Genomic DNA, 43467 nt, shown 5'->3' with positions numbered 1-43467 from the left:
ACCGGGTGATGGGGTGATCGGGTGAAGGGGTGAACGGGTGATGGGGTGAATGGGTGTTGGGGTGAATGGGTGATGGGGTGAATGGGTGATGGGGTGAATGGGTGAAGGGGTGAATGGGTGAGCGGGTGCGGAGTCCTTCGGTTGCGCCGACACTCGAAGGCAATCGCCCAAGCCTGTCATTCTGAGGCCCGGCCGCTCCGGACCTGCCCTTCGCACCGCTGGTCGCAGGGCCGACGAATCTACCCTCCGACTGCTCGAACGCGCCGATGCGGCAGCCCCGCACCATCCCGCGGCCACACTGCCGCCCGACAAAGCCCATGGCGCGCCGCGCCGGACTGTCGCCCGGGTAAGGGGCGCATCCGAGGGCTCCAGCAGCCGACGGCAGATTCCTCGGTCACGCGCCGGGTGCGGTGGTGAGGAGGTGAGGAGGTGATGGAATGAGCAGGCGAAGCCTCCCGAGTTTGCGGGGCTTCACCTGCTCTGCTGGACGGATCGCGAAACACCCGTCCGCGAAGGCGGACATCGCGTCTTCCCAGCCGCGAATTCATTCGCCCCGGCTGGCCGCCGCGCGAATGGCCGCGAATTCATTTCATTCGCCCCGGCTGGCCGGCGCGCGAATGGACACCATCGATGGTGCATCGCGCGGGCCCTCGCCCCGGCTGGCCGGCGCGCGAAGGGACACCGTCGATGGCGCATCGTGCCGGACCGTCCCCCGGCTGGCGGCCGCGCGAATGGACGCCGCTGGTGGCGCATCGCGCGGGACCGTCACTCCGGCTGGCCGGCGCGCGAATGGACGCCGCTGGTGGCGCATCGTCCCGGCTGCCCGGCGGCTTCGGCCCCCACGCGAAGAGCCCCGCCGCGGAGATCCGCGGCGGGGCTCTTCGTCATCGACCGTGAACGCGGGCTACTTCGTCCGCACGATGGTCAGGTACACGGACGAGGGGAGCGGCTGGCCGGCGTTGCGGGTGGTGATGGACGCCTGCCCCGCCGGCAGCACGCCGAAGCGCACGAAGGCGCCGCTGCCGCTCTTCAGGAACACCTCGGTGGTCCCCGGGCCGCCCACGCGGCGCGTGCGCAGCGGGTACGCCGCAAAGAAGGTGCGGTAGCGCCAGCTGGGGTGCTGGAAGCGCGGCTCCAGCCCCGGCACCGCGTCGTCCGCGAACACGCCCACCGTCCAGTCGCGCACCCAGGGACGCGGGTCCATCCCCAGCACGCGCTGCAGGTTGGGCAGCCCCGTGGTGCTGCCGTCCACCAGCGCGCGCCACAGCTCGTTGTCGCTGCCGCCCCGCCGGTCCGCCACGTACCGCATGAACGACCAGCCGGCCCCGCGCGTGGGCAGGTCGTTGGCGTCGGAGTTGTCCTTCTCGTACGGCGACTGGCCCTCGGGGTCTTCCAGGAACTTCTCGAAGCGGCGGATGTTCTGGTCCATGTAGGTGATGTACGCGCTGGTCACGCGCCCGCTCGCCTGGATGTCCGGCAGCCCCAGGTTCTGCCGCGGCCCCCTTCCCGAGGCGCGGTAGAACATCACCTCTTCGGCCACGTGGCTGAGCGCCTCGTTCAGCCACGTGTCCTCGTTCCAGTGGGTGGTTCCCACCTGGTACAGCCGGCGCGACGCGCTGATCAGGTGCTGGTACTCGTGGGCGATGGTGCCCAGCGACGTCTGCAGCACCAGCTCGCGCGAGAACGCGTTGCCGTTCACCTCGCCGTTGGGATCCGGCACCAGCATGTAGAACATCTCGGCGTAGTTGCTTCCCTCGCACCCCGACAGCCCGTCGCGGCTGCGCGTGGGAAACAGGTCGCGGGGATGGAAGAACCCGCCCACGTACGCGCCCGATCCGGCGTCCGTAAGCTCGTTCACCGCGCGGGTGTAGAAGATGACCACCCGCCCGTTGTCGTCCACGTCGCCCGGATCGCCGAAGGCCTGCGTGACCGCGGGGTGCACCAGCGTGTCGAAGCCCGCCGCGAACGAGGCGTACTCGGCCTCCGTCAGCCCGCCGGCCGGGTTGCCCACGTCCGCCAGCACCACCGAGCGCTGGCCCACCGCCGCCACCCGCCCCGTGCGCATCCGCGGCTCCTCGCACGACTCTTCGCTGGAGACGTTCACCTGCACCTGCTGCCCCACCGTGGGCGAGCGCAGGTTCAGCACCTGCGAGGGCCGCCGCGCGTCGCCTTCCCGGGCGGCGCCGCGGGAGGCGATGGCGCGGTACACGTGCGGCGCCAGCTCGCGCTCCGCCCGCAGCCGCAGCCGCTCGTGGAACTCGTCGTTCAGCGGGCGCCCGCGGGCCAGCGACAGCCCCGGCGCCACCGACGGGCTGAGCGGCGCCACCGGCACCACTTCCTGCGCGCCCAACTGCACCTGGGTGAAGTCGGCGTCGATCGCCCCGGAGTGAAAGGGCACCGCCACGTACTCCGACCCGGCCACCCCGCCGCTCAGGCACACGGTGCTGGCCGCGATGCCGCCCAGCGTCACGCTGCCGCCCACCTCCAGCGAGTGCAGCGTTCCCCCGCCCGCGCACGCCGCCGGGGCCGCGGCCACCGTCACGGTCGCCTCGTCCGAGACGCCGCCCAGCTCGGCGCGGATGCTGGCCTGCCCCGCGCCCACTCCCGTCACCACGCCGGTGGTGCTTACGCTGGCCACGGCGGGGTTGCTGGTGGACCACACCACGTCCAGCGAGTCGGTGGGCACCTCACCCGCCTCGTCGCGCAGGGTGAGCTCCATCTCCAGCGTCTCGCCCACCGAAAGGGTGCGCTCGTCGGGCATCACCTGCACCAGCACCACGTCGGCGTCGCCGCCGGCGGGAGACTCGTTGCAGGCGCTCAGCGCCATCAGGGCGGCCGCGGGGATCAGCAGAAGTCGCTTCATGGTGGGTCCGCAGTGCGTGAAAGGCCGTCCCCGGGCGGGCAATGGCCGTTGAGAACGCGCGGGGCGCGCGCCGCGGGACATCCGCCCGCGCACCCCTCTTCCTGAATCCATTCCTCTTCCGGGAACCGCCGTCCGCCGGATCCGCCGCATCGTCCATCCGGTGGGCGTGCCGGCGCCGCGGCACACGACGCGCGGCGGGTCTTCCGCGGGCAGGGCCCGGAGCGCTTCATCCGCCGGACGGCGATGCGGGCCGCGGGTGGAGCCGCACGAAATGTGACTTTGTCCGAGCGGACGCACAAGCGCGGCGACGGGGAAGCCGTCCCGCGCAATGTGCCATCCGGCAGAAAATACGCGTGGGCCGCGGCCGCCGGCGCAGAGCCGACGACCGACGGGCCGCGCGCGTCACCGGGTGCGCACCACCGTCACCCACACCTCTTCCAGCGACCCCTGCACGGCCGTCAGCAGGACGGAGGCGCGCCGGTTGGGCGCCACGCCCGCGCGCAGGAACGACGCGCCGCCGGCCCGCAGGGTAATGCTTTCGGGGCTGCCGCTGGTCAGCGGCCGCACCCGCAGCGGAAGGCCGTTGCTGACGGTCTGGAAGAGCGCGCGGTGGTTCCAGCTGGGCTGGGTGAAGATGGCCGGCACCCCCGCCACCGCGTCGTCCGTGTACACCGACACGGCGAAGTCGCGGTACAGCGGGATCGGGTCCTGGCCCAGCACCTCTTCCAGGTTGTCCAGCCCGGTGCGCTCGTTGTTCACCAGCGCGCGCCACAGCTCCTGGTCGTTTCCGTTGCGGCGGTCGGCCAGGTAGCGCAGGAACGCCCACGCGGCGCCGCGGTCGCCCAGCTCGTCGGCGTCGTTGTACGGCGTGCGCGTTTCCGGGCTCTTCACGTACTCGCCGTAGCGCAGGAAGTTCTGCTGGCCAAACTCGATGAACGCGGCCCGCTCGCGCGAGCCCGCCGCCAGGATCTGGTTCCCCAGGTTCATCCGCGGGCCCGCCTGCGCCCGATGGTAGAACAGCAGCTCCTCGGCGATGTGGCTGAGCCCCTCGTTCAGGTAGACCTCCTCGTTCCAGTTCAGGTCCACCACCCCGGGAACGATGTACAGCCGCCGCGACGCGCTGATCAGGTGCTGCAGCTCGTGCCCCACCACGCCCACGGTGCTGCTGATGACCTCCTGGGTGGAGCGGGCGTTGCCGTTCACCACCCCCGTGGGGTCCGCCGCCAGCATGTAGAACATCTCGGCGTTGTTGCTGGCCGGGCACGCGCCGCCGAAATCCGGGTTGTTCTCGCGGGGAAACAGGTCGCGCCCGTAGAAGTAGCCGCCCACCACGTAGTCCACGTTGGCCGGCGTAAGCTCGTTCACCGCGCGGGTGTAGAAGATGATGACGCGCCCGTTGCCGTCGATGTCGGCCGGCTCGCCGAACGCCGCCGCGTTCACGGGATGCACCAGCGAGTCGTAGGTGGCCGCCACGTTCTGGTAGTCCGCCGCCGTAAGCCCGCCGGCCGGGTTGGCCGTGTCGGCCACCACCACCGCGCGCTGGCTTACCGCCACCACCCGCCCCGTGCGGTAGTCGGTGGACTCGCAGAAGCCGCCCGTGGTGGAGACGTTCAGGCGCATCTCGGTGCCCAGCGGGGGCGCCACCTGCTGCATCTGCATCCGCGCCCCGCCGCGGCGCGCCCTTTCCGCGGCGCGCGCGGCCGGCACCAGCCGGGCCAGCGGCCCGCGGGCACGCTCGTTCAGCCGGATGTGAAAGCCGCCGTCGCGCGCGCCGGCCGACGCGGACGCCAGCCCTCCCGCCACCGGAGACGGCGAAAGCGAAGGGTTGGGCGGGCCGAACACCGTGGTGAGCCCCGCGGCGTTCACCCGCAGCGAGGCCGAGGTGCCGGGGGTAAAGGCCGCGGGGCGGTCGCCGTTGAAGGGGATCACCGTGTACTCCGCCCCCGACGCGCCGCCGTCCAGGCACAGGACCGAGCCGGCCGAGCCCCGGCGCTGCACCGACTCTCCCACGCCCAGGCTGAGGCCCGCCGCGGGCGGGTCGCACTCCGCCGCCGTGCCGAACACGGTGATGCTGGCGGTGTCGGCGCGGTCGCGCGCCGAGGCCACGATGCGCGCGGTACCGGTGCGGAGGGCCTTCACCAGCCCCGTCCCGGTCACCGACGCCACCTGGGGGTCCAGCGACGTCCAGTCGAAGTCCACGCCGGTCACCAGCTCGCTGGCTTCGTCGCGGGCCGAGGCGGAAAGCTGAACGCTGTCGCCGGCGTTCAGGTTGCGCTGGGCCGGGGTCACGACCACACGGTCCACCCGGGGGCCGGAGCCCGAAGGGCTGTCGCACGCGCCCGCGGCCAGGGCCAGCAGGAGGTACGCGGGAAGAAGGCGCTTCATGGGCGTGCGTCCATCGTGCAGGGTGGGCGCCGGCGGCACGGGCCACAGACGGGTCGCGCGCACGCGGGACGGCAGGGAGGGCCGCCACGCGCGCGCGCAGGCTTCAATTGTACGAACGGCCGTTCGAAAAGAAAAGGCACCGGCCGCGCCCCCATCCACGGGGCGCAGACGCCAACTCCTTGTCGTTGAAGCACTTGTACTCGCACGTTTGTCCAAGGTTCCCGGGGTGTGGCTCCCCCGCCGGGCGGGTGCTACATTGCCGCCGCCGCGCCGCCCGCGCCGGGCGGACACGCCTTGATCCACCGACAACGTTCCAGCCGGGGCCGCCATGACCGACCGCCCGATTCGCCACTTTCTGCAGATCCCGGACTTTTCCCGCGACGAGCTGCTGCAGACGCTGCAGCTGGCCGCCCGGATGAAGGCGGGGGAGTACACTGAGAAGCCCCTGGCCGGCAAGACGCTGGCGATGATCTTCACCAAGAGCAGCACCCGCACCCGGGTGAGCTTCGAGGTGGGCGCGTACCAGCTGGGGGGGCACGCGCTCTTCCTTTCGTCGCGCGACATCCAGCTGGGGCGCGGCGAGCCCATCAAGGACACCGCCCGGGTGCTTTCGCGCTACGTGAACGGCATCATGATCCGCACCTTCGACCAGCAGGACCTGGTCGACCTGGCCACCTACGGCTCGGTGCCGGTCATCAACGGCCTTACCGACCTGCTGCACCCCTGCCAGATCATGGCCGACCTGCTGACCGTGCAGGAGAACTTCGGCGCGGACCTGTCGGGGGTGAAGGTGGCGTGGGTGGGGGACGGCAACAACATGGCCAACTCGTGGCTGAACGCGGCGTACATGCTGGGCTTCGAGCTGCGCCTGGCCTACCCCGCCGGCTACGAGCCCGACGCGGCCATCCTGGAGCGCGCCCGCGGCGCCACGAACATCATCACCACGCACGACCCGCGCGAGGCGGTGGAGGGCGCGGACGTGGTGAACACCGACGTGTGGGCGTCGATGGGGCAGGAGGAAGAGTCGGCAAAGCGCGCCGCCGACTTCCAGGGCTACTGCATCACCGAGGAGATGATGGAGACGGGCACCGGCCGCGCCATCTTCCTGCACTGCCTTCCCGCGCACCGCGGCGAGGAGGTGACCGAGGGGGTGCTGGAGGGCGCCCGCTCCCGCGTGTGGGACGAGGCGGAGAACCGCCTGCACGTGCAGAAGGCCATCATGGCGAAGCTGATGGGCGGCGCCTGACCCTCGGCCGACAGACGATTCGAAGCCTCTCCTCGCGGCGCGGGGAGAGGCTTCGTCGTTGTTGGACGGTCTTGCGCGGGATGGTGGGCGGCCCCCACCCCGGCCCTCCCCCGCAAACTGCGCGGGAGGGCGCGCTCGACAGGCTGTCCGGAGCGCGCTCGAATTCTCCCCTCTCCGTGAGGAACGAACGGGGAGGGCCGGGGGAGGGGCACCCCCGTCGGACGCAGTTCGATCCCGTTCGCCGATCCCCGCTCCAGCGGCATCGCCCAACCTCCCCCAGGGGTTTTGGGGGAGGTGGGCGAGGAATGCGAGCCCGGAGGGGGCGCCCGCCGATCGCGACCAACCTTCAGCCGCTCACCCGCACGGCGGCGCGGGCGCGCACGGCAAGCTCCTCGAGCACGCGGCGGGCGGTGGACTGCGACATGTCGACGATGACGGCCTGGCGCCCGCCGGCGGCGGTGTCGACGACCAGGGTGGAAAGGCCCAGGCGCCGCTGGAACGGGTCATCGCGCACGTGCAGCGTCTGCAGCTTGCGGTCGGGGACGATCCAGGTGACGCGGTTCAGCACGCCGCCGCGCGCCATCACGTAGCCGGGCGGCAGCGCCCAGCCGCGGTTCGCATACTGCCAGCGCGCCACCAGCCAGGGCAGCGGCAGCAGCAGCGCCATCCACGGCGCCAGCATTCCACCCGGCTGCACGTGGAACCACCGCGCGGCCCAGAACGGCGCCCACATCAGCAGAAAGATCAAGAGGTAGCGGCGCCGCATCCGCCGCTCGGCCTTGGGGTGCACGCGCTGGAAATCCGCATCGTCCACCTGCGCGTCGCCAAAGATGCCCCGCACCAGCCGCCCCACGTCCTCGCGCCGCGCGATGGGGACGAACGCCTCGGCGCCGCCGCGCTGCCCGGGGCTGCCGCCCGCCGTCTCGATCATCAGCGACGCCAGCCCCAGCCAGCGGCGCAGGAACGTTTCTTCAAGGCGGATGGCCTGCACGCGCCGCAGGGGGACGCTGGCCTCGTGCACGGTCAGCAGGCCGTAGCGCTTGCGCATCTCGCCGCCGTCCACCTGCAGCGTAAAGCCGTGGTAGCGCACCAGCGACCCGGCGATGGAGATCATCCACCCCACCAGCATCAGCCCCGCCACCGCCCCGATCCCCGCCACCACCAGCATCCCCTCCGTCCGCTCCACCACGCGCCGGATCACCGTCTCGAACAGCTCGCCCGGCAGCCCCTCGGTAAACTGCAGCAGGCCCGCCGCCGCGGCCGCGATCACCCCCGCCTCGTTGGCCGTGGCGCCCGCCAGCAGCAGGTCCCAGGTAGAGAGCTTCGCCAGCGGCGGGGCGGCGGGACGTTCGACCGCCGGCTCCGCGCCCACGACGCCGACCGGGGCCGCCGCGGCGCGGGCGCGGCGGCGGGCCAGGAGGTCCGCGCGCAGCGACTGCGCCTCCGCCAGCGCAAGGACGGAGAGCACGGCCTCGGCCTCGCCCCCCGTTCCCGCCGTCTCCACCCGCACCTCGGCCACGCCGGTCACGCGCTGCAGCAGGCTCTGCCGCACCTCCACGTTCTGCACGCGGGCCAGGGGGATGACGCGGTTCTGGCGATTGAGGACGCCGGAGCGCAGCAGAAGCTCGTCGGCGTCCAGCCGCCAGCGATAGAGGGCGTACTTGGCCGCCGCGCCCGCCAGCGCGGGAACGGCCAGCACGGCCAGCACGATGGGGAGCATGCGCGCGATCTGGCCGTCGCCCAGGCCCACGCCGCCGGCCACCGCGGGCCACACCATCGCCCGCGCGATGGCGAAGGCGGCAAACACCAGCGTAAGCGGATGCAGCCGGCGGCCGTCCCGCTCCAGCCGGGCAGCCGCCTCAGACGGCATCGTCGGTCCCGCTGAGCTGCGCCAGCCGGTCGCGTAGCGCCTCGGCCTGGCCCTCCGCCAGCCCGGGGATGCCCACCATCGCCCCCACGCTCCCCGCGGTGTAGACCACCACCGTGGCCAGCCCGAAGGCGCGCTCCAGCGGCCCCTGGCGCGTGTCCACGTGCTGAATGCGCGAGTGCAGCACCACGGCCACGCGCCGCGTCCACCACCCGTGCGTCACCCGCACGTCCACCGGACCCACCTGGTAGCTGAAGTGGCTGTAGGCGGCCGGCGGCACCTCCGTCACCCACACCGCGCCCAGCGCCGCCACGGGCGCCATCAGCCACAGCGGCCACGCCCACAGCAGCCAGGGGATGATCATGCACAGCGTCCAGATCGCCCCCCACAACGCCCCGTGCAGCCGCCACAGGTTGACCACGCGCGGATCCAGCCGCTGCACGGGCGCCTCGTGCGCGGCGTCGGGAACGTGGGCGAGCGTCGGCGGCTCGGATACGGGAGCCGATGGATCGAAAGGAGGAGCCGGCGCCTCAGGAACGGGGTCTGATCGATCGAGACGAGGAGCCGACGCTTCGGATACGGAATCCCGTCGATCAAAACGAGCAGCTGGCGCCTCGGATACGGAATTCGGTTGATCGATACGATCGGTCGGCGCCTCGGAAACAGGTTCTGATCGATAGGTACGATCAGCCGGCGCCTCGGATACGGAGTCCGGTCGATAGAAACGAGCAGCCGGTGCCTCGGCAACGGAATTCGGCCGATCGAGAGGAGCCGACCCTTCGGAGACGGAGTCCGGCCGATCGAGAGGTACTGCCTGCGCTTCGGCGACGAGGTCTGGCGCCTCGCCACGTGGAGTCCGCGCCTCAGGAGCGATGTCGGACGCCTCACGATGGAGGTCCGGCGCATCGCGAAGGGGGGCGTGCGTCCCGGGGGCGTCGTCGGGCGCCTCGCGAGGGGGGGTCAGGTCGGGTTCCGGTCGATCCATCGCGCAGCGAGCAGGTATGCGGGATAGCTGGCGGCCAGCAGCCCGGCGGCGTAGAGGCTGTTGCGCGTGTCGCTGGCCGCCGCGCCGGCCAGGAACGCCAGCGAGCCGGCGATGGCCAGCCCGGTGGTCCACGGATATCCCCACGCACGATAGGGCCGCGGAGTTTCAGGCTCGCGCCGGCGCAGGACGAACACGGAGGCGAACGCCAGCACGTAGTTGGCGACGAAGAAGAACGCCAGCACGGCGATGATGGCGTTGAACGTTCCCGTGGCGATGAACGCCAGCGCCACCGCCGTGCTGGCCACCAGCGCGCCCGTGGGCGTCCCGCCGCGGTTGACGGACGCGCCGGCGCGGGGAAACAGGCCGTCGGCGCTCATGGCGTAAAGGACGCGCGGCGCCATCAGCAGCAGCGCGTTCACCGTGCTCAGCAGCGCGACGATCAGGACCACGCGCACCACCGTGTCGCCCGCCGGCCCCAGCACGGCGCGCGCGGCGGCGGCGGCGGCCAGCGGCTCCCCCGCCAGCGCGGCGATGGGGACCACGTGCAGAAAGGCCAGGTTCAGCAGCAGGTAGATGCCCGTGACCGCCAGCACGCCGCCGATCATCGACCGGGGGATGTCGCGCGCGGGGTCGCGCACCTCGCCGGAAAAGTAGATGACGCCCGTCCACCCGTCGTACGTGTAGATGACCCCCTGCAGCGCCACCACGATCGCCGCCAGCAGCGCCGAGCCCGCCGGGACCGCGGCCGCCGCCGCCGCGGACGGCGGCGAAACGCGCGGAAGCAGGAAGCACGCGCCGACGAGTGCCAGCAGCACCAGCGCCTTGGCCGCGCTGGTGAGCGTCTGCGCCGCGCCGGCCTCGCGGATGCCGCGCCACTGCAGCGCCGCGAACGCCACCGTCACCGCCATCGCCAGCGGCACCGTGCGCCCGGCGAGCCCCGGGACCAGCGCGCCCGCGTACTCCGCCAGCACCACGGCCACGGCGGCGACGGTGCCGCAGGTGGCGGCCCAGTCGTTCCATCCCACCAGGAAGCCGGCGTAGCGTCCCAGCGCGTGGCGCGCAAAGACGTACATCCCGCCCGAGCGCGGCAGCATGGTGCCCAGCTCCGCCAGCGACAGCGCGCCCAGCAGCGCGTACACGCCGCCCCCGATCCACACCGCCAGGTACAGCCCGGTGCCGGGAAGCTGCTGCGCCACCTGCCCCGGCGTGCGCAGGATCCCCGCCCCGATGGTGTTGCCGATGATGACCGCCAGCCCGAACGTGACCCCCAGCACGCGCAGCAGCCCGCGCCGCTGCGCGCTCGGTGCCTGTGAAGCCGGTTCCGCGGCGGGCGTGGCGAGGGACATCAGGGATTTGTGATGGGGAGGATGCGGACGGGCGGAAGGAGAAGGTAGCCCGCTTTCGCCGGAGCGCGCCAGATTCCGGGCTCCATGCGAACCGCGGCATACCAGATTCTCGGCCCGGTTGTGCATTTCTCCCACAGCCCGTCTCATCCTCATGCCAGATCCTGAAAAAGAATGATCGTACAGAGGAACGGAGTCAGACAGAGAGCGAACTGAAACGTCATCGTGGTTCCTCTGTCTGACTCTGTTCCTCTGTACCCATCGAGTTGTTGTTTCCCGGATTCGGCGTCACACGGCAGCGTCTCTGCGTGAGGGCCCGCGGCTGCGAATCCAGCGGCATGGTGCACCGTCCGCCACACGCGGTAGGTTGCCGTCGAAGGCGCCGTTCTGATCCACCGGATTGGGAGCTGATGGGATACCTGTACGTCGCGATCGCCGCCGCGCTGTGGGGGCTGCTGGGGCCGGTGACGCGCCTGGTGCTGCAGGAGGGCGTGGGCGCGGTGGAAGTGGCGTTCTGGCGCGGGCTGCTGGCCGCCGGGATCTTCGGCGTGCACGCCGTGGCCATCGGCCGCGTGCGCATCGAGCGGCGCGACCTGCCCAGCGTGGTGGCGTTCGGCGTGTTCGGCGTGGCGGGGCTGCTGGCGTGCTACTCGCGCGCGGTGGAGGCGGGCGGCGCCGCGCTGGCCTCCATCCTCCTGTACACGGCGCCGGTGTGGGTGGCGCTGCTCTCGGCGCTGTTCCTGGGCGAGCGGCTCACCCGGCGCACCGTGCTGGCGCTGGCCGTGGCCACGCTGGGGGTGGCGGGGATCGCCTTCGCCAGCGGCGGCGGCGCGGTGCGGCTTACGCCCGCGGCGCTGGGGTGGGGGCTGGCGTCGGCGTTCGCGTACGCGCTGTACTACCTGTTCGGCAAGCGCTACTTCGACCGGTATCCCACCGCCACGCTGTTCATCTACGCCCTCCCCGTGGGCGCGCTGGCCATGCTGCCGCTGGTGGACTTTCGCCCCAAGACGCAGACCGCGTGGGCCGCCATCGCCTTCGTGGCCGTGGTGCCCACGTACCTGGCCTACGTCTTCTACAGCGCCGGCCTGCGGCGGGTGGATGCCACCCGCGCCGCCACCGTCGCCACGGTGGAGCCCGTGGTCGCCACGTTCGCCGCGTACCTGATGTGGGACGAGCGCCTGTCCCCCGCCGGCTACGCCTTCGCCGCCGTCGTCCTGGTGGGCGTGCTGATGATGGTCGGCGGCGGCACCCGCCCCGCCCACGACGAGCCGCCGCACGGGTAGGCGCACGGCCTCCGTTGGCGGGTGATGATTGGGATTCCGTTGTATCGCTTGACAAATCTTTCGGGCCTTGTAAATATTCCTCAACACGAGGAGGATATATGCCGATCGATGTCGAACGCCGGACGAGCGGGCATGCGCTGTCGCCCCGTGAGGCCGCTTTCGTGACCGACCTTTCGGAGAAGACCATCAACCAGGCCATCGACCGGGCCGAGGTGGAGACCATTCCTGCCCGGCGGGCCGAGGACCGCGAGCGCATGCTGGCGTTCCCGGATCTGGTGTATCTGCGCCTGCGCAGCCACGTGGGCAGCCTGCTCTCGGCCGAAGGCAAGCGCAGGCTTCGCCATGAGCTGCAGGCGGCGGGCGGCCCCAGGCATCCGGACGTCATAAGCATTGGCCCCATCAACGTACACATTGCCGGCGAGGTCGGGGCGCTCAGGGAAAAGCTGAAGGAGATGGAGCGGCTGTGGTCGTTCGTCACCATGAATCCCGACGTGCGCGCGGGCGAGCCGGTGGTGCGTGGAACGCGGATCTCCGTGCACACGCTTGGGGACCTGGCCGCGCAGGGAGCGCCGGAGGAGGAGCTGCTGGAGGATTATCCCTCGCTTTCCCGGGAAAGCCTGGATGCCGCCCTGGCCTGGGCGCGCATGTACCCCCGCCGTGGCCGGCCGCCCTCTGCTCCGCCGTGGAAGAACGGGGTGGTGATCCGGCGCGGATCGTGATCGGCGGCCGCGGCACTCTGGCCGGCGGGAGGTTCGTCTGATCCGCTTTCTGATCGACGAGAACCTTTCGCCGCGGCTGGTGGATACGGCGGCGTCCTTTGGGTACGCCGCCTTTCACGTCGCGCACCGCGGCTGGTCGTCGCTTCCCGATCCGCAGGTGCTCAGGCACGTGCTGGACGAAGACCTTACCCTCGTCACCAACAACTGGATCGACTTCGAGCCGATGCTGCAGAGGCTGGAACTGCACCCAGGTGCCATCGTCATCCTTCCGAATGTGCGGCGAGAGCGGCAGATGGAGCTTTTCACGGCCGCCCTTGCCTCCATCCACGAGCACGATCCGCCACTCGACATGATCAACACCGTGCTGCAGGTGGATGCCAGCGGGACGGTCATCAGGTACGCGCTCCCGAATCCGTAGCAGCCAATCCGAAAACACGTATCACATTCCGCGTGCACGGGAGTTGCGGATCGGTGCGCACGGCGGGATGACGCGCCGGCCGACGACGGCCGGCGCGCGTTCGTACGGACCGCCCGCCAAAGGCCGGGCACGCGGGTGTGCCCGAACGTGGATCGGAACCGGAGAGGATTCAGTGAAGGCAGCAGTGAAGAAGACGTGGATGGTGCCGGCCGCGGTGGCCGGCGCGCTGGCCCTGTCGGCGGGTGCGGCGGACGCGCAGGTGTTCACGCCCGGCTACCAGTCGCCGACCGTGATGAACGACCTGGGCATCTACCTGAGCGACGGGCCCGGCGACCTGACGCTGGAAGGCATCTATCGCAGCGGTCCGCTGGGGCTGCGCGTGGGCTACGTGGACGCAGCGGAGGGGCTGCTGTCGCTGGGCGGCGAGCTTCGGACGCCGGTCGCGGTGGCGGCACCCATCGACATCGCGTTCACGGCGGGCGCGCAGGGGCTCATCGGCGACGTGGACGCCATCGGCCTGCAGGCGGGCCTGTCCATCGGCGAGCGGTTCGTGAACCCCGGCGTGGCGCTTACGCCGTACGTCCACCCCCGCATCGCGCTCATCGACGCGGGCGGGCAGGAGGACGACTTCGATACGGAGCTTCTGGCGGAGCTGGGGCTGGACGCGGAGTTCTCGTCCAACCTGATCCTGCGCCTGAGCATTGGCCTGAGCGACGAAAGCCCCGACGTGGGCGTGGGCCTGGCCTGGCGCCGGTAGCCCCGGCATCCGGCGAACACGGACGCCCCCGGCCTTCTGCATCGGCCGGGGGCGTCTTCGTTGATGGGCGCGGGCCGGCGCTTCAGCGCGCCGGGTAGCGCACCTGCACGGCGTCCAGGCCGGGCAGCAGTACGGGATGCACCTGCACGTCGAAGTGGCGCGCCTGCACCGCCGGGTCGGCGCGGACGATGGACAGCGCGGCGTCGGGCGTGGCCGCGGGAAGGAGGATGATGCCCAGCACCTCGCCGCCGTCCATCGCGGGCCCGGCGGTGACGTAGGCGCCCTCCTCGATCATCCGGCGGATGTACGACAGGTGCCGCATCATCAGCCCCTGCACCTCCGGCGTCTGCTCCTCGCCGAAGCGCTCGCCACGCACCAGAAAGGCGAGTTGATAGCCGCGCATGTCCCGGGGGATGTCGGGCACCGGGGCGGCGGGCGCCTGCGGCGGCGCGGGCTGCTGGGCATGGAGCGCGGCGGGGGCGCAGAGCAGGGCGGCGGCAAGGGCGATCGTCTTCATCATCATCGTACGGGTCCGGGCCGGGTTTGGGTGGATCAGGGGATCGGGTCGGCTCATCCCGCGGACTGGCGGTACAGGTCCAGCACCAGTGCCCATCCGCCTTCGGAGCCGACGGAGGCGCGAACCGCACCGCCGCCGGGGCCGTGGCGGCCGAAGCCGTGGTGCACCAGGTCTACCCGCGTGGCGCGCTCGCCCTCAGCCGTGAATCGCACGTCGACGATGCTGCCGCGGGCGGGATCGGCATCCACGGTGTAGTCGGCGCGGATCTGCCAGGTGAGCGAAAGACGGCGTGGCGGATCGTACGCCAGCACGCGGCCCCACTCGCACTCCGCGCCGTCCTGGGCCCGCTCGTACCACCGGCCGCCCTCGCGCGGCTCGATGACGGCCGTGTCGAACGGCGCGGCCGTCAGGCTGTGCGTGTGCGGCCACCACGTGCCGATCTGATCGGTGAACAGCGCAAACGCCCGCTCCACCGGCAGCGGCACGGTGACCGACTGGCGAACGGCGTCTTCCATCCCCTGCTCCGTCATCGATCCTCCTCGTGTGCCTGGCGTTCGGCGGCCTGCCGGAACGCGTCCAGTGCGTGGTTCCAGAACCGGTCGAAGTACGCGCGCATCTCCGCGACGCCGTCCGGGCTTACCTGGTACAGCCTGCGGGTGCCCTCCCGCCGATCCGTCACCAGCCCGGCGTCCTTGAGCACCTTCAGGTGCTGCGACACCGCCGGCCGGGTGACGGGCAGACCGCGCGCAAGCTCGCCCACCGCGCGCGGCCCGTGGGCCAGTCGCTCGAAGATCAGCCGGCGCGTGGGGTCGGCGAGGGCGGCGAATCCATCCATTGGGTTAGCCATGACTAACGGTTAGTATATACTTACCAACCATGTCCGTCAATGGCCCTGTCGCGGGATCGCGGCCACAACGTTGCAACGGACGGGGGGTGATTCTACTATGACGAACAGTGTTCGGGCCGTATCCTCCACGGGTTCGGGTGCCCGCGTCGTCATCCGCCCACAGGATTCCGCGCGAGCGGCGGGGCGCCCCCTCCGGGCTCGCATTACTCGCCCACCTCCCCCAAAACTGCTGGGGGAGGTTGGGGAGGCCGAGAGGTTAGTGGATCGACGAAGGAGATCGAACTGGCGTCCGGCAGGTCCCCCCTCCCCGGCCCTCCCCCGCAAACTGCGCGGGGGAGGGTGACGCGACCCACGGGATTTCCGGAGCGCGATCGAATTCTCCCCTCTCCGTGAGGAACGAACGGGGAGGGGCCGGGGGAGGGGGGCCGTGTCCGGCGCAGTGCGATGCCCGACTCCGCGCTTAGAAGCCTCCGCATCCCAACCTCCCCCAGCAGTTTTGGGGGAGGTGCGAGCCTGAGCGAGCGGAGGGGGCCCCCGCGGACGCAGACCAGACTCTCGCCGCGCCACTGAAGTTCTCCCCTCTCCGTGAGGAACGAACGGGGAGGGGCCGGGGGAGGGGCCCCCGCGGACGCAGACCGGACTCCCCGCAGCGCGCCATCAACCTGGAGCAGCACACATGAGCGGCGAATTCGCCGGCAGGGTCGCGGTCGTCACGGGCGGCGGATCGGGGATCGGGCGCGAGGCGGCGTTCGTCCTGGCCCGCCGCGGCGCGCGGGTGATGGTCACCGACCGCGACGAGACCTCGGCTGCAGAAACGGCGGCGGAGATCGTGGCGGCCGGCGGCGAGGCGGCGTCGATGCGCGTGGACGTGTCGGTCGCGGAGGAGCCGCGCGCGATGGTCGAGGCGACGGTCGCGCGCTTCGGGCGGCTGGACTTCGCGGTGAACAGCGCGGGGGTGGGCGGCGTGCGCGCGCGGACGGCGGACTATCCGCGGGACACGTGGGAAACCGTGCTGGCGGTGAACCTGACCGGCGTGTGGCTGTGCATGAAGCACCAGATCCCGGCCATGCTGGCGGGCGGCGGCGGGTCCATCGTCAACGTGGCGTCGGTGGCGGGCGTGCTGGGCTTTCCGCACTACGCCGCCTACTCCGCCAGCAAGCACGGCGTCATCGGCCTCACCCGCTCCGCCGCGCTGGAGTACGCACGCAAGGGGCTGCGCGTGAACGCCGTCTGCCCCGCCTTCACCCGCACGCCCATGGTGGACGCCCTGGTGGGCGGCAGCGCGGAGATGGAGCAGAAGCTGGTCGAGGGCATGCCCGGCGGGCGCCTGGGCACCCCGGCCGAGATCGCGGAGAGCATCGCCTACCTGTGCTCCGACGCGGCGGCGTTCACCAACGGCCACTCGCTGGTGCTGGACGGCGGGCTTTCCATCGGGTGATGGTGGATGGCGCATCGGGGCGAGTATCGACGCATCCGCCTTCAGGAGCGAATGAATTCGCCGCTGGAAAGGCGCGAAGTCCGCCTGCGCGGACTCGGCGGCCCGGGTGTGTGCGGCGCTCCGGGCGGCTGCGCGTCCGCGACCGGGCGTTGTCCGGCCGTGTTTCGTGAAGCATGATCATCATCCTCCCCCTTTCCCCAACTCCCCGCAGCCGATGACGCCGCTCGATACGATCCTGCAGCAGATCCGCGCGTTCGTCCGCGACGAGTTGCATCCGCTGGAGCCCCTGCTGCAGACGGGGCGGCTGGAGGAGCTGGCGCCGGCGCTGGAGCAGACGCGCGCGCGGGTAAAGGAGCTGGGGCTGTGGGCGCCGTTCCTGCCCACGGAGCGCGGCGGGCTGGGGCTGTCGCTGACGGAGTACGCGCGGGTCAGCGAGGCGCTGGGCCGGTCGCCGCTGGGGCACTACAGCTTCAACTGCCAGGCGCCCGACGTGGGCAACATGGAGCTGCTGATGCACCACGGCAGCGCCGGCCAGCAGGCGCGGTGGCTGGGCCCGCTGGCGGCGGGGGAGATCCGCAGCTGCTTTTCGATGACGGAGCCGGAGCACGCGGGCTCGAACCCCATCCACCTGAGCACGACGGCGGTGCGGGATGGCGACGAGTACGTGATCGACGGGCACAAGTGGTTCACCTCGTCGGCGGACGGCGCGGCGTTCGCCATCGTCATGGCGGTGACCAACCCGGATGCAAAGCGGCCGCACGAGCGCGCCAGCCAGATCATCGTCCCCACCGGCACGCCGGGGTTCCGCCTGGTGCGCAACATCCCCATCATGGGCGAGGCGGGCGCGGGCTACTTCAGCCACGGCGAGGTGGTCTACGAGGGGTGCCGCGTCCCGGTGGCGAACCTCATCGGGGCGGAGGGGAGCGGGTTCCGGCTGGCGCAGGAGCGGCTGGGGCCCGGGCGCATTCACCACTGCATGCGGTGGATCGGGATGGCGGAGCGCGCCTTCGACCTGATGTGCCGCCGCGCCGCGGAGCGCGAGCTGGCGCCGGGGGAGCCGCTGGGGAGCAAGCAGACGGTGCAGCACTGGATCGCGGAGAGCCGCGCCGAGATCCACGCCTCGCGGCTGATGGTGCTGGACGCGGCGGAGCGCATCGACCGCGAGGGCGCGGCGGCGGCGCGCGTGGACATCTCGCTGATCAAGTTCTTCGTGGCGGGCGTGCTGCAGCGCGTGCTCGACCGCGCCATCCAGACGCACGGCGCGCTGGGCATCACCGACGACACGCCGCTGGCGTGGATGGCCCGCCACGAGCGCGCCGCACGCATCTACGACGGCCCCGACGAGGTGCACAAGTCCGTCGTCGCCCGCGAGATCCTCAAGGAGTACGGCGTCAGCGTGTCGATGTAGGGGAGTGCGGGAGTGCGTTAGTGCGGGAGTGCGGGAGTGCGGGAGTGCGTTAGTGCGTTAGTGCGTTAGTGCGGGAGTGCGGGAGTGCGGGAGTGCGTTAGTGCGTTAGTGCGGGAGTGAGTCGGCGTGCTCCGGCGGGCGCCCTCTCCCCCGCCAAGCCTTTCGCTCGTTCCTCGCGACGGCTGGCGACCCCTCCCCCAAACTGCGGGGGAGGGGTGGGGGCGCCGGACACAGCTTCCGAAGCGCGATCGAATTCTCCCCTCTCCGTGAGGAACGAACGGGGAGGGGCCGGGGGAGGGGCACCCCGGCGGACGCAGTTCGATGCCTGCCGCCGAACCACGATCGAATCCCCACCCAACGGAAACACGATGAGCAACGACACGATCGCGGTGCGGGAGGGCGAAGGGTTCGACGGCGCGCGCGTGCTGGATTACCTGCGCGCGCACGTCCCCGGCATCCCCGCGGGCGAGCTGGAGGTGCGGCAGTTCCCCACGGGCGCGTCGAACCTGACGTACCTGCTGCGCGTGGGCGCGTGGGAGGCGGTGCTGCGGCGTCCGCCGCTGGGGCCGGTGCCGCCAAAGGCGCACGACATGGAGCGCGAGGGCAGGCTGCTCGACCGCCTGAACGCCGTATATCCGCTGGCGCCCAGGCCGCTGCACATCTGCACGGACGCGGAGGTGATCGGCGCGCCGTTCACGGTGATGGAATACCGCCGCGGCGTGGTGGTGGATGCGCGGCTCCCCGAAGGCGTGGCGGCGACCCCCGAGCGCTGCCGCGCCATCGCGGAGGCGGTGGTGGACACGCTGGTGCGGCTGCACGACGTGGACTATCGCGCGGCGGGGCTGGAGGACCTGGGGCGGCCCGAAGGGTTCATGCAGCGGCAGGTGGAGGGGTGGATCGGACGATACGAAAAGGCGGCGACGGACGAGATCGCCCAGGTGGAGCCGCTGGTCCGCCGCATCCGCGCGGGCGTGCCGGACAACCCCGAGGCGACCGTCATCCACAACGACTTCAAGCTCAACAACCTGCTCTTCGATTCGGCCGGCCTGGGGCGGGTGACGGCGGTGCTGGACTGGGAGATGGCGACGATCGGCGATCCGCTGTTCGACCTGGCCATCTTTCTGAGCTACTGGGTAGACGCGAACGATCCGCCGGCCATGCGCGCGCTGGTGCCCAGCGTCAGCACGCTCCCCGAGTTCCCCAGCCGCGACGAGATGCGTGCGCTCTATGCGCAGAAGAGCGGGCGCGACCTGTCGGGGCTGGACTGGTACCTCACCTTTTCGTACTTCAAGCTCGCCGTCATCCTGCAGCAGATCTACGCCCGCTACGTCCGCGGCCAGACGCGCGACCCGCGCTTCGCCGGCTTCGGCGCCGCCGTACGCACGCTCATCATCCACGCGCACGGGCTGGGGCAAGACCGACAGATCGCAACGGCAGGTGGGGGTACAGAGGAACAGAGATAGACAGAGGACGAGCGTTCCTATGTTCCTCTGTCTATCTCTGTTCCTCTGTACCTAACCATCTTTTTGGTTACTCTCCGCGGCTGCAAAGCACACGGAGTCGCCGCGGCGCGGGCTTGCCTGGTGGGCCCCGGCCAGTCCAAACTTCGGAACTCTCTCAACCCCTTTGGCGACGGCATGCGGATTCTGATCATCGGCGGGACGAAGTTCCTCGGCCGCCACCTGGTGGACGCGGCGGTGCTGCGCGGACACCACGTTACGCTCTTCAACCGCGGCGAGACCGCGCCGGAGCTGTTCCCGGAGCTGGAGCAGATCCGCGGCGACCGCGAGCGCGACCTGGCCCTTCTGGAAGGCCGCGCGTGGGACGCGGTGATCGACACCTGCGGCTACGAGCCCGAGGTGGTGGAGCGGTCCGTGCGGGCGCTGGCGGGCTCCGCAGGGCAGTACGTGTTCATCTCCACCGCCTCCGTGTACGCGGACCCCACCCCGCCCGGCGCGGACGAGACGGCGCCCCTGGAGCCGCTGCCGCCCGGCGAGCGGGACGACGAGAACCGCGGCGCGTGGTACGGGCCGCAGAAGGCGCTGTGCGAGCGCGTGGTGCTGGAAGGCTTTCCGGACCGCGCCCTCATCGTGCGGGCGGGGGTGCTGGTGGGCCCGCACGATCCCACCGACCGGCTTCGCTACTGGATCCGGCGCACGCGGCGGGGCGGCTCCATGCTGGCCCCCGGCTCCCCGGACCGCGCGCTGCAGCTGATCGACGCGCGCGACCTGGCGGAGTGGATCGTGCGCTGCGTGGAGGGCGGCGTGTCGGGCATCTACAACGCCTGCGGCCCGCACGACCGGTTGACGATGGGCGTGCTGCTGGACGCCATCGCCGCGGCGACCAGCGGGAGCGCGAAGCCCGTGTGGGTGCCGGAGGAGTTCCTGCTGCGGCAGGGGGTGGAGCCCTGGTCCGAGCTGCCGCTGTGGCTGCCGGAAGCGGACAACGGGCTGATGGAGATCGACCTGCGCCGCGCGTTCCACGCGGGCCTGCGCATCCGCCTGCTGTACGAAACCCTGCGCGACGCGGACGACCGCGGCGACGAAGCGCCGGAGCCCGACATCCTCCCCAGCGGCTCGCCGGCCTCCGTCACGCTGACGGCGGAGCGCGAAGCCGAAATCCTGGCGGCGTGGCAGGCGGCGGCATCCGCCGGCTCTCCTGAACGGGACGTATAGCTCGATGTGGACCCGGCTTGGGCGCGCGGCGCGCATCGTCCCCATCCTGCTGGTGCTGGCGTGCGGGCGCACGCAGGAGCGGGCGGCGCCGCGCGCGGACGCCGCCCGGCCGCTGGGCCCGGCGGGGATGCCCGCGGACTCGTTCCCCGCGCCGTCGCGGCCGGTGGCCTCCATCGTCACCGACACGTGGAGCAGCGAGTCCGCGCGCGACACCGCCCGCGAGGCCCGGCGGGTGATGGACCTGCTGCAGGTGCGCCCCGGCATGACCGTCGCCGACGTGGGCGCGGGGAGCGGCTACTACACGGTGCGCCTGTCGCCGCGGGTGGGGCCGCGCGGGCGGGTGATCGCGCAGGACATCATGCCGCGCTACCTGGAGCGGCTGGGCGCCCGCGTCCGCCGCGACTCGCTGCGCAACGTCACCCTCGCGCTGGGCCAGCCGCACGACCCGCGGCTGGCCCCCGCCTCCGCCGACCTGGTGCTGCTGGTGCACATGTATCACGAAGTAGAGCAGCCGTACGCGTTCCTGTTCAACCTGCGCCCGGCGCTGCGCCCCGGCGGCCGCGTCGCCGTGGTGGACCTGGACCGGCCGACGAACCGCCACGGCACCCCCGTCCCCCTGCTGCGCTGCGAGCTGGCGGCGGCCGGGTACGAGCCCGCGGGGTTCCACGACCTGGGCGGCGGATCGGGCTACCTGGCCGTCTTTCGCCCCACGGCGGGCCCCGCGCCGCGCCCCGGCGCCATCCGCCCCTGCCCCGCCCCGGCGGACACGGCGCGCGCGGGACGGAAGCCGTGAGCGAGCGTCCCCCGCACCACGGTCCGGACGGCAGGTACCGCATCCCCTGGCCGCTGGAAGTGGCGGACGAACGCAACGCGGGCGGCGTCCTGCGCTGGCAGCGGGAGCGGATGCGGCAGACGCTGCCGCCCAATCCCCGGCCCGCCGACCTCCCGCTCGTCCCCGGCGACGTGGCGCGGCCGCGCGCGGAAGCCGGCGAGGTGCGCATCACCTGGATCGGGCACTCCAGCTTCCTGCTGCAGCTGGGCGGCGCCAACGTGCTGCTGGACCCGCACTTCGGCACGCGCGCGTCGCCCCTTCGCTTCCTGGGGCCCAAGCGCTTCGTGCCGCCCGGCCTGGCGCTGGATGCGCTGCCGCCGATCGACGCCGTGCTGCTGTCGCACGACCACTACGACCACCTGGACGCGTGGAGCGTGCGCCAGCTTCACCGCCGTTTCGGGGATGCGGTCCGGTGGATCGGGCCGCTGGGGCACGCGGCGTGGCTGCGGGCCTCGGGGATCCGCAACGTGGCGGACGTGGACTGGTGGGACGAGGTGTCGATCGAAGGGGCGGACGGGCCGCTGGCCATCACCTGCGCGCCCGCCCAGCACTGGACGCGCCGCCGCCTGCGCGAGTACAACGACCGCCTGTGGGGATCGTTCGCGCTGCGGACGGCCGGCGGACGCCGCGTCTACTTTGGCGGCGACAGCGGATACTTTCGCGGCTACACGGAGATCGGGGAGCGGCTGGGGCCCTTCGACGCGGTGCTGATGCCGATCGGCGCGTACGAGCCGCGCTGGTTCATGGCGCCGGCGCACATGAACCCCGAAGAGGCGGTGCGCGCCTACCGCGAGATGGGCTCCCGCGGCGCCTTCGTCCCCATGCACTGGGGCACCTTTCGCCTGACGGACGAGGACCCGCTGGAACCCCCCGTCCGTCTGCGCCAGGCCTGGACCGACGCCGCCCTGCCGCCGGAAGACCTCCACGTCCTGCGGCACGGCGAGACCCGGATCATCTCCTAGCCCGGATCGATCGATCTCACACGGAGTCCGCAGTTCATTGTGCACCCAAACTTCTACTGCCGTCTCACGGAAGGCACGGAGAGCACGGAGGAGAAACCTGTCCTCTTGTCTTCTCCATGTCCTCGGTGTGACGCCGAATCCGGGAAACAACACCTTCATGCGTACGGAGGAACAGAGTCAGACAGAGGAACCAGGCCGATATTTCAGCTCGCTTTCTCTGTCTGACTCTGTTCCTCTGTACGATTATTCTTTTTCAGGATCTGGTCTGAGGATGAGACTGCCTGTGGGAATGCACGATCGGGCCGAAAATCTGGTATCATACCAGACCCGCAAAAAGAGTGGTTGCTCACGCAAACGAAGCAGAGGAAGCGGCATGGTTTCCTCTGCTCCCTCTGCTCCCTCTGCGTGACACCATTCTTTTGCCGGAGCTGGTCACACGGAGTCCGCGGAGCCGGCACGAGAAAACTCCGTTGACTCCGTGTGAGGCCAATCTGTCCTTGAGCTCAGGCGGAATCCGACGCCACGCCGGAGTGCACCGGGTTGCTGGGATTCGGCGAGCCCGGGCTGGCGCCCTGCGACTGCCCCATCCCCGCCGCGGCGCTGTCGGCCGAGGTGCCGGGCCCGGAGGGCGCGGATGGGTTCACCGTCCCCTTGGGCGGCAGCGTGCTGGGCACGTCCGTGCCCGCGGCGGCCGAGTCGGCGCCGGTGGCTTCCTGGTTGGCCTCGTCGGGAACGTTGTGCTCGCCGGCGCCGTCGCACGCGGAAAGCGCGAGCGCGGCGGCAAGGAACGCGGCGGAAAGCAGTCGCGGGCTGGGCATCGTCGGGTCGTCGTGGGTCCGGGTTCGGTGGATTGCTGACGCGCGAGGCATCAGCATCCGCCGTACCATCATCCGCCGGGACGCATCCCGCGCTCTCCATCCTGTCCCGAAACGCGCCCGAAACACTTGCGTACGGGACTGCGACGTTCCATCGTTTCAGGTCCGTACTCCCGCGCACGGCGCCCGCCGGCCAGCGCACGCCTCCTCATCCACCGCCGCACGCGCCACCGCGGCCCACCGCGCAGCCATGACCAGGCACGTTCCGCCCACCGACCGCGAGCTGTTCGAGATCGAGTCCCTTGCCTGCGACGCCACGCCCGGGCCGTGGGAGCCGCAGGTGGTGCTGGACTACGTCACCGGCGAAACCGCCCGCGTGGTGGTGCACGGACAGGCGGACGAAATGCGGTACGTGGTGGAGCGCGAGCACGAGATGGGCGAGGCGGACCAGGCGTACATCGCGGCCATGCACCCCGACGCGGCGCTGCGGCTGGTGCGCGAGATCCGGCGGCTGCGGCGGGTGGAAGAGCGGTACGACACGCTGTGCGCCGTGCTGCAGCACCTGAACGCGTTCCTGGAGCGGCGCGGGCTGGTGGCGCAGGCGCAGCGGTTCGTCGAGGTGCGCGCGCAGCTGGAGCGCATTCACCCCGACGGCATCGACGCCGCGGCCGAGACGCCCGGGGCGCGCCGCCCGGCCGCGGCTTCGCGGGTCTGATCGTCGTGGGGCGCCGGGTGGCGCCCCTTTTCACAGGTATCCAGTCACCCGCGGCCGGGCGGAGTCCCCCGGCGGAACCGAACGCGGCATGCACACCATGGCAACGCGCCAGATCCGGCTTCCCGACCGCTTCTACCTTCCGCGCCTGGACAGCCAGGGGCGCGAAGTCCACGACATCATGCCGTGGGACGGCGCGGTGAGCTACGCCACCGACGGCGAGCGGGTGGGCATTCAGTACGCCGACGGCCGCCTGGTGTGGCTGGGCGACGCCGCGCCCGCGGAGGACGGCGCGGAGCATCCCAGCTTTGCCGAGGACTTCGAAGGGGTGAACCTGGACGCGCTGGTCTCGGGGCTGCGCGCGTACATGGACCGCCACCCCATCCTCAAGTCCGTGTGGCACGACGACCTCGCCGAGTTGGACTCGCTGCGCGGCCACGGGCCGCCCGCGGACCAGCAGCAGGCGTCCTGAACGAGCGCCTTCGTCGTCGGATGCACTGGAGGGGCGGCCCCGCGGCGGGGCCGCCCCTCGTTCGTTCCGGCTTCCCGCGAATGCGTCCGGATTTCGCACAGTGTCGCGAAGGCAGACGCAGAAACCGTCCGTCACAACGGCGCCAATCATTCGCAAGTCCATGCCGTGCAACTGCTTTACAAAAATCACGCAGTGAGCACCGGGCTTGCCTGACGTGGGGTGCACCTACGGACGGAGAAAGCCATTATGATCGCGACTTCTCAGATGCTGACGGCGAGTGTACAGGCGCGTTCCGCGTTCCTGCATGCCTCGGGGCACCCCGCACTGCGGCAGACGCTGGACGCGGACGAGCTGGTGCAGGCCATCAACCACCTGCTCGCCGCGCGCCCCGAATGCAACGGGCTTGCCTTCGAGGCCGGGCGGCTGGCCCCCGCCCAGCCCGACAGCGACGGCTGCAACTGGCGCCCGGAGGGGCTGCGGCTCAAGGTAGAGCGCGGTCCCAGCACGCGCGCGCTGGCCGGCGTCCGCCAGGCGGTGGATCTCGCCCGCCTGTGCTACTACCTCACCGACCCCCAGATGGGCGGCTGACCCGCGGCTGGAACAGCGCGAAGCCCCGCAAACGACGCGGGGCCAGGCGTCCCCACCCGCGCGCGTCTGCCATTCCGAGGCCCGGCCACTCCAAACCCTGAATCTCGCGCGAGTGGCCGCAGGGCCGAGGAATCTGCCGTCGGATGCCGTGAGGGCAGTCGCGGCAGCCCCCGCGTGATTCCGCGGCCACGCCACCGCCAGACAGGGAGATGAGAGGCCGACGCTGTCATTCCGAGGCCCGGCCACTCCACACTCTGAACCTCGCGCGAGTGGCCGCAGGGCCGAGGAATCTATCGTCGGATGCCATGAGGGCGGTCGCGGCAGCCCAGCGCGATCCCGCGGCCACGCCACCGCCAGACAGGGAGATGAGAGGCCGACGCTGTCATTCCGAGGCCCGGCCACTCCACACTCTGAACCTCGCGCGAGTGGCCGCAGGGCCGAGGAATCTATCGTCGGATGCCGTGAGGGCAGTCGCGGCAGCCCCGCGTGATTCCGCGGCCACGCCACCGCCAGACAAAGCCACATGCAGTAGAAGCGGGCCGGACGATCGAAATCGTCCGGCCCGCTTTCGTATCCTGCCGACGCCGCGGAGCGCCGACCCAGAGGCCTCGTCACGCGCCGTCGCAGCCGCGATCCCGGTGCGGGCTACCGCGTCCAGGTTCGAGCAGGCCGACGGTAGATTCCTCGGCCCTGCAACCCTCCGCGCATTCCGATGGTGCAGTGTGGGCGGGCCTCGGAATGACAGATCGTGCTTCAGAAGCCTTTCCAATCCTGAAGGTCACCCAGGGCCTGACTTCCTGAGGGAGCGCACCACGTGCAGCCAGAGGCCGCACAACAGATTGCGCGCGACCGAAGGACCTACGATCGGCCCGCAAGGGGCCCGCTTCACGACGTGGAGCCGGCCCCTCAGTTATGCCGGCGAGATCCTTCGGCCGGCGCCAATCTCCCATCATACGAACAGGATGCGGAGCGGCGCCTCCCTCAGGAAGTCAAATCGAGGGTGTAAGTGGCAACCCGTCAGACCGTGACGATCTCCGTCCGGGGGCCGCCGTGGCCGTCCGCGCCCACGGCGCGGGCGATGGCGCGGGCGATCTTGGCGCCGCCCTGCACCGACGGCTCGATGGGGTTGGCGTAGTCCGCCGGCTCGCTGCACACCAGGCGCAGCTCGATCACCTGCAGCCCGGCGGCGACTGCGGCGCGCAGGATGGCGTCGTTGAACACCGTGAGCGCCGTCGCCGCCAGCCGCTGCATCCGCGCGTCGGGAAAGTTTCCTTCGTAGATGGTGCACACCGTCAGCGGCAGGTCCCGGCTCCGCAGCTCGCGCAGCACCTCCCCGTACCGCCCGGCGAACGCGTCGCGCACGTCCGCCAGCATCCCCAGCGCGTCCCCCGCCGACGAGGTGCGGCGGTCCAGGATGTCGACGTTCATCAGCGCGTCGTTCCCCCCCAGGCTCAGCACCAGGTGCGTCGCGTCGTTGGGAATGCGCTTGTACTGGATGGGCATGCTGTGCGTCGTCGCCCCGTCGATGGCGGAGAGCGTCGCCTGCCACCCCTCCGGCAGCCCGCCGCGCAGGTGCGTGACCACGTCCGGCCCGCCGGCCACGTACGCCGCGTTGTCGAAGATGCTGTCGCCAAGAAGAACCACGTGGGGCATGATGGATGTCCGTCGCCTGGTTTCGCCGTGTGGAATTGAGCGGACGAGGTGCAAACGATGGTCCGATGCGTGGCACACACCTCCATCCCGGGCGGGTGAACCCGCGGCTGGAAAAGCGGAAAGCCCCGCAAACGGCGCGGGGCTTCACGATCGGATACCACGTTCCGTCCCCGGCTCACGAACGTCTCGGCTGCAGTCCGCGCAGGCGGACTTTGCGTTTTTCCAGCGGCGAATTCATTCGCTCCCGGGCTGTGCAGGATGGAATCGCCAGTTGCGGGAGCACGCGCGGTCTCACAAATTATGGCCCGTGCTGTTCGGCATTCATCCTTCACATGCGAGAGCACCATGAAGAAGCTCAGGCTCCAGATCGAGCAGTTGCGGGTGGACTCGTTCTCGACCGCCGCCGAGGCGCCAATCGCAGGGACCGTACGTGGACACTGCCCCACGATGCAGGAGTCCGGGTGCGCCACGCACGAGTACACTTGCGCCGGCAGCTGCGGAAGCTGCGTGTGGAGCTGCCAGCACAGCTGCATGCAATACAGTTGCGGCACGTGCGACTTCAAGCTTTGCACAGGTGGAGTGGACTGCCCCACGAACATTGGGTGCGGCGGGGGTGGGGGCGGCGGGGGCGGAAGCGGCCCGGGTACGGGGTGCGAGGCACAGCCCTACTGACGACGGGATGCGAAAAGAGGACGCGGTCCATGGCCGCGTCCTCTCCTTCCCCGCCTCTCCCGCGTGACTTGCCTTCCTCTATCGAGCCCAGTTCTTCAGCGCCTCGCGGGTGGCGCGGTAGCCTTCCTCGAGGAAGTACTGGGTGCGGGTGAAGTCCCACGCGCCCAGGTGGCCGATGCGGGGGCGCACCAGCGTCACGGGGCGGTCCTTCCACGCTTCCAGGTTGCGCTGCCGCTGCCCCGCGATGTTCATCGTCAGCACGCGGTCGTGGATGGCGATCATCCCGCGGTCGAAGTAGTCGGCGGCGGGGGGCTGGATCTCCGACCCCACGTCCACCGCAATCACCCGCTCCGCCCCCCACGCGAACGCCTGGTCCACCGGCAGCACGTTCAGCACGCCCCCGTCCACCAGGAAGTCGCCGTCCAGCCGCAGCGGCGGATAGTAGATGGGGATGGCGCACGAGGCGTACACCGCGTCCACCGGGTCCACGTCCTCGCGCACGCCCGTGCCGAACCACGCCTCGCCGCACCCCACCAGCGACACCGCGTTGATGCGGATGGGAATGCGCGCCTCGGCGAAGGACTTGAGCGGCAGGTTGCGGCGAATCCAGCCGCGGTAGTGGTCGCCGCTGAACACCGCCTCCTCGCGCACGCCGCCCATGAACACCGCGCGGCGGTTGATCTGCACGATGTCCTCGCGCCGGAGCGCGCGGGCGATGTCGGCCAGCTCGCGCCACCCCATCCCCCCCGCCAGCGACGCGCCGATCAGCGAGCCGATGCTGCACGCCACGATGGCGTCGGGCACCACGCCGGCCTCTTCGAGCGCCTTCCACACCCCCACGTGCGCGGTGCCCTTCATTCCGCCGCCGCCCAGCACCAGCACGGTGCGCGGGCGAACGCCGGCGGACGGAGATTCGCTGGATTCGCTCACCGGGGACCGTGCGGAAGAGGGACGGCGGCCGGCGGCGCGGGCTGGCCGCATGGAACTTGCGACCCCCCCGTGCCTCGCACGCGCGGGTGTGCACAGGCTTGACGAGGCCGGGTGCCGAGCCTAGGTTGCCAGTTGATACGGAGAATCATTCTTGGTGATCCGACTGCCCGCTGCGGTGTACAGGGTGCGGGCACCAGACCGACGAAACGACGAACGCCGGCCGCACGCGCCGGATACCCCTCAGGAGACCGATAGATGGCCGAACCGCTGCTCAAGATCACCAACCTTCACGCCGAGATCGCCGAAGACGGGACGGAGATCCTGAAGGGCCTGGACCTGGAACTGAACGCGGGCGAGATCCACGCGATCATGGGGCCCAACGGGTCCGGCAAGAGCACGCTCAGCAAGGTGATCAGCGGGCACCCGGCCTACGAAGTGACCGACGGCGACATCCTGCTGCGCGGCGAGAGCGTGCTCGACATGCAGCCCGACGAGCGCGCGCGCGCCGGCGTGTTCCTGGCCTTCCAGTACCCGGTCGAGATCCCCGGCGTATCGGTCGCCAACTTCATGCGCACGGCGCTGAACGCCAAGCGCGGCGAAGAGGTCGACATCTTCGACTTCCAGGAAGAGCTGGAAGCCCGGATGGCCATGCTGGAGATGGACCCGGCGTTCGCCACCCGCTCCGTGAACGACGGCTTCAGCGGCGGCGAAAAGAAGCGCAACGAGATCCTTCAGCTGGCCATGCTGGAGCCCACGCTGGCGGTGATGGACGAGACCGACAGCGGCCTGGACATCGACGCCCTGAAGATCGTAACGGCGGGCATCAACAAGATCAAGTCCGAGCGGCCCGAGATGGCCGTGCTGCTGATTACGCACTACCAGCGCATGCTGAACTACATCACCCCCGACCGGGTGCACGTGATGGTGGACGGCCGCATCATCCGCTCCGGCGGCGCCGAGCTGGCGCTGGAGCTGGAGGAGCGCGGCTACGACTGGGTGAAGGAAGAAGTCGGGGCGTAAGGGAACTGAAGTACCAAGTGCCTAGTGTGGAGTGCCGGAGAATCGGCGCGAACGCCTTGGCACTGGGCACTGGGCACTAGGTACTTTTTGACTTTCAGGGAGGCACCATGCCTTACAACGAAGACGTAGCCGCACTCGGGCTCGACGAGTACAAGTACGGCTTTCGCGACGAAGAGGACTACATCTTCAAGAGCCGCAAGGGGCTCGACGAAGACATCGTCCGCATGATCAGCAAGCAGAAGGACGAGCCGGACTGGATGCTCCAGGTGCGGCTGAAGGCGCTGAAGCACGCGCAGGCGCGGCCGTGGCCCACCTGGGGCGGCGACCTGTCGAACCTGAACTTCGACGAGATCTACTTCTACATCCGCCCCAGCGAAAAGGTGGGGAAGACGTGGGACGAGGTCCCCGAGAACATCAAGAACACCTTCGAGCGGCTGGGCATTCCCGACCAGGAGCGCCGCATCCTGGCCGGCGTGGGCGCGCAGTACGAAAGCGAGGTCGTGTACCACTCGCTCAAGAAGGAGTGGGAGGAGCAGGGCGTCATCTTCAAGGGGATGGACGACGGCCTGCGCGACCACGAAGAGCTGGTGCGCGAGTACTTCGGCACGGTGGTGCCCTTTCGCGACAACCTGTTCGCGGCGGTCAACACGGCGGTGTGGTCGGGCGGATCGTTCGTCTACATCCCCAAGGGGGTGAAGCTCGACATGCCGCTGCAGGCGTACTTCCGCATCAACGCCGAGGCCATGGGGCAGTTCGAGCGCACCCTGATCATCGTCGAAGAGGGCGCGCAGGTGCAGTACATCGAGGGGTGCACGGCCCCTTCGTACAGCCAGGACAGCTTTCACTCGGGCGTCATCGAGATCGTCGTCAAGGACGACGCGCGGATGCGCTACACGACCATCCAGAACTGGTCGCACAACGTGTACAACCTGGTGACGCAGCGCGCCAAGGTAGGGCGCAACGGCACCATGGAGTGGGTGGACGGCAACCTGGGCAGCAAGCTGACGATGAAGTATCCCAGCTGCTACCTGATGGGCGAGGGCGCGCGCGGCGAGATCCTGTCCATCGCCTACGCGGGGAACGGCCAGCACCAGGACGCCGGCGGCAAGGTGATCCACGCGGCGCCGCACACGTCGTCGCGCATCGTCAGCAAGTCCATCAGCCGCGGCACGGGCCGCTCCAGCTACCGCGGGCTGCTGCACGTGCAGCCGGGCGCGCACCACGCGCGCAGCAACGTGGAGTGCGACGCGCTGCTGCTGGACGAGGAGGCGCGGACGGACACCTATCCGTACATCAACATCGAGGACCAGCACGCGCAGATCGGCCACGAGGCCACGGTCAGCAAGATCGGCGACGAGCAGCTGTTCTACCTGATGTCGCGCGGGCTGAGCGAGGACGCGGCGGCCACCATGGTGGTGCGCGGCTTCATCGAGCCCATCGCCAAGGAGCTGCCGCTGGAGTACGCGGTGGAGCTGAACCGGCTGATCGAGCTGGAGATGGAAGGCAGCGTAGGGTAACGGCAGGAACTGAAGGGAATAGGGAACAGGGAATAGGGAATAGCAAGACAAGGACGACTGCACGACAGCCTGCCGACGCGGGCGCAGTTCGCCGGCTATCCCCTATTACCTATTCCCTCGAGGCAGCGACGAAACTCTGACGGATAAACGACCAGTGTCCGATACATCGACCGCCATCACCCCCGCCGACGTGGGGCTGTTCACCCGCGACCAGGTGGAGATCCTTACGGCGCGCAAGCTGGAGGCGGACTGGCTGCGCGACGGGCGCATGCACGCCCACGCGGTGTTCGCCGCCACGCCCCTGCCCACCACGCGGCTCGAAGACTGGCGCTACACCGACATCAAGAAGCTGCTGAAGCTGGACGCGTTCTCGTTCGCGGACGAGCGGGGGCCGGCGGACGCGGCGGCGCTGCCGGCCGGGCTGCGCGCGCGCATGGACGAGGCGGGCGAGTCGTCCGCGCGGATGGTGCAGGTGGACGCGTCCGTGGTGCTGCGCGAGCTGCCGGAGTCGCTGGCGGCGCAGGGGGTGATCTTCAGCTCGCTCGAAGCGGCGGCGCGCGAGCACCCGGAGCTGGTGCAGAAGCACTTCGGCACGGCCATCACCCCCGACGACGGCAAGTTCGCGGCGCTCAGCTCGGCCTTCTGGACCGGCGGCGCGTTTCTCTACGTTCCGAAGGACGTGCAGGTGGAGGTGCCGTTCCGCGTCTACCGCTGGATCAGCGAGGGCGGCACGGCGGCGCTGGGACGCGTGCTGGTGGTGGCGGAGCAGGGCGCGCGGGTGGCGGTGGTGGAGGAGCTGGGTTCCGACGACCTTGGCAAGACGGCGCTCTCGGTGGGCGCGGCCGAGATCTTTGCCGACGAAGGCGCGGTGGTGATCTACACGCAGGTGCAGCGGTACGGGCGCGGCGTGGTGCACCTTGCCACCGACCGGCTGGTGGCGGGGCGCGACGCAAAGATCACCACGCTGTACACCACCTTTGGCGGCGACGTCTCGCGCGCGGACGTGCAGTGCCGCATGCAGGCGCCGGGAAGCCACGTCGACATGCTGGGGCTGTACATCGCCGACGGCACGCAGCACTTCGACAACCAGACGCTGCAGGACCACCTGGCCCCGCACGCCAGCAGCAACCTTCTCTTCAAGGGCGCGCTGAACGACAAGGGGCGCTCGGTGTTCCGCGGGCTCATCCGCGTGCACCCCAGGGCGCAGCGCACGGACGCGTACCAGACCAACCGCAACCTGATCCTGAGCGACGGGGCGCGCGCGGACTCGCTTCCCAACCTGGAGATCCAGGCCGACGACGTGCGCTGCTCGCACGCGGCCACGGTGGGGCAGCTGGACGAAGAAGAGGTGTTCTACCTGCTCAGCCGCGGCATTCCCAAGAAGGAGGCGGTGCGGCTGGTGGTGTTCGGCTTCTTTGGCGAGGTGCTGGAGCAGCTGCCGCTGGAAGGCGTGAAGCAGGAGCTTCTGCGCGTGGTGGAGCGCAAGCTGGCGCCGCAGGGCTGACGTTGGCGTGGGTAAAGGCCGCCTCCGTCGCGGAGCTTCCGGACGGAAACGCGGTGCTGGGGGTGGAGGCGGCGGGGAGGCGGGTGGCGCTGGCGCGGGTGGACGGCGAGGTGTACGCATTCGCCGACAACTGCTCGCACCGCGACTTTCCGCTCAGCGTGGGCGAGGTGGACGCCGCGTCGTGCACGGTCACCTGCGAGTGGCATGGCGCGGCGTTCGACCTGCGCACCGGCGAGCCCACCTGCCCCCCCGCCTTTCGCCCCATCGCCGTCTACCCCGCCAAGGTGGAGGACGGCGCGGTATGGATCGAGGTTTCCTGATCCACCGGAATCCGGTTTCTCCAGGCGCGAAGCCGGCCCTGCGCCCGGTTTCGCGCTTTCTTTTCTGATGGACATCGCCATGAGCAGCCTGAGCCTTTCCGAAGCGCCCGCCGCCACTCCGCTGGACGTGGAGCGCATCCGCCAGGACTTTCCCATCCTGCGCGAGACGACGAACGGAAAGCCGATCGTCTACCTGGACAACGCGGCCAGCACGCAGAAGCCGCGGGCGGTGATCGACGCCATCAGCGGGCACTACGAGCGCAACAACGCCAACGTGCACCGCGGCATCCACGAGCTCAGCAACCGCGCCACGGACGCGTACGACGCGGCGCGGGGGCAGGTGGCGGCGCTGCTGGGGATCACCGACACGGCGGAGCTGGTCTGGACCCGGGGGACCACTGAGGGGCTGAACCTGGTGGCGTGGGCCTGGGGGATGGCCAACCTGCGCCCGGGCGACGAGATCCTGCTGTCGGTGATGGAGCACCACAGCAACCTGGTGCCCTGGCAGCTGGCGGCGCAGCGGTCCGGCGCACGGCTGCGCTTCCTGGAGATCGATGACCAGGGGCGGCTGGACCTGTCGATGCTGGACCACCTGCTGACGGAGCGCACGAAGGTGGTCTCGCTCTCGCACGTGTCCAACGCGCTGGGAACGGTGAACCCCATCCGCGAGATCGCGGCAAAGGCAAAGGCGGCGGGGGCGCTGATGGTGGTGGACGGCGCGCAGTCCGCGCCGCACCTGCCGGTAGACGTGCCCTCGCTGGGGGCGGACTTCTACGCGTTCAGCGGCCACAAGATGTGCGGGCCCACGGGCATCGGCGGACTGTGGGGGCGGCGCGAGGTGCTCGAGGCCATGCCCCCCTTTCACGGCGGCGGCGACATGATCGAGTGGGTGGACCTGGAATCGTCCACCTACGCGCCGATCCCGGCAAAGTTCGAGGCGGGAACGCCCAACGTGGCGGGCGCCGTCGGCCTGGGGGCCGCGGCGGACTACCTGGCCGGGCTGGGGCGCGAGGCCATCCTGGCGCACGAGCGGGCGCTGGTGGCGTACGCGGTGGAGCGCCTGGGCGAGATCGAGGACCTCACCATCCTGGGCCCGCGCAGCCTGGAGGAGCGGTCGGGCGTCGTGAGCTTTACGCTGGCCGACATCCATCCGCACGACCTGGCCACCATCCTGGACAGCGAGGGCGTGGCCATCCGCGCCGGCCACCACTGCACCCAGCCGCTTATGAAGTGCCTGGGCGTGGGCAGCACCGCGCGCGCCTCGTTCTACCTGTACAACACGCCGGCCGAGGTGGACACGCTGGTGGATGCGCTGCACAAGGCGCGCGGGCTGTTCGGGTACTGAACGGCAGGGAACAGGGGACAGGGGACAGCCTGCCAAATACGACGGAGGATGGGCACGGTGGATGATCGGCAGGTGATCGAGGTCGCGCCGGGCTACACCGCCACCATCCAGCGGCGGGAACGCTGGTGGATCGGATGGATGGACGAGGTTGGCGGGGTAAATTCGCAGGGAGCGACGCGCGAGGAGTTGATCGACAACCTGGGCTCTGCCCTGCACGAAGCACTGGAGATGAAATGACGGAGCGGTCTGCGCTGGACTCGGTTTACCAGGAGCTGATCCTGAAGCACTACCGCAGCTCCAAGTTCCGGGGCGAGCTGGAGGCGCCGGACGCGGTGGTGCCCATGCGCAACCCGGTCTGCGGCGACGACATCCTGCTGCAGGTGCAGGTGCGCGAGGGAAAGATCGAGGCCATCCGCTTCAGCGGCCACGGCTGCGCCATCTCGCAGGCGGCCGCGTCGATGATGAGCGAGCACGCGGTGGGCAAGTCGTGGGACGAGGTGCACGCCATCTCCGCGCGCTTTCGCGACATGATCCACGGCGACGAGACAGCCGCGCGCGACAAGGCGCTCGGCGACATGCGCGCGCTCTCCGGTGTGGCCAAGCTACCCCGCCGCGTGAAGTGCGCCATGCTGGGCTGGGACGCGCTGGAAGAGGCGGAGAAGAAGATCACCGCCGAATAGCGCGACGCGGCTCCTCCATCGAACGAAAAGAATCACCCTCCTCCGGCACGCGCCGGGGAGGGTTTTCTTTGTTCTGGCGTCTTCTGGTGCTCACCGGGACAGAACCGGGGCACGATGGGCGTTCCGTACAGCGCGATTAACGCTGGAGCCGGTCCAGGCCGGTGCGGCGGGAGTGGGCGGTCTCGGGGGACGGTGAAGCCTGGGAGACCGAGATGACGCTCGTCTTCACGCGTGAATGAAGGCGGCGGCAGCGGGTGGACGTCCGGCGCACCACGCCGGCGTCCCCCGCCCGTCCACCCTGCCTCCCGTATCCTCCGGTCTCCAGCGTCCGCGTCACGCTGAACCTGCCCATTCGCTTGGCTGCGGGCGCTCCGCCGGCCTCCCTCGCAACTGCACCGTCAGCACTGACGATTAGAACACCTCGCGGAGCGGCGGTCTTCTAGCGTCTGGTTAGATACAAGCCGCACGTCACAATCCCGACGGTGCGCCACAAATCGCCGCAGACCGCGATGGTTCGCGGCCTCTTCTACTATGTTTGGAGAGAATCAACAGCACTTCACCCAGACGGCCTCAATCATGGACGAGCAGGACAAATCACCGACTTCGGAAGATTTCGAGCAGACGCCTTGGCAATCGGTCTTGGAAACGGTGGCCGCATCAAAGGACTATGAGTATGCCAACGCATTCCACCAAGCGGCGGAGGACTCAGAGAAGAGCAGTGACGCCCGCGCGGAAGGGGTATACCGATTGCTCGCGGATCTCTGCTCGTTTGTCCTCCATCCAGAGCATCCACGACAGCCGTTCCGCTCAACTCAAGTGGGGGCGTTTCGCACGTCCGACCCAGAAGGGATCAGCTCAGCGGCGGTATCCGCCCTAGGCATCGTCGCCCCAACCGTCCCTGATCCGTGGCTTCGTGCACGGATGGCGGATTTCGTTTGGACCTTTGGGCGCAACCATCAGATGGCCCGCTTGGCGATCGAATCCTATATCGAGATCGCGAAGGATATAGCGGGGGCCGAGCGTTGGCCTTCCCGGATGCACCCGATCGAACGAGCCGTGGAGATTGCCCGGCAGCTCGGGCCCAAAGGCGGTGCGGTCGAGGAAGTCACCGACTTTGTGGACAGCGTGCTGAGTCAAGTCGCCGCGAGCCCCGGAATGCTTGCCCATGCGCTCCTCACGCTCGCTGTGAAGCACCGCCTTGGTGATCCCTTGGCCCAGTACGTTATGGCCTCCGACATTGCGAATAATGCAGAACGTGAAAACAATTGGGATCAAGCTGAGCGGTACTGGCAACTTGCAGAAGATTTCGCGGGGATGGCCAACGACCCGGATAAGCGGAGTGATGCACTCGGTCGCCAAGGCGATTGCTACCTCAAGCGCGCGAAAGAAATCGCAGACCTGCCGCACATAGGAAAACTGCGGGCTGTGAAGTACCTGGAGCGTGCCGTCGAAGCCTTCAGGCGTGCCAGAATGCCAGAACGCAGCGAAGAAGTCCAGCGCCTCATGCTAGAGTATCAGCGCGCTATTCCTGGCGAACTCATCCCCATGAGATCGAGCATACCAATTGGTGATGCAGTCCAAGCTGCACGCGATGCTGTAAGCGGGAAACCCCTTGAGGAGGCGCTGCTGGCGCTCGCGCTTCTTATGCCCGTTCCTGAATACTCACAACTTCGGCATCAGGCAGAGAAGAACGTAGACAGGTTCGTGTTCAGGCGACTCTTTCCCGCGGAGCAGTTGAACGCCCAAGGAAGGGTGGTCGGGCGTGAAGAAGCGCTAAACCCGTCGACGCCGGATGGGCGCGAGGCAGCGATCCAAGTAGATATGGCTAAGGCAGCCACCAATCAGAATCGCATTCTCGCGCAGGCCGTGGTGATTCCCGCACTCAACCAGATCTCAGAGGAGCACTTGGTGCGCACTGAGCATTTCTTCTGGTTGGTGTCGAACAACCCACTGGTTCCCGCCGGGAGAGAGTGGCTCTACGCTCAAGCATTCCAAGCCGCTTTCGAAGGTGACATAGCAAAAGCGACCCACATCCTGGTACTGCAAGTCGAGCACTCGATCCGCGAGTTGCTGGACAGAAAAGAGGTTCTCGTCACGAGCCTGAAGGATGGGATCCAGATGGAGCGAGGTCTCAACCAGCTGCTCTATCGGCGGGAATTACGGGAGGTACTGGGTGATGATTTCGTGTTCGGCCTGCAGTGCCTGCTGATCGATAAGTTCGGGTCCGACCTGCGCAATCGGGTTGCGCATGGGTTGATGGACTCCGCCGCATTCAATGATCCGGAATGCTTCTACTGCTGGTGGTTCTGTTTCCGACTGGTCTGCGAACCGATTCTCGCGACGCTCCAGGACGCGTACGTTCCGAACGCGCCGGAAGACGCAGAAGTGAAATCAGAGGGCGACGACTCAGCCTAAATACGTGCTGTCGGGGGTGATTGACCGGATCTCATGAAGAATCGCCCGGCGGAGACGCGAGCTCCGCCGGGCCGATGTCATCCATCCGCGACTTTGTGGAAAGCACGCTTGACACAGTGACGGAGGTACTTTACTGTATGTCTGTGCTACTTGTCTCACCTGATCTTTCCGAGAGAGCCACGATGATCCCCGAGAACCTGTTCTTGAAGAAATACGCGATCCTCTTCGCCAAGGCGATGCTGAGCCTGGGCGCGCTGCTCGGCGCACAGCTGATCGCAGAGCCGTACGTGCCGCGGCCGGTGCTGCGGACCATCCTGCTGCCGCTGGTGGTGGTGGTAACCGTCTACTTTTTGTGGGGCATCTGGCGGCTGCTGCGCACGCACATCAAGTCCGACGAGATGGACGAGCGCATCTGGACCCGCGGAATGTTCTACGCCCACAGCGCCAGCATCGTGCTCGCCGGCCTGTACGGGGTGCTGGAATTGACGGCCGGGCTGCCGCGCCTGAGCGGGGGCACGGTGTCGATGGCGCTGGTGGTGATCGGCTTTGTGAGCGTGGTCCTGGTGCAGCGGCGGTACGCGTGAAGAACCGCCTGCGCGTGCTGCGCGCCGAGCAGCGGTGGTCGCAGGCGGACCTGGCGGAGCGGCTGGGCGTCTCGCGGCAGACCGTGAACGCCATCGAGACCGAGAAGTACGACCCCAGCCTTCCGCTGGCCTTCAAGATCGCGCGCCTCTTCACCATGCGGATCGAGGAGATCTTCGAGGACGAAGAGGCGGCGGGCTGACCCCCGATCCGGCGCATGCCGTGACCCAACTCCGACGACACTGTCATTCCGAACGGGTGTTGCCAAACCTCCCAGCGTGATTGACTTCCTGAGGGAGGCGCCGCCCCGTAACTCGCTTGTACACTGCACCCTGGCGCCGACCGAAGGATCTAGCCAGCAGAACGGCGGGGCTGGTCCCGTGCCCTGCTCTGGCCCCTGCGCCATCGAGACGAGATCCTTCGGTCGCGCGCAGGCGGTTGTGTGGAATCGGGTTACACGTGGCGCGCTCCCTCAGGAAGTCATCGCTTCTTCGTGAGGTTAGGGGTTTAGCAACACCCTCCGAGGGAGGCGCCGCGCGGTACTCTCCTTTCGCCCCGGAGCAGTGGCGCCGACCGAAGAATCTTTACGCTGGACGGCAGGATCTCTCCGTCACGGTGGGTTCCCGGGCGATGCCCGGAGGAGGGGCTCCGCGCGAGAGGAGGGAGATTCTTCGGTCGCGCCAACGGGCTCCGTGGCTTTCCCGGACGCTCGGGGTGGGCGCTCCCTCAGAATGACAGGTGGTGCCGCGGGCTCGGTAAAAACAAAGCCCCGCCCGAAGTTCTCGGGCGGGGCTTCGTGCGTTCCGTGCGTATGCGCTAGCGGCGGGTGATGCGGCGCGGGTCGCCGCCGCGCTCGATGCGGTCGGCAAGCTCCAGCAGCGCGGCGAACGCCTCGGACGCCGGGGCGTCCAGGTCGCCGATCTCCAGCCGGTCCATGTCGCCCAGGCAGCGCTGCAGCGCATCCACGGCCTCGCGGATGGAGTTGGCGCGGGCGTCGCGGTCGTCCGTGCCCTCGACGGGGATGGGGGCGCTCTTGGCCCAGCCGCTGCGGGCGCGGCGGCGGCGGCGCACCTTGCTCTCGTAGAAGGTGCGCCCGGCCTCCGTCAGCAGCACGATGCCGTCGGAGCGGCGCACCAGCCCGCGGCCCTCCAGCGCACGCACCACCCGCCCGTCCAGGTCGTCGAACGGTACCGGCTCCTCGGAAAGGGCCAGCTGGCGCAGCATGTCTTCCTGCGTGGTGTTCACGCTGGTGCCGTCCGCCTCGGGCGCGGGCTCGGGGGCGGCGCTCTGCGGCTGCATGGGGTACGGATCGCGGAGCATGGGAGCGGGAGAGGGCGTCTGCCCCTTCTCCAGCGACTGCAGCGCGCGGCGGCCGTCGGGGGTGATGATGGAAAAGCCGCTCAGCCGCTTGATGTACCGGCGCAGCCCCAGCGTGCGCAGCGCGTCGGCGTCAAGGCGCGCCTCGGACACGGGCGCACCCTTCTGCGCCAGCTCCTTGAGCAGGGCGATCTCGGCGGGTGAAATCTCGTCGAACACGGATGGAATCTTTCGGGGATGCGAAAGCCGGGGGCACGAACCGGCGTTTCGTACGGAAACTTACATCCGTTGCGTCCAATGTGCCAGCACCCGCCCCGTCAGCGCGCGGGATGCGCATCCAGCGCGGCCTGTGCCGCCTGCCGCAGCACCGCCGCCGTGGCCGGATCGATCCGCACCTGCCGGTCCGTGGACGATCCCCGCGCGCGGACGGAGAACGCCGCCGGCATCTGCGCGGGCGCCCGCCCGTACAGCCGCCCCGCGATCACCAGCGCGGCCAGGTAGCTCCCCTCGGGCGTGGGATGCAGGCCGTCCGTGTACAGGTCCAGCGCCGGGTCCAGCTCCCACGCCCGCAGCCACGCCGTCGCCGCGGGAAGCAGCACGCCGTCCACGGCCTCGGCCGCCAGCGCGTACGACTCGATGGCGCGCGCAAAGTCGCCGCGCCGCGACGACGACGGCCATACGGAGAGCAGCGCCGGCCGCGCGCCCTGCTCGCGGATCAGCGCATTGAAGCGGCCCGCGTAGTCCAGCAGCAGCACGCGGCTTTCCGGCAGCGACGACGGGCCCTGCTGCAGCACCACCACGTCCCAGCAGGCGCCGCGGATGGCCTGGGCAGCGCGCCCGTCCTGCCAGTGCTGCTCCAGCCCGTAGTCCGGCAGCGTGACGTCGTCCACCAGCGGCGGCGCCTCGCCCGCCGAGTCCGCCAGCGAGCGCAGCATGTACGGCAGCGCATTGGTGTACGTCAGGCTGTTGCCGATGAACAGGATGCGCATGGGCCCGCCCGCATCGTCCGTGCAGCCGGCGACCGCCCCGGTCCCCGTCCCGCCTCCGCGGCAGGCCAGCACCGCCATCAATCCCACGCACGCCGCCATGATGCGCATCATCATCCCCTGATTCCGTGTCCATCCAGGTCCCGCTGATGGAACGCGGACCTGGCGGAAATGCTGACGTGAGGGTGACGAGCGGCCGTGGGCGGGGACGAACGGGGGGATGAGCGGGGACGAGCGGTCATCCAACGACACCCGGCCCGCCTTGCCGTGGACAGAGCTCAGCCCCGCCCCGGCGGTCCGTGAAACCGCGGGATTGTGGGCGGGGAGTTGCTGATCCCTGTTTTGTAGCAGTGAGAAAAGGACTTGCGCAATCTGCGCCGCATGCGCGACATTCGTTCACGGCCCGGGCGCTCCCCCTCCCACCCAGCCCCGGTCTCTTCCGCGCTCGACATTCCGTCCCGTGTTCACCACCCGCCGCGGGTGGAACTCCTTCAGAAACGGCAAACCCGCCGAAAGACGGGGACGCAAAGCTACGAGGCTACCGCGGGCAGCGCCCGCCACGCCAGTCGAGCCGCCGATGAGAGCGATCGTCCCATGCACTTCATCAACCGGCTGTTCGGGCGTCACCCCGCCGAGAGAACGGACCCGGACCTCACCCCCGCGCACAACCCGTTCGACGCCACGTACCTGGCGATGGCGAGCGCGCTCACCTTTGGGTTGGAGGAGCGGAACGCCAGCCTGCGGTTCGTGGAGCACTGCAGCCGCGTCGCCGACCTGGCCGGCCACGTCGCCGCCGAGCTGGGCGTGCAGGCAGATGCCCGCGACCTGCTGGGCGCCGCGGCCCGGCTGCACGAGATCGGCATGATCTCCGTTCCGGCCGGGATCCTGGAAGCGCCGACGCGGCTCGATCCCGCGGACCGGGCACTCATCCGCGAGCACGCGGCGGTCGGCGCAAAGATCGTGAGGGCCACGCACTCCGAGCGGACGGCGCGGCTCATCGAGCACCAGTACACCGACTTCGCGCGGCTCCAGCAGGTGTTTCCCGACGACGTGGACCTGCTGCTCGCCGGGATCCTGCGCGCGGCGGACGTGTTCGACGCGGTCACCCATCCGCGCCCGTACCAGGACCGGCTGCGCTCCACGCACCGCGAGCGCATCCTCGTACAGGGCAGTGGCAGCCGCTTTCACCCGCGCGCGGTCGAGGTGCTTCTGCACATGGAGGCATAGCACGCGACCGCTCCGCACGGAGCCGAACCGCGGAACCGGCTCCGTCCACTCCATGTGAGGGCCGTTTCCAGTGGATGGTGGGATTGCCGGACGGTCCTCGGAGACGTATGCTCCGGCGCCCAGTCCGAATGAAAGCTCATCCATCCGCGGGACCCATGAAGCGCTTTGCCGCCTACGATCCGCCCGAGTACCACAACTGGACCGCCGATCCCGCGCTGGTAAAGGCCTGCCGCGAGTGCATCACCGCCAACCCGCGGCGCGAAGAAGTGATCCGCGGGCTGGGGCAGGAGCAGCTGCTGGACCTGTACGCCGGCCTGCTGCGCAACCGCCTGCACGACATCATGCTCAAGCGGTGGGTCAAGAGCGGCATCATCAGCAAGGCGTGGCTGGGCGTGGGGGAAGAGGCCACCACCATCGGCCCCGTGCACGCGCTGCGGCGCAAGCCCGGGCCGGACCGCGACGTGGTGGCGCCCATGATCCGCAACTCGGGCGCCTGCCACGAGATGGGGATGCCGGTGGCCGACATCTTCCGCAGCTACCTGGGCACGGCCGACGGCCCCAGCAAGGGACGCGACCTGCACGTGGGCGACCTGGGCTACGGCGTGCTGCCGCCCATCAGCCACGTGGGCGACGTGGTGCCGGTCATCAGCGGAATCGCGCTCTCGTTCAAGCAGCGGGGCGAGGACCGCGTGGGCATCACCTGGATCGGCGACGGCTCCACCAAGACGGCGGCGTTCCACGAGGGGATCAACTTTGCGGCGGTGCTGCGGCTGCCCGTGATCTTCATCATCCAGAACAACCAGGTGGCGCTGGGCACGCGCCTGTCGCAGCACGCGGCGGGCTCGTTCGAAGACTGGCCGGCCATGTACGGCGTGGCGGGCGGCACCTTCGACGGCAACAACGTGCTGGACGCGTACGCGGCCACGAAGCTTGCCGCGGACCACGCGCGCGCCGGCAACGGGCCCACGCTGCTGATCGCCGAGACCTTCCGCATGGGCGGCCACGCCACGCACGACGAGCGCGAGGCGCGCAGCATGTTCGACGCGGAACTGTTCGCCGGCTGGGGGCGCCGCGACCCCGTGGGGCTGTACGAGGCGTGGCTGGAGGAAGAGGGGATCGGGCGCGAGGTGATGGAGGAGATCGAGGCCCGCGTGAGCGCCGAGGTGGAGGCCGCCGCCGAGGAAGCCATTGCGAGCCGCGAAAACGCCATGCCCCGCCCCGAATCCGCCGTCGAGGACGTGTACGCGTGAGCCGGCCGGCGCCGCTGCACGGCAGGCGCAACGCCGCGGCGCCGGGCTACATCGTCGTCTTCGTGGATGGCACCGAGCCCGACGCGGTGGCGGACGCGCTTGCCGCGGAGCACGGCTTCGCCCCGAAGCACGTGTTCCGCAACGCGCTGCTGGGCTTTGCGGCGGAGCTTTCGGATGACGCGCTGGACGCCGTCCGCCGCCACCCCGCCGTGAAGTACGTGGAGCACGACGCGACGGTGCGGACGATGTAGCCCTCATCCGCTCCTGACCTCCCGCCGTAGATCGAGCCGGGTGAGATTGCGGTATCGCGAAGGGCCGGCCCGTCGTCGGCCGGCCCGCCCCGGGCGGTTGAAACCGCGGCTGGAAAGGCACGAAGTCCGCCTCCGCGGACTCGGCGGCCCGGGCGCGTGCGGCGTTCCACACCTGCGCGTCCGCACCCCTCTGAGTCTGTCATTCCGAGGCCCGGCCACGCTGCAGTCGAGGAATGCCCCGGTGGTCGCAGGGCCGAGGAATCTAGCCTCGGATGCCTGGAGCCCGGACGCGGCAGCCCGCACCGGTGCCGCGGCAACCCAACCGCCAGACAAAGCCGGTCCCTCCGGCGGATGCGCGCGTCCGCCTCACGCTCTGTCCGGCGCTGTTGTAGCCGCAGCGGTTGCGCGGGCTGCCGCGTCGGGCCACTGCCGATCCGAGAGTAGATCCTTCGGCCCTGCGACCGGCGGCGCGAGCGGAAGGTGCGGAGTGGCCGGGCCTCAGGATGACAGCGCCATTTGGCGATTGAACGCGCACGGTATGTCATTCCGAGGCCCGGCCACGCTGCAGTCGAGGAATGCCCCGGTGGTCGCAGGGCCGAGGAATCTAGCCTCGGATGCCTGGAGCCCGGACGCGGCAGCCCGCACCGGTGCCGCGGCAACCCAACC

The 43467-nt window shown here is 69.8% G+C and carries 40 protein-coding genes and 1 riboswitch; of the genes, 27 read left to right on the top strand and 13 right to left on the bottom strand.

Features of this window, described 5'->3' with window-relative positions:
- Positions 1–904: 904 nt before the first annotated feature.
- Positions 905–2863 carry an Ig-like domain-containing protein gene (locus VGC13_RS02780; RefSeq protein ID WP_331123674.1) on the bottom strand — a complete coding sequence of 653 codons (1959 nt, stop codon included), beginning with the start codon at positions 2861–2863 and terminating at the stop codon, positions 905–907.
- Positions 2864–3265: 402 nt separating this feature from the next.
- Positions 3266–5248, bottom strand: coding sequence for an Ig-like domain-containing protein (locus VGC13_RS02775; protein ID WP_331123673.1), 1983 nt, complete (start codon positions 5246–5248; stop codon positions 3266–3268).
- A gap of 328 nt (positions 5249–5576) precedes the next feature.
- Here VGC13_RS02775 and argF point away from each other — a divergent pair, with 328 nt between their 5' ends.
- Positions 5577–6494 (top strand): ornithine carbamoyltransferase, encoded by a 918-nt coding sequence (gene argF / locus VGC13_RS02770; RefSeq protein ID WP_331123672.1) that lies wholly within the window; start codon positions 5577–5579, stop codon positions 6492–6494.
- Positions 6495–6840: 346 nt separating this feature from the next.
- Here the strand turns inward: argF and VGC13_RS02765 are convergent, their stop codons facing one another.
- The 3 genes from VGC13_RS02765 to VGC13_RS02755 all read right to left on the bottom strand — a co-directional run bounded on the left by VGC13_RS02765 (position 6841) and on the right by VGC13_RS02755 (position 10692).
- Entirely contained in the window at positions 6841–8364 is a 1524-nt protein-coding gene (locus VGC13_RS02765; protein ID WP_331123671.1) for a PH domain-containing protein, read from the bottom strand.
- The gene (locus VGC13_RS02760) at positions 8354–8803 is read right to left on the bottom strand and encodes a PH domain-containing protein (RefSeq protein ID WP_331123670.1); all 450 of its coding nucleotides are present in this window, start codon (positions 8801–8803) and stop codon (positions 8354–8356) included. The genes VGC13_RS02765 and VGC13_RS02760 overlap by 11 nt, the downstream gene beginning before the upstream one ends.
- A gap of 518 nt (positions 8804–9321) precedes the next feature.
- Positions 9322–10692, bottom strand: coding sequence for an APC family permease (locus tag VGC13_RS02755; RefSeq protein ID WP_331123669.1), 1371 nt, complete (start codon positions 10690–10692; stop codon positions 9322–9324).
- A gap of 407 nt (positions 10693–11099) precedes the next feature.
- Between VGC13_RS02755 and VGC13_RS02750 the strand changes: the two genes are divergently transcribed.
- The 4 genes from VGC13_RS02750 to VGC13_RS02735 all read left to right on the top strand — a co-directional run bounded on the left by VGC13_RS02750 (position 11100) and on the right by VGC13_RS02735 (position 13866).
- Positions 11100–11972, top strand: coding sequence for a DMT family transporter (locus VGC13_RS02750; protein ID WP_331123668.1), 873 nt, complete (start codon positions 11100–11102; stop codon positions 11970–11972).
- A gap of 161 nt (positions 11973–12133) precedes the next feature.
- Complete coding sequence (locus VGC13_RS02745; protein ID WP_331123667.1) at positions 12134–12691, top strand: DUF433 domain-containing protein; 558 nt, start codon at positions 12134–12136, stop codon at positions 12689–12691.
- Positions 12692–12728: 37 nt separating this feature from the next.
- Positions 12729–13109 (top strand): DUF5615 family PIN-like protein, encoded by a 381-nt coding sequence (locus VGC13_RS02740; protein ID WP_331123675.1) that lies wholly within the window; start codon positions 12729–12731, stop codon positions 13107–13109.
- A 172-nt stretch (positions 13110–13281) separates the two neighbouring features.
- The gene (locus VGC13_RS02735; protein ID WP_331123666.1) at positions 13282–13866 is read left to right on the top strand and encodes a hypothetical protein; all 585 of its coding nucleotides are present in this window, start codon (positions 13282–13284) and stop codon (positions 13864–13866) included.
- 82 nt (positions 13867–13948) lie between these two features.
- Here the strand turns inward: VGC13_RS02735 and VGC13_RS02730 are convergent, their stop codons facing one another.
- From VGC13_RS02730 to VGC13_RS02720, 3 genes are read right to left on the bottom strand one after another with little or no spacing between them, the layout of a single operon-like run.
- The gene (locus VGC13_RS02730; protein WP_331123665.1) at positions 13949–14389 is read right to left on the bottom strand and encodes a YciI family protein; all 441 of its coding nucleotides are present in this window, start codon (positions 14387–14389) and stop codon (positions 13949–13951) included.
- A 47-nt stretch (positions 14390–14436) separates the two neighbouring features.
- Positions 14437–14913, bottom strand: coding sequence for an SRPBCC family protein (locus tag VGC13_RS02725; RefSeq protein WP_331123664.1), 477 nt, complete (start codon positions 14911–14913; stop codon positions 14437–14439).
- Complete coding sequence (locus tag VGC13_RS02720) at positions 14910–15230, bottom strand: metalloregulator ArsR/SmtB family transcription factor (RefSeq protein ID WP_331123663.1); 321 nt, start codon at positions 15228–15230, stop codon at positions 14910–14912. Before VGC13_RS02720 ends, VGC13_RS02725 begins: the two co-directional genes overlap by 4 nt.
- A 676-nt stretch (positions 15231–15906) precedes the next feature.
- On the opposite strand from VGC13_RS02720, the gene VGC13_RS02715 reads away from it, so the two are divergent.
- From VGC13_RS02715 to VGC13_RS02690, 6 genes are all read left to right on the top strand, one after another.
- Entirely contained in the window at positions 15907–16668 is a 762-nt protein-coding gene (locus VGC13_RS02715) for a glucose 1-dehydrogenase (RefSeq protein ID WP_331123662.1), read from the top strand.
- 214 nt (positions 16669–16882) lie between these two features.
- Positions 16883–18076, top strand: coding sequence for an acyl-CoA dehydrogenase family protein (locus VGC13_RS02710; protein WP_331123661.1), 1194 nt, complete (start codon positions 16883–16885; stop codon positions 18074–18076).
- 368 nt (positions 18077–18444) lie between these two features.
- A complete protein-coding gene (locus VGC13_RS02705) occupies positions 18445–19539 on the top strand; it encodes a phosphotransferase family protein (protein ID WP_331123660.1) in 1095 nt (364 codons plus the stop codon).
- A 174-nt stretch (positions 19540–19713) separates the two neighbouring features.
- Positions 19714–20751: an SDR family oxidoreductase gene (locus VGC13_RS02700; RefSeq protein ID WP_331123659.1), complete on the top strand. Its 1038-nt coding sequence runs from the start codon at positions 19714–19716 to the stop codon at positions 20749–20751.
- A gap of 4 nt (positions 20752–20755) precedes the next feature.
- The gene (locus VGC13_RS02695; RefSeq protein WP_331123658.1) at positions 20756–21544 is read left to right on the top strand and encodes a class I SAM-dependent methyltransferase; all 789 of its coding nucleotides are present in this window, start codon (positions 20756–20758) and stop codon (positions 21542–21544) included.
- Positions 21541–22545, top strand: coding sequence for an MBL fold metallo-hydrolase (locus tag VGC13_RS02690; protein ID WP_331123657.1), 1005 nt, complete (start codon positions 21541–21543; stop codon positions 22543–22545). Before VGC13_RS02695 ends, VGC13_RS02690 begins: the two co-directional genes overlap by 4 nt.
- A 503-nt stretch (positions 22546–23048) precedes the next feature.
- On the opposite strand, the gene VGC13_RS02685 is transcribed toward VGC13_RS02690, so the two are convergent.
- Positions 23049–23363, bottom strand: coding sequence for a hypothetical protein (locus tag VGC13_RS02685; protein ID WP_331123656.1), 315 nt, complete (start codon positions 23361–23363; stop codon positions 23049–23051).
- A gap of 247 nt (positions 23364–23610) precedes the next feature.
- Here VGC13_RS02685 and VGC13_RS02680 point away from each other — a divergent pair, with 247 nt between their 5' ends.
- The 3 genes from VGC13_RS02680 (at position 23611) to VGC13_RS02670 (ending at position 25132) form a co-directional block, all read left to right on the top strand.
- Positions 23611–24075 carry a hypothetical protein gene (locus tag VGC13_RS02680; RefSeq protein WP_331123655.1) on the top strand — a complete coding sequence of 155 codons (465 nt, stop codon included), beginning with the start codon at positions 23611–23613 and terminating at the stop codon, positions 24073–24075.
- A gap of 88 nt (positions 24076–24163) precedes the next feature.
- A complete protein-coding gene (locus VGC13_RS02675; RefSeq protein ID WP_331123654.1) occupies positions 24164–24544 on the top strand; it encodes a hypothetical protein in 381 nt (126 codons plus the stop codon).
- Positions 24545–24790: 246 nt separating this feature from the next.
- Positions 24791–25132, top strand: a complete 342-nt coding sequence (locus VGC13_RS02670) for a hypothetical protein (RefSeq protein ID WP_331123653.1) — start codon at positions 24791–24793, stop codon at positions 25130–25132.
- A 1017-nt stretch (positions 25133–26149) separates the two neighbouring features.
- Here VGC13_RS02670 and VGC13_RS02665 read toward each other — a convergent pair.
- On the bottom strand, positions 26150–26785 hold the full coding sequence (locus VGC13_RS02665) for an SGNH/GDSL hydrolase family protein (protein ID WP_331123652.1): 636 nt from the start codon (positions 26783–26785) through the stop codon (positions 26150–26152).
- Between the two features lie 750 nt (positions 26786–27535).
- Positions 27536–28387 (bottom strand): patatin-like phospholipase family protein, encoded by an 852-nt coding sequence (locus VGC13_RS02660; RefSeq protein WP_331123651.1) that lies wholly within the window; start codon positions 28385–28387, stop codon positions 27536–27538.
- A gap of 255 nt (positions 28388–28642) precedes the next feature.
- Here VGC13_RS02660 and sufC point away from each other — a divergent pair, with 255 nt between their 5' ends.
- The 10 genes from sufC (at position 28643) to VGC13_RS02610 (ending at position 37972) form a co-directional block, all read left to right on the top strand.
- Positions 28643–29407 carry a Fe-S cluster assembly ATPase SufC gene (sufC, locus tag VGC13_RS02655; protein WP_331123650.1) on the top strand — a complete coding sequence of 255 codons (765 nt, stop codon included), beginning with the start codon at positions 28643–28645 and terminating at the stop codon, positions 29405–29407.
- A gap of 107 nt (positions 29408–29514) precedes the next feature.
- Positions 29515–30924 (top strand): Fe-S cluster assembly protein SufB, encoded by a 1410-nt coding sequence (gene sufB / locus VGC13_RS02650; protein ID WP_331123649.1) that lies wholly within the window; start codon positions 29515–29517, stop codon positions 30922–30924.
- Positions 30925–31078: 154 nt separating this feature from the next.
- The gene (sufD, locus tag VGC13_RS02645) at positions 31079–32428 is read left to right on the top strand and encodes a Fe-S cluster assembly protein SufD (protein WP_331123648.1); all 1350 of its coding nucleotides are present in this window, start codon (positions 31079–31081) and stop codon (positions 32426–32428) included.
- A 2-nt stretch (positions 32429–32430) separates the two neighbouring features.
- Positions 32431–32748 (top strand): non-heme iron oxygenase ferredoxin subunit, encoded by a 318-nt coding sequence (locus VGC13_RS02640; RefSeq protein ID WP_331123647.1) that lies wholly within the window; start codon positions 32431–32433, stop codon positions 32746–32748.
- Positions 32749–32827: 79 nt separating this feature from the next.
- Positions 32828–34093, top strand: a complete 1266-nt coding sequence (locus tag VGC13_RS02635) for a cysteine desulfurase (RefSeq protein WP_331123646.1) — start codon at positions 32828–32830, stop codon at positions 34091–34093.
- Between the two features lie 48 nt (positions 34094–34141).
- Positions 34142–34330, top strand: coding sequence for a hypothetical protein (locus VGC13_RS02630; RefSeq protein WP_331123645.1), 189 nt, complete (start codon positions 34142–34144; stop codon positions 34328–34330).
- Entirely contained in the window at positions 34327–34773 is a 447-nt protein-coding gene (gene sufU / locus VGC13_RS02625; protein WP_331123644.1) for a Fe-S cluster assembly sulfur transfer protein SufU, read from the top strand. Before VGC13_RS02630 ends, sufU begins: the two co-directional genes overlap by 4 nt.
- Positions 34774–35349: 576 nt before the next feature.
- A complete protein-coding gene (locus tag VGC13_RS02620) occupies positions 35350–37188 on the top strand; it encodes a DUF4209 domain-containing protein (RefSeq protein WP_331123643.1) in 1839 nt (612 codons plus the stop codon).
- A 182-nt stretch (positions 37189–37370) separates the two neighbouring features.
- Positions 37371–37772, top strand: a complete 402-nt coding sequence (locus VGC13_RS02615) for a hypothetical protein (protein WP_331123642.1) — start codon at positions 37371–37373, stop codon at positions 37770–37772.
- The gene (locus VGC13_RS02610; protein WP_331123641.1) at positions 37769–37972 is read left to right on the top strand and encodes a helix-turn-helix transcriptional regulator; all 204 of its coding nucleotides are present in this window, start codon (positions 37769–37771) and stop codon (positions 37970–37972) included. The genes VGC13_RS02615 and VGC13_RS02610 overlap by 4 nt, the downstream gene beginning before the upstream one ends.
- Positions 37973–38586: 614 nt before the next feature.
- Here VGC13_RS02610 and VGC13_RS02605 read toward each other — a convergent pair.
- Positions 38587–39306 (bottom strand): hypothetical protein, encoded by a 720-nt coding sequence (locus VGC13_RS02605; RefSeq protein WP_331123640.1) that lies wholly within the window; start codon positions 39304–39306, stop codon positions 38587–38589.
- Positions 39307–39404: 98 nt separating this feature from the next.
- Entirely contained in the window at positions 39405–40190 is a 786-nt protein-coding gene (locus tag VGC13_RS02600) for an SGNH/GDSL hydrolase family protein (RefSeq protein ID WP_331123639.1), read from the bottom strand.
- A 372-nt stretch (positions 40191–40562) separates the two neighbouring features.
- A riboswitch (cyclic di-GMP riboswitch) is annotated at positions 40563–40652 on the top strand.
- Positions 40653–40667: 15 nt separating this feature from the next.
- Between VGC13_RS02600 and VGC13_RS02595 the strand changes: the two genes are divergently transcribed.
- The 3 genes from VGC13_RS02595 to VGC13_RS02585 all read left to right on the top strand — a co-directional run bounded on the left by VGC13_RS02595 (position 40668) and on the right by VGC13_RS02585 (position 42801).
- Positions 40668–41300 carry an HD-GYP domain-containing protein gene (locus tag VGC13_RS02595; RefSeq protein WP_331123638.1) on the top strand — a complete coding sequence of 211 codons (633 nt, stop codon included), beginning with the start codon at positions 40668–40670 and terminating at the stop codon, positions 41298–41300.
- Between the two features lie 155 nt (positions 41301–41455).
- Positions 41456–42550, top strand: coding sequence for a thiamine pyrophosphate-dependent dehydrogenase E1 component subunit alpha (locus tag VGC13_RS02590; RefSeq protein ID WP_331123637.1), 1095 nt, complete (start codon positions 41456–41458; stop codon positions 42548–42550).
- The gene (locus tag VGC13_RS02585; RefSeq protein WP_331123636.1) at positions 42547–42801 is read left to right on the top strand and encodes a protease inhibitor I9 family protein; all 255 of its coding nucleotides are present in this window, start codon (positions 42547–42549) and stop codon (positions 42799–42801) included. Before VGC13_RS02590 ends, VGC13_RS02585 begins: the two co-directional genes overlap by 4 nt.
- Positions 42802–43467: the final 666 nt, after the last annotated feature.

It is taken from the genome of Longimicrobium sp. (assembly GCF_036399255.1).
Lineage (GTDB): Bacteria > Gemmatimonadota > Gemmatimonadetes > Longimicrobiales > Longimicrobiaceae > Longimicrobium.
This window is presented reverse-complemented; position numbering and strand designations above follow the sequence as displayed.

Coding starts and splice junctions, on each gene's coding strand:
- VGC13_RS02780 (WP_331123674.1), bottom strand. CDS start 2,863: ATGAAGCGACTTCTGCTGATCCCCGCGGCCGCCCTGATGGCGCTGAGC.
- VGC13_RS02775 (WP_331123673.1), bottom strand. CDS start 5,248: ATGAAGCGCCTTCTTCCCGCGTACCTCCTGCTGGCCCTGGCCGCGGGC.
- argF (WP_331123672.1), top strand. CDS start 5,577: ATGACCGACCGCCCGATTCGCCACTTTCTGCAGATCCCGGACTTTTCC.
- VGC13_RS02765 (WP_331123671.1), bottom strand. CDS start 8,364: ATGCCGTCTGAGGCGGCTGCCCGGCTGGAGCGGGACGGCCGCCGGCTG.
- VGC13_RS02755 (WP_331123669.1), bottom strand. CDS start 10,692: ATGTCCCTCGCCACGCCCGCCGCGGAACCGGCTTCACAGGCACCGAGC.
- VGC13_RS02750 (WP_331123668.1), top strand. CDS start 11,100: ATGGGATACCTGTACGTCGCGATCGCCGCCGCGCTGTGGGGGCTGCTG.
- VGC13_RS02730 (WP_331123665.1), bottom strand. CDS start 14,389: ATGATGATGAAGACGATCGCCCTTGCCGCCGCCCTGCTCTGCGCCCCC.
- VGC13_RS02725 (WP_331123664.1), bottom strand. CDS start 14,913: ATGACGGAGCAGGGGATGGAAGACGCCGTTCGCCAGTCGGTCACCGTG.
- VGC13_RS02720 (WP_331123663.1), bottom strand. CDS start 15,230: ATGGCTAACCCAATGGATGGATTCGCCGCCCTCGCCGACCCCACGCGC.
- VGC13_RS02715 (WP_331123662.1), top strand. CDS start 15,907: ATGAGCGGCGAATTCGCCGGCAGGGTCGCGGTCGTCACGGGCGGCGGA.
- VGC13_RS02710 (WP_331123661.1), top strand. CDS start 16,883: ATGACGCCGCTCGATACGATCCTGCAGCAGATCCGCGCGTTCGTCCGC.
- VGC13_RS02705 (WP_331123660.1), top strand. CDS start 18,445: ATGAGCAACGACACGATCGCGGTGCGGGAGGGCGAAGGGTTCGACGGC.
- VGC13_RS02700 (WP_331123659.1), top strand. CDS start 19,714: ATGCGGATTCTGATCATCGGCGGGACGAAGTTCCTCGGCCGCCACCTG.
- VGC13_RS02695 (WP_331123658.1), top strand. CDS start 20,756: ATGTGGACCCGGCTTGGGCGCGCGGCGCGCATCGTCCCCATCCTGCTG.
- VGC13_RS02685 (WP_331123656.1), bottom strand. CDS start 23,363: ATGCCCAGCCCGCGACTGCTTTCCGCCGCGTTCCTTGCCGCCGCGCTC.
- VGC13_RS02680 (WP_331123655.1), top strand. CDS start 23,611: ATGACCAGGCACGTTCCGCCCACCGACCGCGAGCTGTTCGAGATCGAG.
- VGC13_RS02675 (WP_331123654.1), top strand. CDS start 24,164: ATGCACACCATGGCAACGCGCCAGATCCGGCTTCCCGACCGCTTCTAC.
- VGC13_RS02670 (WP_331123653.1), top strand. CDS start 24,791: ATGATCGCGACTTCTCAGATGCTGACGGCGAGTGTACAGGCGCGTTCC.
- VGC13_RS02665 (WP_331123652.1), bottom strand. CDS start 26,785: ATGCCCCACGTGGTTCTTCTTGGCGACAGCATCTTCGACAACGCGGCG.
- sufC (WP_331123650.1), top strand. CDS start 28,643: ATGGCCGAACCGCTGCTCAAGATCACCAACCTTCACGCCGAGATCGCC.
- sufB (WP_331123649.1), top strand. CDS start 29,515: ATGCCTTACAACGAAGACGTAGCCGCACTCGGGCTCGACGAGTACAAG.
- VGC13_RS02635 (WP_331123646.1), top strand. CDS start 32,828: ATGAGCAGCCTGAGCCTTTCCGAAGCGCCCGCCGCCACTCCGCTGGAC.
- VGC13_RS02630 (WP_331123645.1), top strand. CDS start 34,142: ATGGGCACGGTGGATGATCGGCAGGTGATCGAGGTCGCGCCGGGCTAC.
- sufU (WP_331123644.1), top strand. CDS start 34,327: ATGACGGAGCGGTCTGCGCTGGACTCGGTTTACCAGGAGCTGATCCTG.
- VGC13_RS02620 (WP_331123643.1), top strand. CDS start 35,350: ATGGACGAGCAGGACAAATCACCGACTTCGGAAGATTTCGAGCAGACG.
- VGC13_RS02615 (WP_331123642.1), top strand. CDS start 37,371: ATGATCCCCGAGAACCTGTTCTTGAAGAAATACGCGATCCTCTTCGCC.
- VGC13_RS02600 (WP_331123639.1), bottom strand. CDS start 40,190: ATGATGATGCGCATCATGGCGGCGTGCGTGGGATTGATGGCGGTGCTG.
- VGC13_RS02595 (WP_331123638.1), top strand. CDS start 40,668: ATGCACTTCATCAACCGGCTGTTCGGGCGTCACCCCGCCGAGAGAACG.
- VGC13_RS02590 (WP_331123637.1), top strand. CDS start 41,456: ATGAAGCGCTTTGCCGCCTACGATCCGCCCGAGTACCACAACTGGACC.